This window comes from Acinetobacter sp. YH12108 (assembly GCF_013419055.1).
Taxonomy (GTDB): domain Bacteria; phylum Pseudomonadota; class Gammaproteobacteria; order Pseudomonadales; family Moraxellaceae; genus Acinetobacter.
In genome coordinates, this window is sequence record NZ_VPAW01000014.1 from 1 (window position 1) to 57,671 (window position 57,671).

The following is a 57,671-nucleotide window of genomic DNA, read 5'->3' on the forward strand; positions in this document are numbered from 1 at the left end:
GAGGCATGTTCCGCGTCCTTGCAATACTGTGTTTACATACAGTCTATCGCTTAGCGGAAAGTTCTTTTACCCTCAGCCGAAATGCCTGCCGTTGCTAGACATTGCCAGCCAGTGCCCGTCACTCCCATTCAGTACTTAATGAAAGCTACGGAACAACTAATAAATTTTATGGTTTGCATCTCACCCAAGAAGAAGCAGAAAAAACCATCCCGAAATTATTAGAACGTACTCAAAAGTATTTAAACCATAAAAAAGGTTAATACCCTTGCGTTGATCAGCTAATTGATCAACTGCTGGCTTTATAAACGCAAACGATGTTTTTTTAGTTGATTAAAATAATCCAAAACTTAATTTTGATAATTCAGCACCCATAATTCTACTAATGCATTTCCATCAAGCCTTAATTCAAACCATATTCAATTAACAATGAATTAACACCACTACGGCGTTATTTCTTAAATGTGGTATATGGCTTTACCCACCCCCTACTCGTCTATGGCTAATTGTTCCAGTGTCAGTCAAAAAATGAAATATAATTCATTCTCAAAAATGAGAATCTGTTCACAAATGGGAACGCGAAGCAGCCTTAATTTTAAAAATACCAGTTCATCTAGACTAAATTTGAGTAAGTCTGATTAATATTGAATAAAAAACCTAAGTTTTTCGCCGTATGTTTTAATCTTCAATGGTTTAACTTTAATGAAATTTTTTTTAAATAAACTAATTTAGTGGATTTTGACCGTTATAATGGTTTTATCTCGAGGCATATTGCCTTAAACTTGGAGCCGTGTGATATTAAAACTATCTAGTATCTTTTCTCATGAAGCTAGGATTGAATCCCTTGTTATTCAATTTGAAGCCGATTATCAAACTGCACTAAAGCAAGGTTTAGATATTTACTTTGGCGTTGGCTATGCAACTAATGAGGATAGTCAATCTATACAGGCGTATCTTGTGAAAGATAAGGAGATTTATAAAAAGCATTACTGGAGTTGGGAATACCCAAGAACACCACACAAAATTGAAAAAACTAAAGCTGAGCACCGCCATTGGTTAAACCTAGCTGATGTACGAAACGCTGCGCTCGAGGCGAATATTACAAATGAAGCAGATCTACAATCTGTTTTACAACGTTCATTCGCTACAATATAAAAAGGTAATCTAAATGATAAAAAAAAGTGTGGGTTTTGAACGTGCTTCTGATGTTCAAGCCATCGTTTACTCAGTAAATGATGGATCTGCAGTTTTTGTCGTACCAAATGGCTTTGTGGTGCTGGAGGTTCCATTGTCACAAACTCAAGCCGAGTACTTCAAGATGTATGAGAAGTCACCTAATGTATTTGTGTTGCACGGTAAGGCAAAATTCCATTACGTGTGTGATTGTGAAGTTGAACTGGTTGGCTTTAGTATAGAAAAATCTAAGCTAACAAATCAATTGGTCAATCCAAGCTTATTTAGCCACATTGATAAACCTGCAGTCAGTATAGATTGCGTCTATGATGATATGTCTGCACCAACTATAAGCCCTGGCTTTTATTGTTAATTAGCTGGTATAAAAGTAGCCCGAAATTCGGGCTTTTAATTTGTCTGAAGACAAGTTATTTCAACTCGCACGGCGCTTTAATTCTGATGTTATTTGCCCAAGAAAAAACATCCGAACCTTTTTGTGGGAAAGGCTGACTCTTAGAATACTGCAACCAACACACCGAATTATGGGTTGGATCTTGTGCCTTACGTTTTTCACGTAATTTAATCAGGCTTTCTCTTAACGCTGCAGTATCGTATTTTGGATCAAGTGACATAAAACCTACCGCAAACAGATCCGCATAAGATTCTCGCCATAGTTGCGTTTTACCGCTACTTTCAGCGGTTACAAAGGTAGATACATCATCCATCTTTACTTTGGACCGATCAGACGGCGCAATTGAATTTAATGCTTTAAGTGGCTGGCCAAGTTCACCAGGCACATCGGTCGCACGATCTAAACAGTGAGATAACTCGTGCGCTAATATCAGCATTTCCCAATCGTTGTAGCTTACATCGGTTTTTGCTTCTTTATACATGGTGTTCATGCTGGTTTTAGACATATTCACCAGGCAATATCCTGTACTAGATCTTAATGAAGCTGGAGAAGCTTGCGGTATATCTAAGGAAGTTAAAGCCCAACTTTCGTTAAAGTCACCTAACACAAGTGGCGCGTTGTAGTTTTCCTTGGCAAACTTTTGTAGTTGATTGAAGTTACTACCCGGTACCATCGCAGCAATATGGTCATGGTTGAACTGTTTCTTTTCTAGCGTTTTGAAACACCATATAAAACCATATGACAGTAGAAACATTAGGAATGGAACAACAGCAACAGAGAGCATAAGTAGCATAAAGTTTTCGTCTAGTCGCTTGGTTCGGTCTTTGGTCTTAATATAAGGTGTTGCCAAGCACCAGCTGAGCACTACTGTCATCAAGATTAAAATAACAAGAAAAGTCATGGTGTAGCCAACTGGTTGAATAAACGTAAAGGCAATCCACGCAAAACAAGTTAGGACGGTTAAGGTCCACAAAATGATGTTTAAAATGATTTTTGTTTTCACGCCGTTGGCATCCCTAATCTATAAAAATAAATGTGGCCCATTAAACGGGCCATATTGAGTCTGTTCTCTTCATCATCGCCAATGTGGTCGATATAAATATATTAATAAACCATCAAAGCTAAAAACTTTTCTTAAAAATTTAAGATGCCTGCACACCAGGATAATCGTTGTAGTTGCCATCAATAAATTGATTGGTAGATTTACTGACATCATCATACCAAATCGGCATGCATTTCGACTTGTCAGTTTGATCGATGGCCATGTATGGAAGTCCTAATTCGTTTTGAATCAATTCAGCATCCATAAATGGCTCAAGAACCTTCATAGGAATGGAAAACAAACACTCAACATACCCATTATCATGAATGACCTTCCGGCTGGCTTTAGAAGCACTGTCAAAGCGCAATGCATTCCACAAGTGAGAAGCTTCATTGATGGTATGTGGTTGTTTTAGGTAATTAGGATTTTCAGACGCATAGATCGACAGTGTATTCACATCAATCATCAGCTTAAGTACACCTGAACCGACCATATGTTCAATCGGTATATACAGCATGATAGCGCCGTATCCTAAGCTTCGTTTTTTAGCATCTGGATGTTCACCAATACCACCAATAACGCTATGAATAAGAATAGGTAGAGTTGTGTTCATTTTATAAACCTTTCAATAGTTTTATATCTCTTTATACATTTGATACCGCGTATAGCAGATATATAACACGGCGATGTTAATAGAGATTGCATACAGCCATTAATATTGATTAATGACTTCATCCATCACATAAATTGAGTAGTTGTACTGGTCTAAGCGATATTTGCTTTCTTCAGTATGTTCACTGGCCAATGCTTGTAGTTGAGTTTCGTTCATGGAAGAAGCATAGCGGTTACGGATTGATTTAAGCTGGCTCAATTCTAAACGTCCAGTACTCTTGGTCAGATTGCTGACAGTTGTGAATAGATCCTGGTCATATTCTTGCAATTCACCATACAGCCAAGCAAGGTGTTCTGCATTGATGTATGGGTTATTTTTTTCATAGTAGTTTTTCAGTTTGAATAAACTCAAACCACATATGAACACAGCAACTATAAGGCTAATGACAAGCCCCTCACCGAGTTTAAGTAGGTATAGGAATATAAAGATACTAATCACGCCAATGGCAATAGAGATATATCGCATGGTTTGATTTTGGAACATTTCTAACATGGGCATTACTCACTTTTTGTAATGTTGTTTTGATAAAGATGGTCTATTTGAGCGATGGCAAGTTTCATGCGTTCCGTGGTGCAAGTCAGGTCGTCATCAAAACGATGGTTGAATTCAACAATCCCCTGTTCTTCCATGTCTTGCATTTCACGCTTAGCATTACTTAAGCCTTTTTCTATACCAACCAGATTCAAGTTAAAGAAGTCTTCTAGTAGCTTTTCACTCTCAATGATTTGTTTGAGCTCAGTAACATAGACTTCAGTTTTCTTTTTGCTGATTTCCGCAGCCATCGCATAACGAAAGTTGCCGTTTACAACAACAGTTTTGAGGTCTGGTGAATATTCGTTGTATTCACTTGGAATTCGACTAACGGACTGGACGGCGTGACTCCAGCCATACTTCTGAAAATATTCAATTCCCGTCATGGTATATACCTACGATTGTTCTTTTTTAAGTTCAATAACAGCCAATAACGCTTTGTTTTGGCGTTCCAATTCATATTGTTTTTGGCGGTCTACATTTTGGCGATCGAAAAGTTCTCTAATCTGCTGTTTGTAGTGGTTGTCATAGTACGAATAGGCTTTACGTTCTGCTTTTCTACGTGCAATGCGAACTTTGGGATGCCAGTTGAATTCTTTGTCGTCTGCATAACCCCTCATGAACTCAACCAGTTTGCTATCACCACGCATTTTACAAACCTTAATGAAGCCCATTTCTAAAACTGTAATTGGCGCACGGCGCGGATCTCCAAACTCCCAACGCCGTTTAATCCCAAAGCCACACATCTCTATTTGAACCGTAATCATGGTTTAACCTTTATCAAATGTTTGAGCTTCTGGATCTTCGACATTAAATCTGGACCATCACTTTCATGGTAAGCAAGGTGTTCATTAACGAATGTGATAAAAGCATCCAATTCAGTTTGAATCGTTGCCAATTGATTGCGTAACCACTGGCATGTGGCTTCATCTTGTTTTATCGCCGTTTCAAGCAATCCTCTCGCATGTTCATAGGCATTTGCCTCACCTTGCGCCACCATATCTGCAGATGATTTCCAATCGCCCCATTTCTTATTCCAAAAGTCATCAAGCAGCTGCAGTAATTTTTCTACTTCCAATTGGTCATCGCTGATGGCTGGTGTTTGCATTTGATAGATAGACTTTTTAGTTTCTACTTCACTTTGCATCCAACCATCACGAAAAGCTTCCCATTTCGCCTGATGCACCCAAGAAGAATAATTGCCACTGGCCAACAGACTACCGACCACGCCGTATTTATTTTCAAAAGCGCTACGAGCTTCAATTTCTGAAGCAATGTTTTCATTCATGTTCATTGTTATTCACCGTCCGTAATTCAATTTCAGTTGAAGTGGCTAAACGGATGGTACGCTTGGCATATGCGATGCATCCGTAAAAAGTGGAACCGTGCGGATTGATTAGGTCCACGTACAAATGGCGAGTGGTGATGCGGTTGATCTAGAGCAATGCGTATCAATCATGCTGACTATCCCCATGAAGCAAAGGCACTTGTAATGAGATTTTTGTTTCCTTCATCTCATGAAGTTTTTGAATCGCACGTTCTGGATCTATCACCCATGCATCAAAGAGCAGTTGTGTGACAAAAGAAAACTTCTCACCAACTTTGCGGAACGGTGTGCCGTGGCTATTCAGGAATTGTTCAAACACAAGATATTGCTGTTCGATGGCCTGGTTAAGTTCAAACAGGTCAATACAGCCCTCTATCAAGTTGTACTCACCTAAAGCATTCGGCATAAACATCCATTTACGCTCATGGGTTAAGCCATCTACATGTAGGTAGGCATGTTTGTTGAGGCTAGTCCACTCAGGTTTCATCATGACGTAGGTGTTGTACTCGTCATCTTCAAGATAGTTGTAGTGGGTAGCATCAACGGGTTTCTTTGCTAAAACAGAAATGGCCTGTTCAAGTGTCAGACCGAGAATGAGTGCATGTGGTGTAGTTGATGATTGGTGATCCATATTCCCTACCCCTTAGATTGTCGGGCTAGTCGGTTTAGGACCACTCAAACAAATTTCGTTTTGAACGTGATTGTAGATCTCAGCCAAGTGAGGTCGTGTGCTAAAGAATTGATCTTCTGATGTATCAGAGAGGTTAGCACTCATGACTGTGAGTAGTGCTTCATTTTTGAATTGCGCTTGAACCGCCGACTTTAATGCACCATTCAATGAAGCATGCAGATTGTTGAATAGCGAAATAACACGGGCATTCTGATCATTCTTTTTGAAGAAGATAAAATTAACTTCACGTTCACGGAAAAACACCAGCTGATATTCAAGCCCTGATTCTGATAAATCATTCCCCATATCAATCAATGCATCATCTGGCACGGCGAACGCAGCGTATTTTGAATCAAAGTTTTGAAGTGCTTTACTTGAGATTAGATTCAAACTTACTTTGCCTTGAATCGGCACACATTGGCTCAGTTTCTTAGCCAAGTAATGTGCAGCAGCCATGTGATGTGATCCACCAGCATTTTGAACAAAAATCTTAGGACTCCAGCCATAGATAAAAAATTGATCAGTGGTTGTATCTGGAGAGTTCAATAAACGGATTTCTGGCCATAACAACATTCGATCTAAATTTTCCATACTCACATCACTAATGTAATCAGGGCATGCGTTTTTTACAAAATCATCAATGCTACGGTACTGGCTTAAATCCGACTTGGAATTTGAGAAGCCCCCAATTTCAGATAGGTCAAGTAAGCATGGTGTTTCAAGATGAATGATTTCTGCAAAAATCGGATTAAATACTTCAGCCAATTCTTCAGCAAAGGTAGAGATGTAGAACGGCTTATGATTTTGCGTATCTTGACCAAGGTAGCTGATGGAATCGTTATCTTTGGCATGTGGATTCAAAACAATGTTTTTGCCTGGTACAAAATTAGTAGGAGATATACCAGTCATACAAAGAGAATCTTTGATTTGATGAAAAGGGAAAACATCGGTCATGGCGATGCTGTCAGAATTGACTAAACGGGTATCAATAAAGGGTTTTAACTTGAGATTCTTATAAAGCTTATGTTTTGCTGAAAATACCGAAAGTAAAGTGTCTAACATTTTAAGCACTCCATTGATTAATGCTTTATTAAAACTAATAAAGATATATTAATACAGAAAGTGCTTATAAGTATTTTTTTGGAAAATTAATTTAAGAATTGCGGTTGAGTGGTATTAGTTGCAAGTGGTTGTACGGCGTTGTTATCGACAGACTTTGAGTACTGTTGCACTTCAACAATTCGCACACCTTTAACGTGTAAACGTGTTTTATAGTCAGTCATTCCAAGTGTTTGTAAGTCGTCTAGCTGTTCTTTAGTCATTGCCTATATCCTGTATATTGGATGTGATTTAAGGGCAATTTAATTGATGTATTAAGGATTGTAAAGGGTAAAACACAGTTCATTAAACTTTTTATGAAATGGTATATACCGATTAAGCCTAAAACAAAACAAGGTTTTAAAAAGTGGTTTAGTTATGTTTAAGAATACGCACGTTAAAACTAAGTTATTATATTAAAATGCATCTAAACTAGGGTTAAAACCAAACTGGATGCCAATATGTGTTCAAACATTGAATCTTACGCCGTGAACCTATCCAATGTACCTAAAGCTATCTCTTGCTTGAATATGTATGACTTTCAAACGTTAGCACTAGGACCAACCTATTTACCCCGATTTATCACTTGCAGATCGCCACATTCCATATACGGCGCTATTGGTTGCATTTGATGTGAATGCGTCTGAAAAGTTTCGCTTAATCGAAATGATGGTGCCTGAAGCCATTCCGCTGTCGCAGTTGTTGTTATTGGCCATATTCAATGAAACGCCGTATAAGAGCGAATATGAAATAGCCCAATACATGCCGAGTGATGAATTAAGGCGTATTAAGTACAAACAGCTCACCCAAAAAAACTAAAGGCTGGATAACCAGCCTTATGTCTTCTACATGGATGCGTTTAGTCATCCTTTTTTTTGATTGTAATGCCTGATCGTAATGAAGCTGAAGAACCTTTTGAACCAAGTATCACCAACAATTTTTCAAAAGTAACGCATTCGTGCGAGAACGGGTTTTTCATCAAAGCTTTTTCAAACTTAGCTGCATACTGTTGTTCTACGAATTCCATTTCATTTTTAGTGCTATGTGAGATGGCTTGATCAAGACTGGCTTTGTTTTCCGCAATGTATTGTGTCTGATCTTCAGGTTTTACATGGCGTGGTATCTGAACAAGCTGATATTCAGTAATTGGCGCAACGGTTAAGTCATATCCTGTTAGGATCTCTTTCAATTCATCATAGTAGCTGTCTAGGTTCATTGGTGTGATAACGGCGCGAGTCACAGTTTCAACATCACTTTCCTGTTGAGCCTGTTCAGGTTCGCTTATACGTTCACCATAGATATTAAATTCAGCATCAAGATCCGCATTGTTGTAAGCACCAGCTTGTACTTGAGGTGAAATGTCAGAATCTTTACCGAAGTACTGGAACTGTTTTCGCTTCTCAATAATCTGGTCTTTAATGTTTGCTTCTTTTTGTGCTGAAACAATACTTTCACGGTGTTTTTGTTCTTTGGAGATTTCACCTTTCGCCGTGGACGAAGACATTACTGTTCTTTGACCAGGTGCCATCCCTTCAGGTGTGATGGATTCAAGACGTCTTGCTTCAAGAATCTGATGTACAAAATCTTGAGTAAAGTCTTTTACCGTGTTGTTGTTTTCGTACAAGGTGTTATTGAGCTTTCTGCAGATCTCAAAATCACCAAGCGCCGTGACATTGGCAGATGAATTGTTGTCTGTCAGTAGCGTGTGTTTTTCCTCAATCTCATGAATGAAGTCTTCAATTTTTAAAGTAGGATCGTAGATTTCAGATTTTTGGATATTGAAGATTGGGCAAAGGTCATTTAAGCGTAAGTACTTGGGTTGATCACCAGCCACATAGAACGCCAACATTGATACGATTTTAACGTCTGAAGTTTTACCACCTTCCCCTTTAGTTGATATGAGCAAGGTAAATTCGCCGTTGTGCTGTCCGGCAATTTGTTCAATTGTCACACGTTTTTCTTTGGCGAACTGGACTTCTGTTTGTGGTACCGAACGGTTGAATACTAGACCTTGATACATATTGATTGAGTTAACTTTACCTTGCCACTCTTCACCAGCAAAACCATCAACCAATTTGTATGTTGTACTTTCAGCACCCGAAGTAGTACGTCCAATGGCTTTAACGGTCGTGTTACCCCATGTAGCAGCTGCTTCCTCTTTAGATCCACGTTCAATATCTTCAAATGTTTGAGCACCGAACGTAATAGAGAAGTTAAGCGAACGTGCCTGAGCTGGTAAAACCGAAGCACCGACAATAACGATGTAGCCCCATTCGTCCAAAAATAGCTTAAATGAAGTAGTGGCGTTGGTTGGTCGTGCGTCAATAATGGCACGGCGTAAACCTTCCATTTTGTTACCAAGGGAACCAGCCATCATTTGTTTAATTGAGCCAATGATTAATTTTCCGAGCATTTTGAGTGAGTCTGGTGAACGCTCAAGAGCTGGTAATGGCACAGTTAAGATACGGCGGTTAAGTACAACGTCAAAAATATCAATATCACCGCCATGCTCTACACCAAAGATGTGACCGTAGTTAAACGTCAAGTCGTTAATCGCTTTGGTTAACTGCATGGTGATATAACCGTGTTGCTCACGGGTTTTGGTTTCTTGTTTCTTTAACTTTTTAGGGTTGCTTGAATAACCAGGTAATGAAACGAGGTAGCCTTGAAGTTGTTCAGCCACACGTTCAAAGTCAATCCCGTATTTATCGTTATGACAAAATACCAATTCTTCAAGTGCTTCAAGTTCCATGTATTGCGTGAATACTTTTGGTGAAAGCTGAATGAAGCCATTGTCACGTAGATAGACCAAAACTCGTGTAAGTGCGGCGATAAAGGCCATCGCACGACCTTTCCACATGTCACCACCGCCACCGCCTGAGTCATCAAGCAAGTTGATCAAGAATTCAATCAACATCCCTGAGCTGGTGTTGCTCATTTGGTTCATTGAGTTGGTCATCTTGTCGGTTTGTGCACGTAGCATGTTACGACCTGAGGTAATGAAGTTGATCGTTAATAGATCCTCATTACGCCCAAAGCGGTTACATAAACGATAGTGGTCTTGTTGAGCCTTGGTATCACCTTTTGCGTCTACAAAGATATAACCTGAGTTTTGTACGTACTGGTTGGCACAGTTACCTAGCATGTATTCTGTTTTACCCGAACCCGTAGTACCTAACACAATTTGATGTGTACGGTCATCGGAGTTAGATGCATAAACAGGTAGACCAGTTTCACGGCAACGACCAAGGTAAGTCACACCCTCACCTTGTAGCTTATCGCGATTGGTACGTGCGTATTCCAAAAAGGCTTTTGGATTGTCCAGTACGTCATCTTTTACGCGTGATGTAATGTCAGTTGACGCATCCAGTGAGTTTGAATGCAACGGCGCACGGAATGGCCACTCAAAAAAGTAATCATTCGGATGTGTGTAGCGTTTTAATAGGTAATACGCGATCCCTATAAATATCTCACCGCCAAACGGAACAACAAACAAAATAACTGCAATAGCACCAAGAACGCCAACCAAATAATTAGCGCCGTCTGGCGCTGTAAGTTTTAAATGGATTTTCTCTAAGCCTGATCGTGTATCACGCTTAAGCGAACTTGGCCTGAACTTTGTTTGTGTGCCGTATTTTTGTGTAGAAGCCATGCTTTGCGACCTACTCTTTTATCTTCAGGATAATAGGCAAAGTCGTTGTTTAACGACCTTACCCATTTCCAAGCACTTCAATGTATATACCAATTAACGCAAATCTATATAGCTGATTGGAGTTAAGAAGAAACAGCTTCAGACTTACGTTGGTTCAGTAATTTTTTCTTCATGTTTTGCTCAAGTTCATAGCGTTGATATTCAACAACCATCTCTTGTGCCATGGTAGAAATCACTGAAGCAGTTGCTTTGTTTTCGTCAAAGTCCGTGCCTTTATTTTTGGCATTTTTCTCAATCATGGTACGCCGTGTCTTAATCTGGTTCTTCGCACCTTTTGGGTAAAATTGTGCAAGGACCTTCAACGCCTTACCACGTTCACCGATAAGGTCATACGTGTAGTTACGGAGCGCACGTTCATCGGGATGTGTACTGAGTGACCATAAAAGGATTGGACCAAGTGAAACGGTATATAAGCCCGAACATTCCATTTTTTCGAGTTTAATTTTACTGAAGTACGTTAAGCCTTGATCTGAGAAACCTACGTTACCTGAACCAAGAGCATCCATTTCTAGTTGAGTTAGACCGATACTGTCACGAATAGCTTCACGAGATTCGCGTGTACCAGGATCGACAATCACATACGCCGTAGCAAAGCCAACCAAGTCTTTAAAGTCTTCTACTTTGTGTGATGCCAAGTTAAGACGAGCACCCCATTTACGCAATGTACGTGCGTCTTCAGCCAATTCTTCTAATAGGATTGGATCGCCTTTCGCAACGTGCAATTCGTCATAAGACATAATTTTGCGGTCTTCAAGAAGCTCATTAATCAGTTGGGTTGCATATTCACGATAAGCTTGTGGGAATTTTGGAATATCGTCACGGCTCACGGCGAACTTACGCTTAATGAACATCCGTACAATCTGGAAGAATAGAGATGTAGTTTTAGGATCTGATGATGTCGCAACTTCGTTTAAGTCGATAGAAGCTACACGAGCGTTACCGATGTCAAAGTTAGTGTGATAGAAGAATGCTGGATAGGTATTTTGTGCAGCCATAATCTGATGCGCCAAAAAGTCCAGTGCTCGTTCATTATCAATATGAACATCACTCCAAACATCTAAAATTGATGAATCAGAAAGGGTTTCAATCATATCGCCAATAGTCGGCATTGCGTAACGGTGTGCCAACGTGCGTCCACGGATCTCATTCAAAGAATGGAAAAGGTCACGTAGAGCGTAATAAGAAATATCCTTACCTTGTTCAGAATGTGGCTCAATCAGTCCGTGTTTTTCCATGATGCGATCTAGTTCTGGATCTGCAAAGCGCATGTACTTACGTGCTTTATGATCAGCATTCGTATCATCAGCAAAATAGAATGTACGGCGTAGGACCGCACCAATAACGTCAGAAGTATTTTTGGCTGGTTGCCCTTTCAATTCAGGCGGTGTTACCAATGAACTTAAAAACGCTGTCATTTGACGCATTTCGTAGTTTAACGGGTAGCGTAAGCCCATACTGAATTCAAGCGGATTAATCGCTTCTTCTTTTGAGTTTTTAATACGCTTATAGATGGCATAGTGACGTAGCTCTTCAGGCAATGAATCTTGCACTGTTTCTACTAACCCACGGCTTGACTCACCCACATCGACAATATAGGTCAACGGGATACGCTCGTTACCAGGCATCATGATGTCCTCAAGCATGCCTTTGTTCATTGTGACCGATTTACCCGTACCCGGTTTACCAATGTTAATAGTCGTCCATACAGTCACTTCATTTGAGAACGAATCAAGAATAATCAGTTTACCGTCTAAGGTTTTGTTGAGCTGATGCCCTTTATGGAATGGTGAGTTAATACGTGTCAGCGGTAACATGTAGAACACATCAAACAGCGGTGCCGGTGAAATAGGTGCGTGATTACGTACCATCAAGCCCGGTATATGTGATGCCCAAGTCAAAATAGGATCGCCAGCCTGTTCCATGACTTTTGCACCGCCCCACGCTTCAAAACTCTTCCAAAGCTTTTGGCGCCGTCCTACAAGAATGTTTACACCATCTTCGGTATTTGGTGCCCATGTCATCATGGTCATTTGCAGACCAGCAACAGTGTCTACTTGATCTAGGTCATTTTTAGTGGCCATCAAAATGTTACCAGCATTACGAATGGCTTTGTTTTGTGCCGTCATAAAGTGAATAACGCTTGATAACGTGCGTTTCATCATGGTTCCAGCCATACCATCACCAGTAATACAGTAACTCACCGCATATGGGATAGAACGGATGTTACCGCTAGTGTCGTGCGTTTTGGCCTGGTGTAATAAGCGGAATAGCGTTTCAAACGTATTCGTCTTCGCTGGATATATATCTACCATCAATGGAGCATATACAACGCCGTCAGTGATAACACTTCCCACTGGATAGAATGAACCTTGACTTGTACCAGGTAAGATCGCATTCGTCATGAGTTGTTCTGAGATCGGTTGATACAAAACGTGTGACGCATCATGTTCTGATGGTATTTCTTTCCAACGCATCGGTAAGCGTGTATTCAGCATCGGCACAGACAAGGTGAAGTCATCTGAAGTTGAATGTGAGGCAATTTGTTTTTTAATCGCTAGACCAGCTTCAACAACATTCAATACTTCATAGATTGCTGGAAATTCTTCAGTTGAGAGTGAGTTTAAGAATTGTGAGACAAAAGACTCATGGTGTACGTATAAGCTGTCCGATGATTTAAGCATGTCTTGAGCATTGACCGTACTTGGCATTGTAATTTGCGACAGTAGCTTTTTACGGTTTTTTGAGTCTTGAGCCTTATCGATTGGCGATAGTAAGGTTGGCTCAGAGATTAAAGCGATATAACAGCTTTCGTTAAATACACCGCCTGAAATGGTTTCTGTCATTTCATCAATGATGATGTCTAGATTCATCGCACAACGCGCCGTGGTCGCCTTTTGCATGGCATTCAAGTCATGAATCGCGTATGGCGTCTCATGGTCTACTTTGAACGCTAGATGAATCGTATGTCCACGGTCTTTGAAGTAGTTACGCATGTTGCTCGTCATCAAACCAATTTGACGGCTGAATGCATCACCACTAATTAAACTCTTAATCCCCTTGTATTCGATGATCGTAATCATTGTACCAGTTTTTGTGACAAACGTATGTTCGTCCGATACTGTTTCTAAATCGCAATAATCCTCTACGTCAGCTTTCATGCTTTGTAGGAATAACATCAATATAATTTCAATCTTGGAGTAACCAGTCTTTTTATAACCAGACTTCTCAGCTTTCTTCTTACTCATTTAAACACCTTTATTCACCTTTCTACGTCTATCTTTGATTAGACATGCCTTTAAGCATTAAGCACTAAAAAACGGTAATTCTCTTAAAACGTTAATCGCACTGTCGAAATCCTTATTTTGAATTGCGACCTCAAGACTTTTTACAGAGGGTTTTAAGCTTGTATCTAAAACCAACCTTAATAAAAGCTCATAGTAGGTACTGTTAAAAGGGATATTATCATTTTTTGAATTAGTAAATACATCAGTTTTAACGGTTTCGTCCTCTTTTAATTCGACATACTTCTTAAAACTATTTAGGTCAAACACTAAACCCTTATTAAGCAGTTGCCAAAACGCCGTTTCTAAAACCTCTTGGCTTTCACCTAAAGTACCCACCTTGAAGTTTAAGGAACCTGTATTTTTAAGTTGGAAGTGAACCTTATCAAGCTCTATGTAGATCTCTTTGTTCTGGTATAAGCCCTGTTCGTGGAAAACTTTAGACACCGATAGCTTTAAGTTTTGGTATATACAAAAAGATTGCAGCGAACTCATTTTTAAGTTGCCCGTATCTATCTGGTTTGTCGCATCTTCTACGGACGTTGGTAGATGTATCATCGGAAAGTAGCGTGTCAGTTCTTCAGACAGTTTCTTTTGTTCCAAAACGCTTATAATTGATAATGGATTGTCAAATCCAAAGTTGGTGCTTAGTAATTTCTTATGCTTCACACTCACACTTTGCTTAACCTGTATTTCAACGTCTAAGCCACTCAGCGCCGTTATTTTGTTTAGGTGTACCAAAGTGTCATCCAACAGCAAACAATCGCTGTTAACGGGGATATTCATCAACAGTAGCGCTTTAATCAGTGGATCTTGAAAATGCCCCGTTGAGTCTTCACCAGTTGTTGTCTGATTCCCTATCGCTATATGTACAACATGGAGTAGCATTAGCGTGTTAGATGTATGACCAGTGTCGCGAGTCGTTGGTATATACAAATCGTTCAGGAAGTTGAAAGCCTCAGTACCTATAACGCATAAGCGAAATATCGATAGCTGATCGTGCGTTTCCTTTGGTAGTGCATCTATCCCAAGTTCCCAATATTTGTAGATGTATGGACCAATAAATGAGTATTCATCATCATTCAATATGTCCGTCTCAAATACGCTATCCAATACCGCTATATCATTCACTATGTCAGGCTTAAATGGCTGTAACACTATGCCCGATATAACGTCTTCTAAGCTCATATCTATGTATTCGGTATCTGTTAAGCATTCTGTCATTTATGTGAACTCACTTATCACCCAAACCCTTAAATACATCTAGTGTTTGGTAGTACTCATACTGCTCGTCAGTAAAGATATTCGGGGAAAATACTATGTAGTGGTTTGGCAGATTAAAGCTCTCGTATGCTTCGTCTGATACCTTTTCCAAAGCTTTTGCGAGTTGATACAAAGAAAAGTTTTTGTTCTCTTTGATGGCATTCAAATACCACTCTTTGTACTTGCGGAGCTGGTCTACGTAATCAACGTTCGCTACCAACATATCTTCTTGCTTGGCTTCTTCATATTCAGCCATTGTGTTGAACTTAATGTCCGTGAAGTACAGTTGGGTATCAATTGTTTGGGTTCGTGTCTTAATCGCATTAAACGCCTGTATATCCTCAAACATATTACGTGCGTATTCTGCTTCAGACATCTTTGTAGGATTAGGGCGTTGATGGCGCTTTAACGGCTCTACAAGCAAGCTTTGGCGATGTCGCCGTGCGAACTTAGCAAGCTCAGGATCTTGGTTGTCAGACTTATGCGATAACACCAGTAATGCACGTTGATATTGATTAAAGATCTCTTGAGGTATGTTCGTACTCAATACGCATATTTCAGCTTTCTTTTCCAGTGATAGTGCAAAGATGTGGTTTTGTGCATGGCATAGCGTACAGACCGCTACAATGTTCTCAGCCGTATGGTTGCTATGATCGCCGTCTAAGTGATGTGGCTCTAAAAAGTATTCGTCATAGAAATCACAAAAATAGCATTTAGCTGGTTGTGAAGACATTATTTGCTTTATTGTCTCATTGGTTTTAAAACCATCATGGATAGTTTTATCTTGACGTATCTCTTGCTTGTCGTTTACGCCGTTAATAGGTCTTAAAATACCAAACTTACGGTTTATATGTTTCACTTAAACCCCTTAATACTATTAAGTAAGGTCTAATTAAAACATGTATATACTATTTTTAAAATAAAAAAAGCGCAGCCTAAGCCACGCTTTTAAACTTATTTATTATTGTATTACGCTTTACCAGTAATAGTGTTCGCAGCAGAGAACATGATGAAGCCTACGATTGATAACGCACCACCCACACCAATACAGATCCAAGCAGTTTTCTTTTTCTTTTGTTGATCTTCTTCTGATGTATACATCATATACAAACCAGTACCAACTAAGCCTAAACCAAGCACCATGAACACTACGATTAAGAATTTATAAACGTTTTGACCTAATGTTTCACCACGGCCTAAGATTTCATTCGCATCAGAACCAGCAGCGTGTTTTCCGTAAGCTGTACCACCTGGGTTCCATGTGCCAGTGTTTGCATATGCAACTTGACCCATTAATGCAGAAACAAAAGCTAAAAACATTACTTTTGCGCGGAATGCAGTCGCTTTTACAGTGCGAACTGAGTGTTTTACTAATGATACCATTGTCATTTTCCTTTTATTTAATATACGGGAGCTAATCTCCGCACTGTAATTAAACATTCTTAAAACCCTATTGCTTTAAGTTGCTTAATTTTAAACTTCTCGTTAAATATCTTCAATATCTTATACAAGGTTTTTAAGAAACTCTCACCCTATTTTAAGAAGATTGTTTAAAATATTGTAAAAAAGGTTCCTCCTATTTGTGTTCCAAAGGTATTAACAAAGACATCGTGTACGTCCTGAACGTATACGCATAATACACCTGTTATAATTAAAACCCATGCTTTGCGGTATGTCGCATTGCCTTGAGCATCAATTTTCTCTACAAAACCATATAAGCCACGAGCTACCGCTATAATCCCTACCAGTTGCGTAAAACCTACAACCGCCGTAACGATATATGCACCTAAATCATTAGCACCAGCATTAGGCAAGTAACTTTGTACCGTTACAAGTTCTATGCCATTACCACCAAACAATGAAGAACCTAGTGCACCAATGATATATCCGTCATATCCAAGTGATGCAAAAGCACCACCGATAAGAATCTTCAACAATGCCCCACCAGTGGTAGGCTCTTTCATTCCATGACCAAAGAACTTTTGTTGAGGTGATGATGCTTGCACTAAGTCAAAAAGCGCCGTGCCAGTAATCACCAACCCCGTTACAACAAAGCAAATGCGTATAAAGCTTAGTAGTGGACCGTATATGTTTAATATCGCTTTAACTATATCTAATGCATCCACGCTATTTTCCTTATTTCACCCAAATGGCTTGTTCGTTTTCGTCAACAGCATAGACCGTGCGATTGTCTGGCATCTTCTGACCTACATAGACTGTATATGTATGGTTTTGAGAATCTGTCATCCAAGCGCGATCGCCTACAACCGCAAAAGCATCCAAGCGTTTTGCACCTTTTGGAATTGATAAGGTTTTAGATCCCGATGTACTTAAAGCCTTTTGCTTAGTCTGGTCTTTAGCTATTTTGATTAAACTAGTCTTTAATTCCTTAATTGCCTGTTCTTGCAATTCAACAAGGTTTTTAAGATCGTCATTTTCAGCTTTCAGTTGTTCATTTTTGATTATGGTTTCTGATTGAGCAACTGCAGTTTGTTCGCCGTTTTGTACTTGCCCATGCGCTTGCTCTTTTTCTTTCAAACGTTGTAATAAAATAAGTGCATTCGTACCCTGACTTTGATAGAAGTTAACTGCCTCTATTCCTAGATCAGAATCAATCGGATACGACATGGATTTGTACATAATCATGTATTGACCAGTGGTAGGATCTTTAAACACAATATTTTCATCAACAATGAACGCCGTATCATCAGCAATACTATTGTCCTTTAAAGGTTGTTGATTTTGGTTGTATGTTGCTTGTGTTTGTTGAATGCCTTGACCAACAGTATCAATGGATTCTGGTGTTTGTTCTGGAGCAACTGCCGTGCTGACGTCTTTTGGTTTACTCATTTGTATCCAAAAGAAAGTACCAATCATAATTAAGGCAATAACACCAATAACAATAAGAAGTTTTGGAGGAATACCACCCTTCGCACTACCTTCGCCTTTTTGGGGTTTGCCTTCAGCATCTTTTAGATTTTTCTTTGCCTGTTCAGCAGTCATTTGATTATCAGACATTTCGCTTACCCCTTATTTTTCGGTGTTGTTACGTCAGCATCAAAAAAGACTTCAAATACTTTTCCGCTGTTAACGATATACGTAGTTGGTCGAACTGTTGATGTACGTGCCATGTTCGCCATTTCCGTACCAACGTTACCAATGATGTTCCCGGCAATTTCTTTATCGTTTGGCTCTTCCTTCGTGCTTACAACATTGCCAGTATTTGTGATTTGGGTTGTACCAATGTTTTGATAGGCTTGTCCGTAACCCTCAAAGATTCCAGCAGTAACCATACCGCCAAGCTTTTGCAAAGTGTGTTTTTGGACTTTATCAGCCATGCCCGATTGTTTTGTTCCAAGAGTTAAAGCTCGTACTTGGATTGCATACTCTTCGCCCTTAAACAACATACGGGTAAAGTTAAATTCAATATCCGCAGTATTCAGACCAACAGTACCAATAAGTTTTGCGCCGTTAAATTTACCGCCAATAACAGTAGCAAATAGGTTTTTACCTTTATCAGTATTCACACCTGTATCTAAACGCGCTTTCATTGTTGTACCAGCTTTAATGATTGCTAGTCCTTTAGTAGATTCGCTAGTCGTATTCGCAACGTTCAAGCTTCCAAGGTTTTGTTGCCCTTCCGATGCTTTAGTGTTGTGTGAATATTTATATGTTGAATATCCGTTGACCTTGTTCTTTGTATTAGAAAACGCAGCAAGTTGATCAACAAAAGCAGTTTGACTTAATTCACGCGTTGCAGCATTACGTTCTGCATAAGCAGCTGCTTGTTGGCTATATACACTAGCAACATCATTAGCAGCAGATGAAGCATGTTCATATTGTTGCGCGTAGTTAGTTTGATAAATCGGTGCGTTTTGATTAGCACCGTTTTGTGTTTGTGGTTGTTGTGGTAGACCACCGCTAGTTGGTTGAGGTAATGCACCACCTTGATTTGCCATATTAGCTCTGGCCATCTGGTCAAGTTCAAGCGTAATATTTGGTGTACCACCTGTTGCAGAACCGTTTACAGGTTGCCCATTTGGACCTGTAATAAAATTCTGATCGTTCAGATCGCCGTTTGGATCTTGTGTTGCAACTGTTTTAAATTCGGGCAAATAGCTTTCACCATTTTTGCCAGCTCGAGCAGCTTCTTCAGCTTGTTTTTGACGTTCATATTCTACATATTCAGGAGGGATAACATTTGTACCCTGTCCTTGGATTTCTGGTGTAGCAATAGCAACCTGATTATCTAAAGCTAGTTGGTCACTTTTCCCCATTGGGTTAAACATAAAAAAGCCTAATCCACCAACTACTACCAAACCAATAATTGCAACAACGCGAAAGCGCGTATCTGCAAAAACACGTTTTTTGTTAGCAGTTTTAATACTTGTATTTTTCAGTTTTTTAGGTTGGTCTTCTTCTGAATGAACTTGGTTTGCAGAAATAATAGTTTCATCGGTAGTACCTACTTCAGTGCTACGACTAGAATTCTCTTCAATGTCATTCGGGTTATTTTGTTGGTTCGTTGAATCCATTTTTAATTCTCACTTAATGACTTAAAATGCGTCTTCGAGGTAAACAGTTTTAGGTGTACCGCCAGTCGTTGAAAATGTGATGTACTTCAGATCTTCAGAATCTTCATAACGGAAGATCTTCATACCGTTGTTAGCGCGGAAAGAACTCAAAAAGGCTGGTTGAATAACACCAAAGTTACTACGCACATATATATAGCCACCAAACTTCCAAGCACGGACATTAGGACTATCGGTTCGCATTTCAACAGCACCCTCAGGCGCTAAGCCATCCATAAATTGCAAACTCACACCATCTGGAATAATCGATGTTTGATTGCCTGTTGAATACATAGCTTTGGCTGTTGGGCTTCGACCAGGTATACGTGCGTCTACACGAACATCTAAATCACGTTGGCCAGTAGCTAACATCAAAATTACTGGAGCACCCAATCCCTTTAATGTGACCGTTACGTTTCCGAAAGCAGCTGGATCTAATGGTTCGATTGAAAGGATGTTAGTTTCAGGGATTTCGTCTGGCTCTTTTTCGTTTTGCTCACCTAAGCCATCTGAGAAACGTCCACGGTCCAAAGAAATCTTTTCAATGTTCCATGGATTTCCTGAAGAATCGCTAAAGACAATAGTAGATAGCATGCCAGCGCTTAAACGAATTACTGGCGGTTCCTCACCAGGGTTTAATGAAATACCCAAACTACGGGTTTTCGCTTGTGGCGTATTTACATAAGGACTAGAAAGGCTTCGTTTTTGTTGCAACAAAAGTCCTTTAACTATTTTTGTTTGCTCAGGTGTGAACTGCAAACCAACAAGATTGTGAACCTGTCTGTCAATTTCCGATGCTGTATCAACTACCTCAGGTGCAACCAAAGGAGATTGAGCATCCGCAAAAGTATTCGGAGGCATATCAGCAGCATTAACTATTGTAGTTAATGCAGTAGAAGCAAAAAGAGCCAAAGATAATTTTTTCAATTTCATAAGTATCATCCAATTAACGCGCTGGAGTTAACGTAATTGTCTTAACAGCAATACCGTTGTAGTTCAGATAAGAACGTGGATGCTCAACAATAGTAACTGTCGCAATGAAGCGGTGAGTCTCTTTAGGTTGTTTGTCACCTAAGAAGAATTGAGTAGTGATAGGAACACGAACAGTCCAACTAGGTTCTGCAGCATGTAAATCACGGTTTTCGATTTGTGGAACATCAGTAGCAGTAGTTCGCATCGTTAGGTTGTTTTGTACGATTGTGCCAACTGTTTGTGATTGAGCGATTTGCTTCATCAATGAATCTTTACCGCCCTCAGTGAAATACATTGAACCAGCATTGTTAATAACGTCACGCCAGTTCAAGAAATCAAAGTTGTAGACAGAAAGAATTGCACTCTTACCGAATTCAGAAATAACAACGTCAGTAACGCGAGGGTTTTTTGATGCTTCGATTGGACAGATAACCGAGTTATCTACTGTTTGAACAGCTTTGACTTTTGGGTATGCATTAAAGGCAGCAAAAATAATCATCGCAAGAACAGCACTCACGATAAAAGCGAAAAACACGAAAACAAGCCATCGTCTTAACTTTGCAATCTCCTTATCTTTTTCATCCACCTGTTTTCTGAGCCAAAGACTAGGATCACAAGAACCTATTTCAGCGTTTTCATTAGATTTGTCTTTAGACACAACAGCACTCCTATTTCGCTGGCTGATATATAACAGATGGAATTGGACGATCTGATTTAGAGCTAAGCACACACTTAACTGGTGTGCCGTCATCAAAAACCAAAGATTCAAAATCTGTTGTGGTGAGTTTAAAAGCTACAAAACTAAGCGTTGTTAAAACGGTTAAAATGCACAATGAGGCAAACGTACTAACCAACACTCTTAAAAGCCTTGCGTATTTTCTTTTACCTATTATTGATACTTCAGCGTAAGGAGAACCCCATGTTGAAGTAGTCAAATTAGTTTTAGAGTTATCCATTTAGTCAATCACTAAACCCGACTTTAATTCGTCCTTATAATAGTCGGTATTAAACTCATTTGCTATATTAAGATCAAAATAATAAAAGGTATCTAGGTTATTAGCTAAAAGTGTTTTAACAAATTCATGGCTACCATTAACGTTTTCAATAGAATCTAAAGTAGGCTTTATACTAAAACCACTATGGCCTCTCCACTTTCGCCCATAAAAGTTAGAAGCAGTATCTTTACCAGCATGTCCAAAAGCACCAGCTATCACAAACTTATCAATACCCTTTACCTTAGCATTTGCAATACATTGATGCCTTGTACTGTATAAAGTAGGTCGTTGATCTTCATTAGTTAAAACCTTGCCTCTAAGCTTAAAGTAATTGATATAACTTAAACGTAAACGCTCTTGCAGTATTTTAATAAAAGTCTGTTTTTCATCCCATCCAAAGGTATAGCCACTAGTTTTATTTAAACTAGATACCTTTCTCACATACCTATTTAGCAAGTTCCAATAAAGGTATATCTTTTCTTGATCTTCATGTTTAAGGTCATCAAGTATTAAATACCTTTTAAGTCCATTAGCCCGACCATGTGTAGCCTTGCCATTTTCCACAATCATGATCAGTTTTGGTCCTTTTACTGCACAACAGAATGAAACGGAAAACCACTCAACAGGACGCAATCCAACAACAAGATTGGCATCAACAAAAGCAACCATCATCCGATCAAACTCACTAACCCTGGTGTTACTCTCGTTCTTATGCTCGAATTCTCTTACCAAGTAGTTGTAAAACGTGCGTTCAAAGTACTTTGTTTTCAGCTCAGAAGTACGCTTAGGTTTGTCCTTATTAGCTGTATATTTTGTGTTAATGATTCTTAAATATAATTCTTCTAAAAAATATTCATCAAAACCAGCATCTATATCTTCATCATTAATAGAGCCATTATTTAGCTCATTAAGCTTTAGACCGATTCCATACACTAAATATGCACGATATGTTCTAAATGTAGATTCCGCGTAATAACCATTTTCAGATTTAGTTTTAAATTCAGAATATATGTTTTCATATAACATTTTTAAATCTAGCTCTGAACTATCTAAATGTTTATCAATTTTTTGCTTAAGCTCAATATCATATTTGGTCTTAGTAGAATACGGAAAATCTTCTATACGACTTGTGTATTCTTTTAATGTCTTTGGATAGCTATTAGGATTCTCAAAACTGCTCACCACTACCACCCTTTATCCACATGCAAAACATGAGCACATACTACAACGTTAAACACCTTTCTAAAAGTACTCGTTAAAACGTTTTTCACTTTAAGCAAAATGTTTTTCACTTTTAAGCCCAATAAATGCGAATGTCTTTTTTGACTCCTCTCTTGTTAGTACAGTGGAAAAATCAAAAAAATGAAGTTGAGAAATCATAAAAACACAGTGGTCCTTTTTTACAGTGAAGTGCTTGATATGCATAGTTTCAATAGTCTTTTGCCAGTTGCGATGCCTTAAATTTTTAGGGAAAAATACGACTCTAAGCCTATCATTATTGCAGTTTAATTGGTGTTTAAGGTGTCAAATCTTTATATTTAAGATGCACAGCACTAAACCATAAGATAGGTTTTTATAAGTAGCAGCTTTAATGTCTTTAAACTTTTAAATTAGGAATGGTATATACCAAGATGCATTTTTTCTTCAAACAGTTTTTATCAATTTATTTAATATTAAAGAAGCTGGCTTATAAATAAATTGCATTATCACCAATAATATTTTTAATATTAATTAAAAAAAGCATATTAACATCTTTATTAATATACTTCTATACTGTAAAATATAAATTACAGTATTAATAATATTTTAATTAAAAAAAGAATAAATGTACTTTGTTATTTTCTGTATAAATTATATTCTAAAAAAAGAACAAAAAAGAATAGAAAAGATAATAAAAAGAAAGAATAAGACTATAAAGGAATATAAAAGACGTCTAGCAAACTATAAGAGCTCATTTACTCTCTATAATTGATTGAAAAAAGTACGTTGTATTTCCATTTCAGATAGGTACTACTAAAAAAAAGCATTGTTTTGGACAGACAATGCACTTAAAAAGAGTATTTTTTACAGATTTGTCTTGTTTAGGCCAGGTACGACTGCCTGAAGAACGCCCTTAGATATACGTTAAAGCTTATAAATTAGGTTTAAGCGAGTGCCTAAAAGTCGGCTTTATACCTTTTAAGGGATTTTTTATAATTAATAAAGTGCATTTTAATAGTTTTTAGACTAAAATCATTTTGTCTTTATACCCACTTAATCCGGAGTAAAAATGAAGCACAATAAAAAGCTTTTAAGCGTTCTTGTAATTGGTTTAATGATGTCTGGGTGTGCTAGTCGTGATGTAACGCAATTAAACGTAGCAAGCCCTTTATCTATTATATCTGAAGCATCTCAAGAGGCTTTAATTGCACAACAGAACTTAAAGAACTCTTCTGCAATTCAAATGCAAACTGTTCAGAAGAAACAAGGTAGCATCAACCATGACCTTTTAAATATCGACTACATAGGCGATCCAATACCTTTAATTAAAAGTATTTCTAGCCAATACGGATACCGTTTTGTAGAAGCTGGTCCTACTCATGAGCTTCCAATTGTTAATTTTAATAAAAAGCGTCTTACTGGTGTAGAAGCTTTACGCGATGTTTCTGCATATTTAAATACTGCTTCGATAACTCTAGATCATCAAAATAAAAGTATTTTATTGACTTATAACTAATACCCTTTAAATCCTTTTATACATATCTGGAGTTTTTATGGACTACTCTAATAATGCTTCATTACAAGAGCTACTAAACCCATCTAACCAGTCTTCTTTAGAAGTTCATGTTAGTAATGTTGAACAGCAAGCTCGTTATGAAGCCATGCTTGAATTAGTTAAGCAAAAAGGTATTAAGTTAGGGATCAATACTTATTTAAGCAACGCTCGTGAGGTCATCAAAAGCCAAGAGCGTAACCTTGATACAATCTTTAACTTTAAACCTTACATGATCAAAGATGTTGTTGTTCCCCCGGTTATTATTGAATCAAAAGATGTAACTGAGACACCTAATGCCATGTCGTACAAGACGACTAAGCAGACTTATAAAATCTTGAAACAAGCTCGTTTCAGTACTCGTGCACCTGATTGGCGTCAGTACCTTGTTTTCCCTACACTTGATAGCAATGTTGATTACGTGACTTTCATTCCGAAAGAAATGTTACCAGCTAACGAACAAGAACGAAAAATATGGAAAGAGACTGCTGCTAAGTCTTATGAAATGGGTTTAGTTGAGGGCCGAAATATTGTTGAAGATGCAGTAGATCGTCTTAAACGAGATTATTTGGGGATGGTTACTTTCCATAAGTTTGTTTTAGAGGGCAAGTTATCAATGCCAGCAATTAGCAGTCAATCACTGGCTGTTTCTTCTACACAAGACACTATTGCTCTTGATATGAAATTGCTTCAAATCCAACAATTACCGCAGTTCAATTCAAATATTGAAACTTGGAAACCAATTCTCCAACCTGAACAAATTGCACCTAGCTATCAAATTCCAAAAATTAACCTTGTTAGCGAACCTTAAGTTCGCTAACTCAATTGGAAGTTTTAAATGCAAATGAAGGTTTCGACATTAAAAGCAAAATCTGCATTATTTGATGTTAACAAGATTAAAGGATCTGAAAATAAGATTCTGACAGCTACCAAAGACATTCGCAAAGACTACGATTCTAGCCGTGGTTTTGGTTTGGCTACATTAACAGCCATAACGACATACAAAGATCCGAAACAAGGGTTTAAAAGTCGCGATGAATTTGAAAGTCTTCTATATGAAGCATTAGCTCATGGTGCTTCAGATATTTTCATTAGTCCAGATCGCCCCATCACAATGATGAAAGACTTGGAGTTATATTCGTTAACACACCGTATTATCAATCGTGATGAAGCTCTACACATCCTAAGAACGATTGCTGATGAAAATGCCTACTTAGTCCTTATTAATAATAAGTTTATTAATAAGGCATATCGTATTCTGCAGAAAGACGCTTCAGGTAAGGAAACTCGTTATAACTTTCGTGTGAACGTATCTCGAACTTCGTATCGTGGATCTGGAGATTCTTTTCAGATAACGTTACGTACAATTTCTGGCATTCCCCCTCACTTTTCAAAAGTGGGTTTAGATGAAGATTTCATTAAAAGATCGCTACCTCACAATGGTTGCTACATCATTGGCGGAATCACTGGTTCTGGTAAAAGTACAACACTAGCTTCAAATATTCGCTATGTGTTGGAAAATAATACTCATATTCGTGGAAATATTTTGACTCACAACGAGCCTATCGAATACGAGTATGACGCAATTGAAAGCACACACAGTATTGTTAGTCAAAGCGAAATCCCCAATAACTTCGAGACTTTTGCGGATGCAAATAGAGAGGCGATGCGTAGACGTCCTGCTGCAGTTGAAATCGGTGAATTGCGAGATAAAGAAACAATTTCTGCAGCTCTAGAACTTTCTTTAACTGGCCACCCTGTTTTTGCAACGGTTCACGCAACCACCGTAGACAAAATTATTCCACGTATGTTGAAGCGCTTTAAGCATGAAGAACATCTTCAGGCTGCAGCTGACATTATTGGTTCAGTTTATACATTGATTGCTCAACGTCTTGTTAAAGATGTGAACGGCAAGGTATTTGCTGTAAGGGAACACTTAATTTTATCACCTCAACTGAAAGAAGAATTGCTTTTAATTGATGATATTCATGCTCAACAGAAGTTTATTCGAGAGTTAATGATTAATTCTGATGGTTCAGATCCAAACATCAGTAAGAGTTTCAGGAAACAAGCTGACGATCTACTCAAAGCTGGTCGTTTGCATGAAGACTACTATTACAAACTGATTTATTAAGAGGCGAATATGGATGATCAATATGCACACTGGTCGCAATTTAGATTAAATCTAATCCTATGGGGCGGTTTAAACGGATATTTGTTTATACCTTTTCTAGCTGTTGTTATTAAGTTTTCCTTGTTCAAACTTATGCTTTTCATCGGCTTGATAGTAGCAACATTGGTTATTGAAAAAGTATTTAAATACAAATACAGCTATATCCCCTCTGCTCTTAGACGCTTAGTTTTTGGGGGCAATAAATACACTAGACGCGGTAGAAGACGTTACTCGTTGTAAATCTTGAAAAATTGAAAGGTAAACTTATGAAAAATACTCAAAATGAAAAACCAGCGATTGAAGAACGTTATATTGTTCTAGGTATTGATGATGGACATGGCGGTACAAAGCTTTATGCTGGTCTAGATCAAGATGGAAATGAAATCAAACTGACTATTCCTAGTATTGCTTATTCAGGAAAAGTCCTCACTGGCGAAGAGGATTCTACTGACTATTATGTGGTTAAAGTAAATGAAAACTTTTATACAGTTGGTAAGAAGATCAATAGTAGTGTTCCTCTGGATACCAGAACAGACGAATACCCGACATCTGAATATAACAAGGCACTAATACACCAGGCAATTAAGGCCTATATTGACCATATCGGAACATATGATGGTAGAGCGTTTGCAATCGCTACTTCACTTCCTGTTAGTCGCTATTACACACCTGAAAAAACCAAAAACATGCCACTTATTGATATGAAAACTAATTTTCTACTCAATGGTGATGTTTGCTTCAACTTAAAAGATCATAAAGCTGGTAAACCGCTTAATATCATTAAAAGACATATTGTTAAATGTGAAGCTCAAACAGCTTATTTTAATGAGATTATTGATGTACACGGAAACGGTTCAGAAGATAGTGATCTTTTAATAAGTTCTGAATGTGCTGTAATCGATATTGGCGGTAAAACCACTGATATTGTAGTCACATTAGATGGAGGAAACATGCTTGATGGCCATCGTTCTACATCACGTAACCTTGGTATTCTTACCATCTATGAACGAATCACTAGCTTAATTCTTGAATCTGGCTATAAAACAGTTAACGCTAACTGGCTAGATTTCGCACTAAAATCTGGAACTTATGGTATAGGATCTCAAGCCAAAGATATTACAGGTTTAATTCAGCAAGCTAAAAACGAATTCATGATCGAATTAAATAACTTTATCTCTAAACAGATCGGTGGAGGCGATGATTTAGCATTAGTATTATTTTGTGGAGGCGGTGCAGCTTTTCTTGAAAAAGAGATTAAAGAAAAGTACGACTTACCGAACGTAAGAATCGCTGAATCACCAGAGTACGCCAATGCTAAAGGTTTATATAAGTTAGCTAAATACATGTATAAAATGTACGCAGAAATCAAATGACAGATTCAAACTACATACAACTATCCTATCAATTAATTCACTTAACAAGAGAAGATCTTGATGTGATTAGTAATGTTAATAGAAATCTACCAGGTCTAGACTTAAACGCTTTTAGTTTAAGTCTGCTGTATTTAGGATTTATCTTTTGTACTGACAAGCAGAAGATTTTTCTAAATGCGCCAGTGCAAAATGAAATAGACGAGACGTTTGCACAGCCTGTACGAATGAAAATAGATAAAAATGCAAATCAAAAACTATTTAATTCAATTAAAAAACATCCTCAAGGAAAGCTTCGTAGAAATTACATAACTGCTGTTTTACATGCTGGTATAGCGGTTCTAATTGAGCTTTCATACCTTTATAAGTTGTATGAAGTTAATGAGGATATGGCAAGCCTATATTCTGTCAATTCTTTCCTATTAAGGTTTGGCTTAAGTACTTGTGTTGAAACATACACCAAGTTTAATACTGCTTACTATGTGTACGATATTGAATATCTTGAAAAAAAGTATCTTGATCATATATCCATACAAATACCAGAAAGTAGTAAGGAGCAAATTGAACAATCACCTAAAAAGCCCGTAACTAATTCTATCAAGAGCAAGGAGGTTCCTGTTCAAAAAGCAGTTAAGATAAAGGAAGCTAAACATACTGAACATAAAAACATTCAGGACCACTCCCCTACCGTTGAAACATCTCAAAATACCGAAACGTCCGAAATTAACAATGCTAAACCAAGTCAAAACGTATCTGAATCAAAACCAGTAACCAATCCAAGTAGTTCGGATTGGCTTAACCAGACTTTTAATCCAGATCTATTATAAAAAAAACCGGCAATGCCGGTTTTTTTCATTCAAAGTTTTGAAACTTCAATCATTCAAGCTCTTAAAAAACTCTTCAATTTTTCTAGCTTTCTCTTCTGTAATATCTGCATCCAAGGCTACTCGCAACTTAAGTACACTCTTACCTTTGGTACCACATTCAGAACTCATAGAACCAAATTTAACGCCCTTATCTGTCTTAAAATCGAATTTAATCTTACTCGGTTGTTCTTCAGTAGTAGCTTCTTCAGTTTTTTCAGGCTTAGTCGCCTTATTTGCTTTTTCTTCTTCACTCAAAATAGCTATAAATCCTTTATGACGCTTGCCCGTGGATTTAAATTCTTCAACGTATTTATCCCATTCTGGTCTTAACAAGTCGAAAATTGCTTTTTCAGTTTTAGTTTCTAAAGCTTTATTTATTGCGGTATTCACTTCTTGAGCAATATATCCAGAAATTAGCTCAGGATCTTCGTTCAAAGAGTCCAAAATGAACTCAGGTAAGTCTAGAATATATTTGAGACGGAAATACTTCGACTTATCAATCGCAAATTTTTCAGTAACAAATTCATAACTTTCAAAAGGATAACCAAACTCTTCACATAATTGCTTGATTTTTAATATGCTTTCAAAATCTGAAAGATTTTGTCTAGCAGTATTATCCAATAAAGCTGTTATAGCAGCTTTATCATCATTCATAGATGTTTTAACTAAAGCAGTAATTCTCTTGAGCTTTAAAATCTCTTTAATTGCTCTAAAACGTCTCTCACCAGCAATTAACTCGTAACGATTACCCTTCTGTCGAACTGTAATCGGGTTAATTTGTCCATTAGTTTCTATATCAGCAGCCAAAATTGGCAACTTCTCATATACACGTTTATTCATGATACGTGGTTGATAAGGTGATGGATCAATTAAATCAATGTCGATTGATTCTAAATGAGATCCGCTAACAATATTTTTTGTTTCTCGCTTAGCTAGTGGGTTAAGACTCCCCTCTTCTATGGTTGGAGTCGCTGTATTTTCTTTTACATCAGTAACTTGAGCATCACTCCCTGTTGCATTAGCAACAGATGTTTTTTTCATGCTTTTTACTTTATCTTTAAAGTTCATATCAGCACCTTATAATTTTTTGTATTCAGAAACCATTAGATCTACAAGTTGATTAATTGCTTGTTTTGCTGGTGTTTCTTTTCCAGCATCCAGATCAAATACGGAACACTTAACATATGATGCTTGACTAAAAACCGTAGCATTTGGAATACAGATTAATTCCTTATTTACCAGTTTTTCTTGCAATTTTGGTTGAGCATATTCATTGCGAATATCTTCAGCCAAGGTAAGATCCACTGTATTACGCTTGTTATAAAAGTTTAGTACTGGCGATAGAATTTTTAAATCTGGATTGCTTGTCTCTAAGTCATCCATAGAGTTAAGTATATCTTCCAAACCCTGAATACTGTATTCACCCTGTAATGGAATTAATAAACTGTTTGATGCTAACAAAGCATTAAAAGTTAGAGTTTCCATTCGCGGTGGACAATCTAACAAAATAAAGTCGAAATCCCCTTTTATCTTTCTTAATACACTTCTAATAATTTCATTAGGAACTGGACTAGAACGCTGAATATTGATTTCAACATCACGAATGTTATTAGCACAAGCAATCAAAGACACATTTTCAAAGTTGGTTTTATCTGGACCTTGTATAACATCGTGAATGTTAATTGTTTTATAGTTTTCAAAAATATCTTTTAGAGTGCCATCTATATCGTTAATATCTGGAACATTTGAAATATGTTTTGTTGCATTACGTTGGCTATCTAAGTCGATTACTAAAACCGTATAACCTAATTTTCCAAGCTTAGCAGCACAATTCACCGTAGATGTTGTTTTGCCCACACCACCTTTAAAGTGGATGCTTGTACAAATATAAGTTTTTCCTGAGTTCTTTTCCATTTTTCAATCACCTTTCAAGTAAAGTCAAACAATACAATATTTGAAAAATATTTAAAATACTTTTTCACTTTATTTTTAATATATTTCAACTTTTTCAATCTATATGCCTAACATGTGTCCATATCTTATGTGTTTTTCATTATCAGACTGATAACAGCTTTAGATTCCTTGGCGTGGATTTTTTCATTATCAGACTGATAACAGCTTTAGATCCCTTGGCGTGGTTTTTTACATTATCAGACTGATAACAGCTTTAGATTTTTAATCGTGGATTTTTTCATTATCAGACTGACAACAGCTTTCGATTTTTAATCGTGGATTTTTTCATTATCAGACTGATAACAGCTTTAGATCCCTTGGCGTGGATTTTTTCATTATCAGACTGATAACAGCTTTAGATCCCTTGGCGTGGTTTTTTTCATTATCAGACTGATAACAGCTTTAGATTCCTTGGCGTGGTTTTTTTCATTATCAGACTGATAACAGCTTTAGATCCCTTGGCGTGGTTTTTTTCATTATCAGACTGATAACAGCTTTAGATTCCTTGGCATGGTTTTTTTCATTATCAGACTGATAACAGCTTTAGATCCCTTGGCGTGGTTTTTTCATTATCAGGCTGATAACGGTTTTTCGATTCTAAATCGTTGATTTATTCATTATCAGACTGATAAAAATGGAGTTGCCAAGAAGAGGGGAGGGCTTACTACTACTTACAGTTAAATAAATGAGTAGACGTTGTGAAATGCACAACTGAAAATGATCTATATTAGCTGAGTAGGGGAGTGCCCTATTCAATAAAAAGACTACCAACAATATTTATAGAGAAATTTATTATATAGGCGGTTAATCCACTTAAATGTCTAGTAGGGGAGGGCTTCTTATTCATTCTTTTTAGTATTTGACCAAGAATACTGGCTTAGTGTTGAGATTGACCTGATTTAAGCTTTAAAAGGTATTAAATGCCACTTTAGTCAAGAGCTTAAAACCAGACTTAAAATCCTTAAAAGGTTTAAGGGGAATTAGATTAAAACCAATATTAACTATATAATACCCAACAATACACATATTAATAGGCTATAAAATGGCAGATCCAAAAGATAAGCTTGTACATGAGAATCATATTTATATATTTACTGTTGTTATGGTTTTAGTGGCTTTTTTGGCTGTATGGTTTGCTTATAAACCTCAAATTGTAGGGTTTTTAGTATACACAAAAGGCATTTTAATTATTCCTCTATGGTGGATACATAGCATATTCAAAGCTATCGGGCTTAACTACGTGCCTTTACTAAGTGAGTTGGTGTATTCAACAGAACACCTATGTAAACCAACAAACAATTGGCTTCCATTATTTTGTCAAAATAAGTTTAGCGAAGTCACTATTTTTCAAATTTCAAAAGCCAGTCAAGCATGGAATTTATTAATATTTTTGCTGGCAACACCTTGGATAAAGAAAGCTTATGACCGCTTCAACAGCGAGCATCCAGCACGGGGCTTTATCAAAAGCATGAACCTAGAAGAGTTCATAGAGGAACAAATTCCAAACCAAAGACACTTACAGGTTTTTGGTCCATTAGACTTGTCAAAATATGATACGAACAATGGTCATTTTAAAGCGCTAGATTCAACTTATGAGTTTGCAAATAGGCATGAGTTAATTACAGGAACTAAAGAGCGCCTTGTGAACATTACAATCAACGGAGTAACGAAAGAATATAATGATAAAAGTGAAACAGTACCTATCATAGATGAAGAGAAGTTTTTAAATGTCTTACGTGAACAACTAGGGGATCTTTGGATAACCCTTGATAATTCAAAAGAAACATCACCCGATGAATTATCGTATTTATCCGATGTTGATACAATTTTGCTAGCTTTGTATTTACCAGTAGCATGTGCAACCGATGAATCTATGGATGATGAAGAGTTCCGTAAAATCAAAAAAGATTCAACAACATTAATTAATTACTATTGGGATATTTGCACAAAAAATATACCTAACAACCCATTGTTTGCAATTGAAAATCAGTATGTTGAGGGCGATCGTAAGCTTGTAGGGTTTAATTTTGATTTCCTTAGAAAAAGAATTCACAAATACATTAAACATCCCGTTGCTACTAAGATTTTTAAAAACCATGCATATGTAAGAACTATTTTGTGTGAGGTTGTATTAACAGCAAGACAACTAGGTGTAATGCCACCAACAGATATACGCTGGTTAAAACTATACAATCGAACTGCATACGCATTCATACAGAATATTGGTAGACCGTCTTTGTTTAGTGAGGGTTTAGGTCCAATCTCGCATTATCTAATTGAGGTGAAATTAGGGAAGCCATTAGAAGAGCCAGACTTTAACATTGGCCTTGTTGGTTTTGAATACGAATTATTGAGTTTTGCCATGACTGAAGCTAGACAAAAAGCTGCTGAAGATGTGAACAGTATTATTCGAGTAGTAGAGTTTACGGACAAGGAATTAAACAACGGATCTTATAACTCTAAAAACAATGATAAAGATGATTTTAAGTATAGTGACGATCATGTTTTTGATATGGTGAGCGTAGAAATACCACAGGATGAAATACAAAAAAACAAGCAAAAAGGGTTTTAGTCTTAAACTTATAAGTTATAATTGACCGGTATTAAAACACCGGTCTTTTTTATTTAACTATTTTTTTAAAACCATATTTTAACTATACTGCTAAAACATGGCTTAAAAGGTAATACTCTAAAATGCTTTTAAATAATTTCACTAAAATAGTAGCAAGTTGCGCTATTAGTATTATTACAATCTCTACTTACGCTGCACCATCTCAGGACCTTACTTCTAAGATGCAAAAAATGGGCAAAGTAAAAGAAGTTAAACCCTTTAGTGGAGGTTTAACTTCTTGGATTCTTGAGGCACCTAATGGGAAAAATGCGGTGTTTTTTACAACATCCGATGAAAAAGTCATCTTACATGGTACAGCTTGGGATTCTGCTACTAAAAAAAATATATCTGAGCCTCTTAAATTAACTGCAAAAAAAATGAATACACCAGCACGACAACCAACAGCTTCCGTTGGGAATTTGGCCAGTGCATACAATCATCCAGTCTTTAAAGCTGTAAAAACGCTTTCAGGGTTTAAAGAGGGGAAAGCGAATGATAACAACACTGTTTACATCATTTACGATCCACGCTGTAAATATTGTCACGAAACATTCAACCTTTCTCGCTCATACGTTAAAAGCGGTGCAACTATTAAATGGATTCCAGCTTTAGTTCTAAACCAAAGTGAAAACGGAAAACAATTAGCAGCTGGAATTCTTCGTAAACCATCTGAAGATACTATTAATAAAACCTTTAATGGAACAGATGAAGAAATTAACTCAATTAAAGTGATTCCTACACCACAGGAACTTGCTGAGTTGGATAAACACTTAGGCGCTCTTCAATCTATCTTCTTCTATCACGAAGATATTGTTGCAATGCCAAAAGAAGATCGTGAACAGCGAGAAGCAATTCGTAGCGCTGGACAAAAGCCACAGCCACTAACTGCTGGTGTACCAGTTGCTATCTTTGTAAATAAAAAGACTGGAAAAGTTGAAGCTCGTAGAGGAACTTCAGAAACAGCCACTCTTGACTATATTTTCAAATAAGAGGGAATTGAGATGAACAAAACTCAATTGAAAGCTTTCCAATCGATTGTCGGAAACTTTTCACCTTATTTCTCTAAGATAAACAATGAGTCTATGTTTTTAGATTCTGACCTTTCTGGAGATACGGATAGAAATCGCCAGGTGAGCATCTTCAATATAGATGCAAAGGCCACGGATCTACTATTAACGATCAAAGGATTTGATCAGGTCGAGAATAATTTGTTTAGAGGACAAGTTTTCTTAAAGTCTGACGAAAACACAGAAATTCTTATAAGTGAGCCATGCTATTACTTAAACAAAAGCAAGGTTCGTTTCAGTACATATGAACTTCAGAGCTACATAAAGGAAGTTTGGCATCAAGCTCTAAATGAATATAAGGCTGATGTTACAGACAGCCCTATACGTTCTAATGAAGAAAAATACAGCTTATCTTTAGCAGATAGATTCTCTAGTTTTAAAACGTCTTGGCCAGCTATGGGCATTGTAGCTGCAGTAGTTGTTTTTGCTGGAGGCGGTTACTTTTTAGGTTCAGGTACTAATGAGAAAAATGCATCTTCAGAAACAAGTTCGCAACAACTAAGCACATCTGATAACCCTGAACTTGACGGTAAAGCCTTGGCTCTTAAAAACATGGGGTTAGATCCTAACTCAATGGCTTTTGATAACTCATGCTTTCAAGAAAAATAAGGTGAAATATCTATGAGAGCTAGACGAATAGAAAACCTTGAAGCATTACAGCTAAAGGCCTCAGAAATAGCACAAATAACCGTTAAAGAGTTGGAAGCACGACACTATTTAGTTTGGTGGTTGAGCTCATATGACCGAAACATGAAACGTGGCTATAACAATGAAACCATTTGCTTAAGCACCTATCAGGTGAATGAGTTTTGTTTTTCATATGCAATCACAAGCGAAGTTGAAAAGTTTTATTTACTAATACAACCCGAAAATTGGTTTTTAAATGATTTAACTTTCGAGTCTGCTTCTATAGATGAAAAAGGCTTAGTTTTAAATTTAGCTGAAGTAAATGATCAGTTATTCAAGCTGTATATATCGCGAATGCAAATCAGATTTAATCTTGATGAAATTCATGCTGAACGTTTAACACACGCAAAGAAATATGCAAAAGAACTGGTCTTTATTCAATACAACCCACAGAAAAATCAGGTCATGAATGTAGGTGTTTCTATCAATTTAGAAAACAACACAATCACTCGAAAATCATCAAATCAAACGGCAAAAAATAAGCGCTTGAAAGGGGCATTCTAATGAAGAAATCAAACTATTTTAAGGTAATTGGTGCAATAGCAGTTTCAACAGTTGTTTCACTTGCTTATGCTGGCTTTACTGAAATTAATAGTTCTGGAGACATTGTATCTAAAGACAGTGCAAATGCTTTACGCACCAGTTTTTCAACACCAAATCAAAATATACCAGCGCCATTACGCACATATTCACTATGGGATAAGATCTCAGAGACAACCAAATATAATGGCACAGTACAACCAAAGCCAACACCTGTTGCAATTGAGAGTACATCTTCTCAAGCACAAAATATTCAAAGCAAGAGCAATATTAATGTGGCTAACATAGAGAGCCAACAGGAAATCAAAAGATTACAGGCAGCACTAAAAGAGAAAGAAACTGAGAATAACAAGCTCAAATATTCAAACCTTGAGATGCAAGTGCAAGTAGTTGAACTAAAAAGCGATATAAACGAACTGAAGCAACAAGTTAACTTTTTAGCAAGCCAGATGCAAATTGTTGAAAGCGATGTGCTTGTAATGAAAAACAAAAAACCAAGTTCTTTTTTAGCACGAAATTAAGCAATGGTTGTGAAGAAAATTATTCAAAAACCTACCAGTGAACAGCAACGAGCAATTGATAAAGCAACACGACTAAAAACCAGTTTTAAATTGATTGCTTTTGCTGGTACTGGTAAGACTACGACATTGATCCATTGTAGTAGTGCTTTGCAACAACTAGGTAAGCTTGGACTATATCTATCATTTAATAAAAAGATGGCAGATGAAGCTAATCAAAAATTCGCTGAATATGGGCTGAATTCAGTCACATGTTCTACATTCCATTCTCTAGCTTACAGAAATATACCTGGTTGGCTGAAAAATAAGATTAACAAACCTACGTTACTTCCTAAAGATATTGTTCAAAAGTTTAAGCTTGAAAACATTCGATTTCAGTACAACGGGAAAAACCGACAACTCACCGATCTAACATTAGCGCTGATTATCCTTAATACATTACGTTATTTTTGTATGACAGTGGATCAGACTGTTACCAATGATCATGCTTACATAGCTTTAAAAGAACAAACATCAATTAAGCGCAATGACGTTCTTGAAGATAAAATCACTTCAATTGCGAAAATGATCTGGAATGATGTAGTTGATCCAAACGGTGATTATGGTATTACACACGATTACTATCTCAAGTGGTGGGTACTGCAAAAACCACAACTTGATTTTGATTACGTGATGGTAGATGAAAGCCAAGATAGTGACCAATTAATACTAGACGTACTCAAACGTCAAAAAGCAAAAGTTATTTTTGTTGGAGATCCATACCAAAGCATATATGGCTTTAGGGGTGCGAAAGATATTTTACAGAACCTAGATCTTGAAGCATTGTACTTAGAACAGTCGTTTCGGTTTGGTAATGCAGTTGCAGATATAGCTAATCTACTTCTCAATAAACTTTTTGGTGAAACCAGACAGTTAAAAGGTTTACCAAGTAAAACGTCAAAAGTTACCACTTTCAGTACATCAAGTTATGCACCATCTTCATTGAACGCGATTATTTGTAGAACAAATGCTACGGCTTTTGAATACTTTTTTAAGTTTCATGGCTACCTTAATGGCGAAAAGAAAATACGTCTTGAGGTTGATGGAAAGCGCAGTAAAGATATTTTCAGTGGGATTTTTCAACTGAGAGCAAATAAACGGCCAACGTGTAAAGAGCTTCAAAACTTTTCTTCCTACCAAGAGCTTGTGGACCATATACAAGTGTTTGGAGAAGTGGAGGGGGCAACTACAGAATTAAAAACCTTTCTGAATCTAACAAACCAATACTCATGGCAAGTGATTGAGTGGGCGTTAGAAAATAGTATGGCTGATGATGAAACTGACCCAAAAAACACTTTGGTCATTAGCACATCACACAAGAGTAAAGGTTTAGAGTGGGATAATGTCCTAATCGCAAAAGGCTTTAACTATAAAATTCTCGATAAAAAGCTAATGATTTCTGCAGATGAAAAACGGCTGTTGTATGTGACCGTAACACGAGCCAAAAACATATTATTTACAGATGGCATTAATGATTTATTGGAACACTTAAATTCAAAAAATACGGAGATTTCAAATGCCTAATCAAGTTGAAGTTCTGCAAAATAGAGTGTTTCAGGCATGTCACAATGCTAGTTATATTCGCGGAGAGTTTCATCACGAACCGTATATCATGGAGCTTGTTAAGAAAAAGGGCTCACAGGTCGCAGATATAATCACACCACTTCTTGAAATGTTTCATCTAATTGAAAAGGAAACAAAGTCAATCTTTAGTTTCACGGAAGATTTTAATTTCAAGCAACGCCATTTTGAACCAGGTGTTTATCTCAAAACTAAAGAGATATTAAATGGTGTAGAAACGTTCGATGGCCTGGCTATCGTTGATATTCCTTCAGGATCTTTTAGAAGCATTGTCATAGATTCAGGCGGTGGAATTGCTTCAAGTAAACATACAATTGAGCAGTTTAAGGAATTAAAGGGGAGATATTTAATTCCATTTTATTTTGATGGAATATATGTGCACCCTCACTGTTATACATATTTTTTCATCGAAAATGATATTAAGAGGGTGATGCCCCTTGAGGCTTATGATTCAAGCAAAGTAGGAAATGAGCAAAACATGGGCTTGCATTGGGTAGAAGAAGCAATTGAATACGGTAATCTTCACTTTGGGTTTGAAGTTGAAACACCAGATACCGAAACAATTATAGAAAAAGTCTAAAACCAAACGACAAAAAAGGGCATCTTATAGATGCCCTTTTTATGTTTTGAAATTAATAAGAAAGGTCGATTGCCACTTGTGCTAAAGATGTAAAAGCAGAGGATTCACACATAAAAGATTGACGAATAAAAAACGATGGATTGTATGAGCTCACCATAGTTTGACTATCACAGTTTTGGCTAAATTTAATATGTTGTGTATTGATTGCTTGCCAAGCTGCAGCATTCTTTTGACTTTCCGCACGAACGTCTTTGATGAAACGTGTTAATGATTGGTTGTATGGTGTATTGCACTTAAGTTCTGGTGAACCGTACTCAGAATCACGCGCTTCATTATAATTAAACACGCATTTTTGATACTCAGCTTGTACCTTGTTATAAGCTTGAATAGCTTCAGCTTTGGTCTTATAACCAGCGTTGGCAGATGACGTAATAATGGTAGCAGCACATAACAAAGCTAAACTTAAAAACTTTTTCATAACCTGATCCTTTATTACTTCATTAATGCCGGAATAAACATTGCCCAACCTAATTTATTGGTCGCTTTACATTGCATGCTTAGTGTTTTGTACTTTGCAGTCTGGCCAGCGTATAACTGATCGCAGTTAGCAAGTAACTGAGTAAAGTTTCGATTGTGATCAGCTAGAACACGCGGAGCTTCTTCATTATTAATATATTTAGAAGCAAGGCTACCAAGCTGACTTGCGCGGTTATAAACATTTGTATAGCAATTTAGGTGTTTTGCATCAAATGGATCGTTAGAAACCGCAGCACATTTAACGTTTACTAAGCGCAGTTTTTCAAGTTCAGCACGAATAGAGTCTGAGCTAGTATTAGCACTAGCATTAAAAGATGCACATGCTAAAAGGCTAAAACCCAATAAAGACAAAAATCTGTTTTTCATAATATTTCCTTTAATTGCTCTATTAAGGGTATTCAGAATAGTAAGGGCATAAACGCATAACAATACCTTCAAATGTAACGGCTTCAGCTAAAGTCACAACACCATCTCGAGGGTTTCTATCGAGGTTTCTGTTCGCATTATATTCACGACTAGGGCTTTTATATGGTCCACCTAAAACTAGAGCATAAAACCCAGCTATTGTTTTATTATTATAGTCGCTTTTACGTTGTCGTGCTTTTACTGCAAGATATAAATCTAATAATTCGACTTGTTGTTGAGCACTCAGTGTAGTGATTTGCTTAGGGTTTGATTTAATTGAAGCTGGTATTCCTCTCGCTGTTAAATCTGAAGCATTAATATCTGTTATACCAATTTTAGTCCATTGACTTAAACCATATGCACCAGCGTTGTTGTCAATTTTAAGATTAAAACCGGCAGATTCAAAACCAAGAATAGCTGCAACGTCATTAGGGTTATAACCATGTTTTAAAGAAACACGTTTAATACCATCTTTAACCGCACCAAAAGCACCTGGTATACCCCAACCACATTTACGATCTGGAGTACCTTGTCCACCTTTTAAGATTTGTGCATCTGAATAAACTTGCCCGTTTCCACCTTCCTCAAAAAGCTGTTTCATTTCAACTACTGCTACTTCAGGAATAACAGTTGGTTGTTCAGCTTTCGTATAAAGTTCATCTACACGGCCAGAATAGCGTTGAGTTTCTGACGCTGTATAAGCTGCCAAAAGAGCCTCTAAGCGTTCATTTTGTTTATGGATCTCTTTAGTCAAATAGTTTTGTGCATTGATAATGTTTAGCTTTTCAATCAAAAGCCCCATCATCGACATAGTTGCTAATTCATTAAACCATTTAGAGTTGCCATAACGTCCAGTACCAATGTTTTCAATTAATTCTGCTGGCGTAGAATTAAGTGCACCAATATCAAAACCCACATCATCAGCCGTACCACCAAAAATAGTTCTAGGCGGTGCATATTGAGCAACATCATTTGCATAAATGGTACCGCTTGCAGCTGCTTCAGGTGAGATAGTACCGTCAGCAATCATTTGAGCGACTTGCACTTGTGCAGATCCATAAGCATCCATCGAAACATCGCCACTAAATGCAAGTGCTGGAAGCTTTTTGCCTTGTTTTACTGCAATGCCATCTACCGATGAAGAAACGGGGAGGGTGATTCCTGTTGATGATGAATATAAGGCATTCCATTGAGTCCTAATGGTGTTACCCAAGTACGGTGTGTATTTGTTTTCTAATGCTTGTCCTTGTGGCGAGACACTAATCACAACGTCTTGAGGTAAATATGGCGTAGGATCTGTTAACTTATATTCAGAACTACCCACATATGGCGCAGATCCTTTAACGCGTTGCTGAAGTGCAATGGATGGATTTTTAAAAACTTGATCTAAGTTTTTATTCAGCCAAACATCTAGCCCACGTTTTGCCTTTACACCATATTCAATGTGCAAATGCACGGCACATGAACCACAGCCTTTATTTGACATGTGTGCGATGTTTTGACCAGCTTGAATACGTTGACCAGGGTAAGCGTTATATTTTTTTTGATACGATGGATCAGTATGGCGATACATGATTCGATCGCCAGTATCCATCTGCATAATTAGTGGGTTAGTGGTTGATTGGTTGCTTGCACCAGATGAACGTGTGTCATAAGAGACAATAGAACCTGAACCAATTGCTTTAAGTGTAAGGTCATTAGGATTCGCACGACTAATATCAATACCGTTATGACTACCAGCAGCGCCCCCTCGCAAACGAAATTCACCAAAACGACCAGCACTACGGCGCCCATCATTCGGCATGATCGAATATTTATGGAAAATCATTTTTTGAGCGTTGTTAGGAACTTTTGCCGTATTAGCATTTGTAGCGGTTACGTTTTCAGAAATAGGATCGGCGTTAGCGGTATAAATAAAAGCCGAACAAGTCACTAAAATTGCGACTTTAATGCCACAGCTCAAGGGCTTTAATTGAAATGAGGGTTTAAATTTCATAAGTGAATCGCCAGGCTTAAAGGAAGTTCTTAAAATAAATTAACTTCTTATTAAATGTCCCTAATAGCTAAGTGGACGGATTAAGTATATACGATTAAATACTTATTTTATACTTTAAAAAAAGTTTTTAGGTTTTGTTTTAAGATAGTATATACATATAGCGTTAATCTTATTGATAGGTTTAAGAATAAGGTTACATGGTTTTAATATTTTAATTTAATAAAAGTAGTGAGGTATCTAAATATGTTAAATCACGCACACGTTTTAAGCGCTACTTTCGACCAAGCGATTGACCGTGCTTCAATGGGATTAGACTTTTTAATCCAAAACAAAGTACACATGAAGAATGAAAATGCCTTGTTAGCTCACATTGAAATGCTAGAAAACAGAATCAAAGGTATTACAAATCAGTACAACGAATTGGTTACTGAAGCGAACGCACACATTGATGACGTTACAAGCAAGCACAATGAGCTGGCGAACAAGTACAACAATGTTTGCGCCCAAATGAAAGCAAAAGACATCGAGCTTAATAACAAGCAAATTGAGTTAGAAGAAGAGCGTATCAACAACTTTGACTTACTTGTGCAAAACCGTTCATATAACAATTTGAACCGTGCTTACAGTCATGCAGTTGGTCAGCTAGAGAAAGATCAACAGCAACTTGTTAATATCGGCGTTCGTAGATTTATTTTTAACTCTACAAACAAAAACAACATTCAGAAAATCAACTTTTAATTATGAATATTTTGATAAAAAAAATGGTGCTTATAAAGCACCATTTTTTATTGTCTAGATTTTAAGGTTTACCTTTAAACTTAGACAGAGTTGAACTTAAACCTGAACGCACACGATTAGTCATAGTGCTACGGCCAGAAATATTAGATTTCTTGGTTGCACTAGAACTAGCACCAAAACGTGCATTAGGAGTCGAACCAGTACCATACGTATAGCCAGTACCACTTGCAACATTCACACTACCGAAAGTAGAACCAGTCTTAGATGCTGATGCTTTAGCTACACCACGATTAAACGTAGAAGCTGTTTTTCCGTAAGCATTTGCACCATATAGACCACCACCAGTAGTAGGCGTATTATTTGTACCACTTACACTTGTAGCACCCATACCGAATGTAGATTGACCTTGGCTTGGGGTAGGTGATGTTGGTTTAGCACCAAGACCAGTTCTACCACCCGTACCACCAGTGACACCACTTGGAGTAATACCACCTGTACCACCAGTTGCAGCGCCAAAAGAAGCGGATCTAGCTGGCATGTTTACAGGGCTATATGCAGTCGTACTACCAGTACCGCCTAATGTATTACCACCTGTACCACCATTGCCACCACCACCACCTTTCGGATTATTTGGACCACCCTTACCACCATCAGGACGTCTACCAGGCGGTAAAGGACGGCGAGATGCTGGAGATGGACCAGACAACGTACTTGCAGCGCCACCAAACTTTTGAATAGCTTCTTTTGAGTTTGTTTCACCCCACTGACCGCCATTCAATCCAGAACCAATCCATTGTTGTACTTGGTCAGCAACACTAAATACCAACCCGTAAATCAGGTAGATCGCTGAAGTCATCAAGAATAGATATAAGAAGAACTTCCAGATAAACGTAATCAGCTCAGTAAAGATAACTGTAAACGTATTAGATGAATAAGCGATGCTCATTGCACCTTGGTAGCTAAAGAACATATCAGTAAGCGTAACAAGAGCTGGCCCGATAATAATTTCAGCCATCCAGAAACCAACAATGATAAATATTGGTCGCATGAACAACGTTAATACCGTGACATAACCTTGTGTTTGGCTACCGACAAAAGTACGCTCAGGGATCATGTGCATTAGCGCCCATAAAGGCAAACCACACACAGCGTATAGGATATGGATGATCCAACCTACACAAGCTAGACCAAAGAAGATCATTGGCATATATGGAATAACAACCGCCATCCACACACCAAGAATCGTCAAATACGTTACTAGCTGACCAAGGATAGGAGCAAAGATATTTTCAACGGCATATTCTAAAGCGTTGGTGCCTTCTTCAGTTACGCCCTTAAGCCCTGGTACCCATTGAACAAGAGCAGAACCAGAACGAGCAGTAAGCACGACTAATTTCATGCCGACAACAGTACCTTGAGCCACAGCTTTATAGACTAAGATTGCTTCACCAGTATCTTGAATATTACGGATAACATTCGTATTGCGGTGCAATGTAGTAGGGCTGATATTTGAGCTTGACGAATTATTATTTAATAATTCCGCATCGCCTTTTTCACCGACCAATACACCCATTACCAATGATTTAGTAATGTTTGTTGCCCAAGCAGAACCATATGCCGAAAACTTTTGATCGATGTTGGATACTTTGTTTGAGTCACCACCATCGGTAGACATTGATATTAAGTTGGTAGAGTCGGCAATATCGCCGTTTGCCACCCAATTATTGTTGGATGTAATGCTACCAACAGCATTATCCATTGCAACATAAACGGTGTTATAAATTGCTTCACCTTTTGAGTTGCTCATGATTGCTGAATTCAGTGTAGGAGGGCTGAACGTCCACAAAGGTTCAGTAATATACTTCTCAACAATAGCGCGATATTGACCTACTTTAATACGAGCTTCAGGCGTCATCATCCAACCGCGCTGATTTAGCGTATTAACAACAGTTTGAACCGCAGTATAGCCATTTTCAGAAGTCAGAACATTATTCGTTACGGTATGACTCTTATTCACATAATTATCAACTAGCGCATTGAAAGCATCCATAGCAGCTTTACTAATCGGGAATGTTCCTTCCTGTTCAGTGGCATTAGGGCTTACTTGATATGCGATATACCACTTTTCTAAATCGATAAAGAATTGACGATATAGATTGTTCTTTTCTTGTTGTAACTTAGCTTGAACATTTGCCAAAGCAACGTTGATCTTGTTTTGATCTGATTGGCGAAGTTTATAAACAGGAATGTCCATTAACTCAGCATTAACCGCAGCTGGATTAACAACGTTCATTGAAGCACCGCCACAGATCGGCTCTTTTTTGCCCCCAACTTCTAAACGGCTGTCAGCGTAAGCGAAGTTATAAGTAACAGATGTCCAGTTACTTGCAGTTTTAGCGGTTTTATCAATGTAGTTTTGCTTTTTCTCTACTGCAGTCATGCTAACACCAGGATTAGCATTCGCCCCATAAGCACCATCACTAAAATAGCGCCCGAATGCTGGCGGTAGAGTATAAAACTCTTGGTTTAGAACGTTAATACAATGCAACTGGCGAAGCATAACAGGCGCATTTTTCCTAAATCCAAAGATGTCACGCTGATGATCGTGCGTATCTGACAAACTAGCCGAAGCCATTAAGGATTCGCCTAACGTTCTATTATTAATTGTATTGGATACATTATTTGACCATAGCACCATACCTAGCACGACTACTTGAATGAAACAGTAGCCGGACGCCGTAGGTAAAAGTAAAATAATCGAATATAATATTCGGGAAAACATCGTAGTGACTTTTGAATCTTTCCCGAAAGCTTCACCGTCCTGGGCGCTTTTCAAAAGTGCTGTTAAACCAATACCGATCGCAAAAACCAAAACCAACGACATTGCCACACTAGCTACACCGCCTAATAATATATTAGTGAGTAAACCTGATGATGGTACTGTCGAGGCTGGTCCAGACGCATTGATAAACGCATTGATGAAGTCGTGTCCAAAGATAGATGAGAGAAGAGTAACGGCTTGGTCGCCATCACAATTCGGATTTGTCGATTGACAAAATAAACTCATAGCTAACTCACCGTTTTTCTTAATGCTTCTTATACATCGCTTACTTAAGACGACTAAAAGCAAAGTGTTATAAATTACAAGTTAGACGTTTAACTAAAAGGCTTAATACCTTTTAACCAAAGAATCATTAAAACCATTTTATTACAAATAACAATGGTTTTTAAATTAGCAATAATGTACCACAAAACTGTTATTGGTATATACAGAAAGTTTAAACATGACTTGCTAATTGTTTTAAAGATTTAGTTTAAATACAAGAGACTATTATGGATAAAGCAAAGTTTACATCTCACTTAATTTTACTGTCGGAAATTAAGAAATCTGTATCTAAAGATATGGGGAAAGATATAACTGTTTTAGAGTTATCCTACATACTCAACCAAAGCATAAATCCTTTAATGGCAATAACTTATAAAGAAAAACTAGATAAAATAAATACTTTTGAATTAGATCCTATTGAAGTTCTCAAAAAACGGAAGAACCTAAAAATATTAAAAGTATTAAACCTCATGCTTACGTTAAATCTAGACAAAACCATTAAAAAAGACGATATAGAAAGTTACAACGAGTATAAAGACAAGTTTTTAGAGAACATCGCAACAATAGGTTTAGACAGATTAGAGCAAGAAGCGTTAAAGGTACAAATTGAAAATTTATTGAAGTATAATTGGGTATCTTAATACATCTCTTAATTTTAAGATTCTGACTTTAATAAAGGGTTTAAGCCAAATGGAAAACATACAGAACGAAGAAGATATACTTCAAGACGCGACCAGAGCCGTTTTTAATTGTGGCACTAGTTTTAGTGAAGCTAAAGTAGTTTCCCTTACTGACGAGTTTAACCCACAACCTACACTACAAACACAACGAACCAACCTAAAATATATCTACGACAATAAACTACCGAATGAAATTGGACGTCAATTAGCGCAAGAACCAGAATACCAAGAAGAAACACGTTCATTACTTGTTGGTCACTTTAAAGAAATGGCTCTAGAAGATTTAATTGAGCAGCAAGATTACCAAAACCGCTACAAACAAACAGATCCAGAATTGGACCAAGACAATGAATCTGAAAACAATATGGATAATGAATACACATCACGCCCACCAGAGCCTAGACCTTGGTAAGCCTAACCATTAAAAAGAAAATGCCCGAATGATGGGCATTTTTTATATCTACGTAATATCTAGCTTCAAAAGTTCAGATGGATCTATGCGCTGACGGAATGAACATGCGAGTTCTTTTACAATTTGATTTTGATATTGTTTGCGGTCGAATGTGTCAAAAGCTGAAACCTCAATTTCAGGATCAGTGATTGCATTTAGAAGATCCTTGGTTGCATTGAGTGATGCTGTAGGACAAACATAGATAAGGTTAAGCACTGAAGTACGAAGCAAAATATCTAATAAGTGATATTTGGGCGGTTCCAGTTCCTTATCTACATTAGAAAAGTAGTTCACAAGATAAATGTCATTTGATAAATGCAGATTGATATTGTCAATGAGATCTTTGGTAACACCGTCAAGAATGCCATTCACCTTCAACAAAAGTTCAGTGTTTTCTATGTCTTTAATTTTTTGCGTATCGACACGTTCATTAAATAAGTTGTTTAGATTTCTCAAAAACTTTGGTTGTGGCGCCGTAGTTTCAAAATACATCTGATTTTTAATACGGTTCTTCATGTAAGTTTGGATCATCTTAGCTTCAGAAGAAAGAAACTCAATCTTAAACGTGTCGTATGACACTAGATCAATAAATACTTGCTGGCCAGCACCCGACTTAATATCAAACCAGTTCATAAAAATACTGGCTTTGAGTGATTTCAATTGTTTAAGAATAGCCGTCTTCTCAAAATCATTCATATTGAAGTAGCTACTTGAAAAAGTATCGAGATAAAACTTCCATTTATCTTGCACTATATTCCACGCTTGATTAATAGAAATGATTGGAGCATCTATAATTTCATCTTTGATGAATTTTGACAGCTCATATAATTCATTTAAACGTGCTTGGTAGTTGAAGTCTTGAGTAATCACATTCTTTTCTGATGTTGTGGACTCAGAATCCTCAAGATCCGCACCAACCAATAAATAAGCATCGGTTACTTTTGGTGTTTCCTTATTTGACGGTGCTGGTACTGGAGCACTAGAAAGTTCAGTGGAAAAAGTTTCATCATCTTCCGCTGGCGTATACGGCGGTGTAGTCTCTTCATTAGGAGAACGTGCGTCTGTACGTTCAGCAAAAAAGTAAAACAATTCTTCTTGCGGTGCAACTTTAAACGGCGTCACATTATTATTGATGATTGCTTTTACAATATGGTTTGCCAGTTTAAGCGTGTAGGATAGGGCATGTATATAAAGCTCTAATGTTGCAAAGTTACTGGTATCAACTTCATTAGCACCAAACCAAGATAGGTTACGCAGTTCAAGCCAGCTCGTGAAAGAAGCGTGAGAGCTATTAAAACTTAGATCTACGGTCTTGGACAAATAGATAAAAACGCAAAACAAAAACCTATTTTTGTACTCATACTTAAATACATCAGAATCGGTCCAGATCTTATTCTCAATGAGAGCAAGAATGTAATTTAAAAGCTCATGGTGTTTAATCGAATCGATTAAGTTGTCTGGTAATACTTTTAGTTTATTAAGGTGTGGTTTTACAGGTGCATCATTGGATGGTTTAAGGAAGTGGTAGAACAAGTTAAATGTTTGCGTATCATCTATATCAATTACAGGTTCATAATCATCTTCATCTACGTTATTTAGATCCTGTTGAATATCGACTATTTGCCCGGTGTGACCTTCTGAACGGTCAATCTGGCAGATACTAAAAAGAACAGGCAAAACCCCGACAATATTACGGTTGTCAATTGTTTGATAGTGGGTATCAAAAAATATCGTATCAGCTAAAAACGTACCTTTATGATAGTTGAGAAAGAAGAATAGTACGTTATTTAAAGAACGGTGATTTTCACCAGAAGAGGTGTTAGAAGTAGCGTTAAAGTCATCGAAAAAAACTAAATTTGTATCCATCTAAAAATACTTTAAACCACACCCTTAAACTATTACTAATAAGCATATAAGTTTTAAGAGAGGGTTTAAAGTTAATTTTAAATATATTTAATGGAGTTTAAGACATGGGGCTTTGTAAGCGCTCTACATTTGATGAAAGGTCAGAAACATCTTGCTCTAAAGTCATTGCCTGGTCTATCGCACGTTTCATTAAATATTCTTGATTAATTTCTTTAGGCTCTTTACGAGTAGCATTCTTTTGTTCTTCTTCTAATTTGAAACGTTCAAAAGCGAAAATAGAACGAATAATACATAAGCTATCTTCAAGTAGGTCTGAATGCACTTTAGGAAAAATTAGATCAGGATCTAAATCAGATGCGACTTGGTTAAACAGCATAAATTGATCGCGATGTTCGATAAGAAATTCATCATATGTACCGAACTCAGATTCGATCATATCTGGACAATTTGCGAGAGTAGAGACTTTCGTATCTTGTGATAACAGAATTGAATCACCTGATGGCGCAACTAAAGCATGAATAGGTTGTTCTGCAATAGGAGCCAACAACACTACAGTAAATGGGCGTGTTTGGTTTTTCATGGTTAGTCCTAATTAATATAAAAAAAGCTTTGGCCAAAAAGTCTATTTTGAAATTTTGGTAGGTTAATGGAATCGAATAGAAGGTCCGTCTCTTTAGTACACTTCTGATTAATTAGATAAATGATATTTTGAAGAAGTGCAATTAATTTAAATGGACTGTTGTATTCATTGAATATGGGTGCAGCAATGCAAAGAGTCTTTTTTCTATCGGTTGATAATGCCCATGGGTTCACCAGGGTAAAGCTCACCTTGGCATTATTATGTTCAATTGGTCGTGCATAAATATCAAGAACATCGGATAAAGTAGATACCTTTAATTCTTTTGAAATGTCAGTAAGAATCTCACTGACTTGAAGCGCTGTTTTATCATGAATATCGCTTATAGTGATGCAAACACCACTATTACTATTCATTAAATTTGCATAAAGAACTTCAATAACCATGGACTCGTCTTTGGATAAATCCTTTAAATTGGCATTGACTAAATCTATGATCCGATCTGATTTTTGTTCAAGTTTAATTTGAAGCAAAAGCGGTTCATTCTTTTTTGAAACAGGGAGTACTTTATAATCGCTAAGATTGTAATTTAACCGCTTCATTTCAGTAATCAGTGTTTCTTTGGCATTATCAAAAAGCTTCTGATCTCTCTTGGTTAAACCAATAACAAAATTTGTAGACATGAGTATATTCATGATCCACAAAGCAGTAGATAAGGATAAAACACTATCCTTAACAACTTCTGAATCTGAATCAGAAAACCCAGATATTTGCTTGATTTTGTCGGTTATCGAAATCATGTGAACCCTTGTTTAATTCGGCATTTTCATCTGAAACTTTGTCAAAAAGATTAGTTTGATTAAGTACGTCTTGGATATTTTTTTGTGGATCATCACTGAGTAAACATTGGAATAGGGCGCTAATTAAAGTAGCAAGTGATGTTCCATAGTCATTGGTACACTTGATTAACTGGCCAGCATCTAAGCAAATTGGTGTTTCATCATCATAAAGCAAGTGTAATTCTGGTGATTCAGCATAAACCAACTTTACATGAGTATCCGTGATGATTAACTCAACTTCTAAGTACTCATTATTTTCAACAAAATATTTAAAGCGCAACATCAATGCATCATCGCCACGTTCTATATATACAATTTGTCGATCGGTCGTATTGGTATGGCTGACGAATCTATTCTCTTTTGTGATCTGATCAATGTAGTTCAAAAAGATGGTTTTGAGTGACGCACTTAAAATACCTTTGGCAGCGAGTTCACTTTTCAAGTAAGGCAGAAAGTTTTCAAGATTTTCATGCAATGGTTTTTGCATTCGATCATCTCCAATGGGATTAATAAAAGGGCATACACATCAAATGTACAGCGACTCAGTTATGACTATTTCGTTACAACAGTTACTTAAAAGACTGCAGACTGTTTGACTTATAAAACTGATACTTTCGCCACACTTTTAATTCAGAAATATCTAACTTGTTTCTAAATCAATATGGCTTTATTTGATTATAAAGCCACATTGAAAGTTTAAATATTTAAAAATTATTTTTAGTATATACCTAAATCTAAGATTTAAAATGGATCTAACTTTTAACTGGCAAACTTTGTTGCTTTGGTTAAAAGGGTTAAGTCTTCATGGAATTGATTTTTTAAAAACCCATAGTTAAAAACGTAACTAATAAAGGTGAAAAACTCTAATTGGTTCGGTATTTTGTCTTCAAGAATACTGACCTCTAATTGCAATGTTCCTGTTGCACGTTTCTTAGAATGAAACTTAAGACCATCAAATGTTTGACCGTAATAAGTTGATATTTCCAAGAAAACTAAACGGAAAAAATAAGGGAAGATTTGAGAAACAACACGCTCAGGATCATCAATTTGAGTTAAACGTCTACCGTTGTGATATTTAAACTTAATACCATCAGCCATACTTTTTTCTACCAACAGGCGAATATAGGCATGACTACGAGTAATCATGCTTTTAAGTGGCGTTTTTGCTTCATGAATATTTTCGTATTGCATTTAGTTATCTCACATCTCAAGTCTTAATTGGTCAGCTTCATTTTCTTTTTCAATCGAAACTTCAGCAATAATTTTTTGGGTATTTTCGTTTTGCAGATCTTGATCAAATATTTCATTCACACAAGTTTCGACTAATTGTTCAGTCAAGTTTCTGCAGATCTCAAACTCTAAACCTTTAGGTTGTACGGTAGGGTAGCCGTCAATTAAAAATGAGTTTTTCATTTCATTTTCATTTGAAACTTTAGAGTACAAATAAGTCTCAAAATAACGAGCAAACATTTCGGTACTGGTCGCGTAATACGGCGTTGCACGATTTTCAGCACTGTCGATATTTAAACAGTCCTTTTTATAACGCGATAGATTGTCACTAAAACGAATATCACCTACGTTAACTTCAACGTCTTGCGACTTATCAAAGAAGTTTTGCATTTGAGTATGAGGATTTTTAACTCCCTCAGGCATGTACTTCTCTACCAGGTTATAGAACTTGTATTTAGATGACTCTATCAAGTATTCAGATAGGTTTTGCGATAGTGTTTTTAAATCCACATTCGCTGCGTTCGCAACACCTGTAATTTTTTCTTCCAAACCGGTTGTAGGTAAATGATGTTCTGGCTGGCGCATATCATTAAGTTTTTGCTGATAGCGCTCAAACGACTTAAAGCTTATAGCATTAATGTCAGTGTTAATTTTAGAGACAATGACATCCACCTTGTCTTGAACTGTACTGAAGAAAGATAGGTTTGTATCAGCTTTATATTCACGCTCATACTTCTTCAAGTACTCTTCAATTTTCTCAAACTGACGGCGAATGAGATCTTCATAGTGCTTTTGGTGCCAGTCAAAGAAGCTGTTTAAGGTTTTGCGCGTAGAATTAGGATAATTCTCTTTATTCTTAATCACTTCATCATGCATTGAATCAGCAACAGTGTGGTACGCCTTGATTGCAGTCTCAGCATTCTCATGAAGTACTTGACCGTAATTTTTCATTGGCTGAACTGGCTCATTCATCATCGCACGATGTACCTTTTCAAAAGCACGACCGGACTCAGTAACAGGGGAGTATCCAGCATCCAACATATTTGATAAGAAGTGTCGTGCACCTGGTATCTCAAAATTAGGGATGTCTTCATAATAGTCCTGAAGTACAGAACGATTCATTTGAGCGTGATTTTTATATACTTCCGCTTTTTCCAACATTCCCAAGTGTGCATCTAGCGCATGGCCATACTCATGAGCCAAACTTCCAGATCCGCTATCACGAGTTAAGTTAACCACGTTCTTAGACAGTTCAAAATGCGCTGCAGATCCTTTAATTCCGCGTGAAGCCAAAGCAACACCCAAGTTCAATAAACCATTGTTTGATTTAAAGCCCATGAGTTGTTTTAAGTCAGCCAATGAGTCATACACGGCATTAACCAACTGTTGAGCCACAGGACTAACTTTATTGCCTACTTCAACACCACGGATAGAAAAGTCATCTTTAAGCTTGAATGAATCCACATCGGCACCTTGGCGATGATCAGGACCAGTACGAGAGTAATTTAACAATCCGTAAATACTTGATTGGACTTTTTCAGTCACAAAGCCATTTTCAAGTTTTTTCACTTCACTGGTAAATGACGGCAAACGTGGTGCTTTAGGTGTATTCACAGCTTCAGTCGTTGCTTCTATAACTGGTGCAACAGGATCTTTAACATAAATAGGTGCAGATTCAGCTTTAACTAAACCACTTTCAATCGCACTTTTCAGAACGTATGGTTCAAGCACAGTTGAATATAAGCCAGTACGTTGCATGTTGCTGATCGCATCGCTCACATCTTTAGTGACTTTCGACTTACCGTAAAAATCAAAGATCTTACCTGTTGATAGAATCTCACTGAGTTCTTTATCAATCGTTTTTTCGATGATTTTCTCAAGCTGAACACTGATACCGCCTGTATGTTCTGGCATAATGTAGTACTCATTCAAATTGCTAAGCAATTCGAAGTAGTTTTTGTAGTTGTTCTTGGTACCTTTACTATAAAGCCCGATATAGTCTTTACGTTGGCGATCAGTCATACCAAGACTTTCAGCAGATAAGCTTTTATTGTTTCTTACCGCATGAATCAACTCTTCTTGAGTATCTACCATCAAATTTCTGATGTTAGAAACAACAGCCACATACGCACGTAATTCTGTCGCTCGTTGGCTATCAAGCATCAACGCATTTTTAGAGAATAACGGTTTAGTTGGGCAGTAGTCATACATTGCCTTTACGAATATTTTGTCATCAATACCGAGTGGCGTATTGGTGTACCAAGCTTGGAATTCTTTATTTGCAACGATTTTTGCTTTTCGATAGTCCGTAGCTGTTTGATCGGCTGATGTCGCTGAAATATATTCCAATGAAATGTATTCACCGTAGCGATCTTTATGTGCACCGCCAAACTTGGCACCTACATCACCTAAGTACATAGCAGGGGAGTCACTTGGCTCTACCTTTACATCAACAGGCACATATTTGTCTTTTGGTACCAATTGATCGATAAACGTGAAGTCAGTAAACACACGGTTTTGAAGTTGTAAGACATCTTCAACTGAGCGCATACTTTTAACAGGAAAAACGCACAGAGACTTGTAATCACCGTGAATATCGGACTTATCACCAAAAAGTTTAACCGATGCATATTCATTGTCGGTCGATGGCTTGATGGCCAAAAACAATTTGTGATTTTCAGTTTTGATATACGGCTTTATGTGTGCGGTTTGATCGTATAGAGCACCAAGCGTATTCGTAATCAAAGTTTGGAAATGCAAACTTGCTAACTGTTTATTCTCAAAGTCAGTTTTGTGTTTAATCTGAATTTCAGGCAAGTTAGATAGTGCTAATTGCTCTAAAGTGGTACCGAAATTAACCTTAGATTCGATAGCATTTAAGATTTCGTGACTAAACTGGTCTACATCATCAAAACCAGTAATCAATTGATACTGATAGTCATGAGACGGTATACGAAGAAGCACGGCAGTTAATTGAGGCTCATAGTCCGTATCAACCATAAACAATTGCGGTGTTTCATCTTGTTGAGATGATTTGTTTAGCAACTTGTATTGGTGAACTTTAGGGTTGGAACCTACAAAATGCTCAGCATAAGCCTGTTTAATCGTATCTTGTAATGCTTTGACATGCTCAAGCATGACGGCATTGACTTCATTTAAAGCGGTTAAGGTTTTATATTTTTCTGCAAACGCCTCATTCACGGCGATCTGCTCTAACATAAATCTAGGCTGAATATCCTCAAGTTCTGGATTACCTACACGGTTTAATACAACACTAAATTTGAGCTTATTAATGAACGGATCAGGTTCACCATTGATACCATTGCTAAAAAGTTCTTTAAGATCACTTTTCTGAAGTTTAGAGTTCACCAAATCAAACGGATGAACTTCTTCAAATGCCTGAACATCAAAAACTTTGGTTAAGTTTTTAGGCATGATTGCTGTCTGGCCATCTACATGAGCGATAACATAGGTGTACGCTGGAGAGATGTTGCTCAGAAGCTCAGTGACTTCATTCGGTTTTTTATCGTAGCTAAGATCCTCAAACTTTTCGTATGTTGCAGAATTAAGATTGCTGATGAAATCTAATTTAGAGTTGAAATTAGATGGATGATCAGAAATGTACTGGAACATCTTGTTTGGTAAAGACGTAAACACTTTATTGATTAAAGTTTGCTGACTATCTTTAGCTTTGAAGAAGTTGAGATCTGACTCGTAATATTTTTCAAAAGTGAACTTAGCTGGAGGCATAAACGTCATGCTGTTGCGTGAAGTCGATAACTTAAACAAAGCATTCGCAGACGTTTTAACCGCATCTCTATCATTAAAGCCAGTAGCCTTATGTATATTGGCATCTAGGGAAACTGAATGCCCAATAAACGGCGCATTTTTGTCTTTATGATTGTAGAGGCGTATATACTGAAGATCATTCTTTTGAAACACAGTTATAAACAAATCATGATCAGGGATCTTGATTGCGCCGTGGTGATCTTCATAGTGCTTTACAGCATTTTCTAGCTGAGTGTTAAAGTATTCAGATTCACTATTGAACTGTACGTTCTCTTCTTCAGCTGTTAGAGAAAAATATTTAACGTTATTCTGAAAAGCTACATTAGGTTTGAGAAGATCCTTAATCACCTCAAATTCTTTTTGTACTTCAACATCAAATTTGCCAAAAACTGTACGCTGATTAATATCAATCAGGTTCAGATAGTTGAATAGCTGAATGTTGTTGTAGTTGTGGTTCGGTAGGGCAGTTTTGTTTAACTGGAGCTTACCATCTTCTAACTGCATGCTTTGGACTTGCTTCAAGTCATCTGCAGTCAGCTCTACACCAAAGACTTTCTTAGTTTCTTGTTTGAGCTCTTTATCTTCACCAGCAATCACTAAGGCAGCTAGTTTTTGTGCCTTGTCATAATCGCCATCTTCTAGATATAGGGTTTTTTCAACAAAATACTTGGCAATGTTCGCATACGCTTGATTTGTTGCTTTGTAGCCATCGGTAGACAATGAAAAATGTTTGTTTTCATCAAATTCATTTGATTTAACGGTTTTAACTTTTAAATCGTCAATGTCACCCGTTGGTTTAATCTGAACATAGATTTCATCTGCAGCGAGATCCATGTTCGAGACAAATAAGGTCGAATTTTTAGAATAAAACTGACGTTCGATACTCGACAACAGATCCTTTGCATCTTTACGGTCTTCTTCCATGTCAGACTGCATATCTTCAGCAATCGACTTGATGTTTTCGCCACGGTCATCCTTTGTGATAAATGACCAGTCTTGTTGCGGATATTTGGCTGTTAATGCCTTTTGGAAGCTTTGAACTTCAACAAAGCGATTGAACTGACGGTCCAGACTAAACCCATCTGTATGTGATGAAGTTTTAGCAAGAATATCCTCAGGAACAGAATCAGATTTAGTCTTACGATTGAAGTTTTCACTTGCATTTGGCACCAATAAATTACGGAATAAAATCTCATTTACACCGTTCTTTAAGAATGACGCACTTTTAGTTTGTGATAGAGATTGTTTTAAAAATGCTTCATCAAAGTTTGATTCATCAAGAAGCCGAGTAAACTCTTCAAAATACGCTGAAGCTAATTTATCGTTATTAGCAAGATCAGCCGTGCACAGATCGCTTAACTCTAAACGCTGTACATCTTGCTCTAGCTCTAAAGGCGCAGAAAAATCACCAGCAACAAAATCATTGATATTTTGCTCAACATAATTGTTCGTGCGTGACATCAACATATCAACTGCAGTTTCATTATTCACAAATTCCTGAAGCTCAGGCGTGTTAATTGAAACCAATTGATTGTCGAATTGCTTAGATAGTAATTTGAACAGATCCGCTTTATGTTGATTGCTTTCTACTTCAGATTCAAAACCTACAAATTTGCCGTTTTCATCTTTAGCGTAGTAGAAGCTGTTTTTATTAAACAAAAAGGTATTTGTTGCAGACGTAATGCCAGATACCAAAGTTTCACTTTGCCATAAGACTTTTTTAACTTCATTGTACTGTTTTGAGATCTCAACATTGTGTGTGTCGATTTCGTCAGAGATCGCTTGAATATCATCTACGCTGAAGTTTTTTGTTTGTGTAGCTGAGCGCACGACATCTTGAATTTCAGCATATTTCTGATTTAGATAATCACTATATTGCTTCTCAATTTGTTGAGCTTGTTCAGTAGCCTTAGGAATGACATAGACATCCAAGATCTGTCTAATTTCAAGCATAGACGGCGCGAAATCACGCACCTTGTCATTGCCTCTTGCATCCAATAATTCTTCAGGAAACTTTAAGAGCTCTTTAAGTACGGCAACATCATCAATTTCTGGAGTAGGGAGGTCATTTGCAATGTTGAGTAGATCAGACTCAGTAATAGATGCCTTCTCAGTTGCCTCAAAATTAACATCAAGGTCATTCAAGATCTCGTTAACATTTGATTCATTGAGTTGTTCTTCTAGTTTACGCTGTTTGATTTCAGCAGATTGGTGATCATAGAGCGCATTAAACTTAGGAACGATGTTTACAGAGAATTCAGAGAACTCTTGGCTCAGATCGGCAAAGAAAACTTTACCTGTTGGCATCTGGCGTACCATTTGTTGTAAGACATCATGGCGAAGCATGGCAGCGTCATACACCATCTTATCTACAAGGCGTGTTTCAATACCTTGTTTAGACGCCATCCATGTGCCGTGTTCATCTTTATAAAAAGCTGGAATACCTTGTTTAGCTGATTCTAATAGCTTTGGATACGGCAATTGCTGTTGATTAAACACACGGTCTATCACAACAAGATCAGAAGCTAATTTTTGTACATAAGCATCAACATCTTTAAAGCTCATGTTAAACATTCTGTTGCCACGGCCATGCTCAATCAGCTGATTAAAAGTGGACTCGTATTCATGAGCAAAATGCACCAGGTTAATATTGTCATTTAACCCCAATGCTTCATACGGATCATGAGCAAAGATTTCAGGAATATGGCGCAAGTCATCAATAATCAGTAACGAACCATCTTTTTCGTAATTGACGGGTACTGCAAATGGAGACAACTTAATTTTGGCTAGATTATCTAGACTTTCGCCACTGGCCATCGCCGATTCTTCATCTAGATAGACTTTAGAGAAGATATTTTCATAGCCATAATCTTGAAGACGATTAAAAGGAATTTTTGAAGACTGAAATTGAGCCAAGTAGGATTTGTTCGATTCCTGAAGACTGGTTTTCAGCGTATCAAGGATATTAGATCCATTGTTTAGCTTACTGACATACACTTCAGG

General features: G+C 37.2%; 51 protein-coding genes (1 of these 51 running past the window's edge). 18 read left to right on the forward strand and 33 right to left on the reverse strand.

Going from position 1 to position 57,671, the window contains the following annotated elements:
* The first annotated feature begins 789 nt into the window (after positions 1–789).
* Positions 790–1,152: a hypothetical protein gene (locus tag FTU46_RS10200; RefSeq protein ID WP_227520106.1), complete on the forward strand. Its 363-nt coding sequence runs from the start codon at positions 790–792 to the stop codon at positions 1,150–1,152.
* Between the two features lie 13 nt (positions 1,153–1,165).
* On the forward strand, positions 1,166–1,543 hold the full coding sequence (locus tag FTU46_RS10205) for a hypothetical protein (RefSeq protein WP_057694184.1): 378 nt from the start codon (positions 1,166–1,168) through the stop codon (positions 1,541–1,543).
* A 55-nt stretch (positions 1,544–1,598) separates the two neighbouring features.
* Here the strand turns inward: FTU46_RS10205 and FTU46_RS10210 are convergent, their stop codons facing one another.
* From FTU46_RS10210 to FTU46_RS10305, 21 genes are all read right to left on the reverse strand, one after another.
* Positions 1,599–2,483 (reverse strand): hypothetical protein, encoded by an 885-nt coding sequence (locus tag FTU46_RS10210; protein WP_228716462.1) that lies wholly within the window; start codon positions 2,481–2,483, stop codon positions 1,599–1,601.
* Between the two features lie 241 nt (positions 2,484–2,724).
* A complete protein-coding gene (locus tag FTU46_RS10215) occupies positions 2,725–3,237 on the reverse strand; it encodes a hypothetical protein (protein WP_043041524.1) in 513 nt (170 codons plus the stop codon).
* Between the two features lie 99 nt (positions 3,238–3,336).
* Positions 3,337–3,789: a hypothetical protein gene (locus FTU46_RS10220; protein ID WP_033917408.1), complete on the reverse strand. Its 453-nt coding sequence runs from the start codon at positions 3,787–3,789 to the stop codon at positions 3,337–3,339.
* Positions 3,790–3,794: 5 nt separating this feature from the next.
* Positions 3,795–4,214, reverse strand: coding sequence for a hypothetical protein (locus FTU46_RS10225; protein ID WP_000145713.1), 420 nt, complete (start codon positions 4,212–4,214; stop codon positions 3,795–3,797).
* Between the two features lie 9 nt (positions 4,215–4,223).
* Positions 4,224–4,595, reverse strand: a complete 372-nt coding sequence (locus FTU46_RS10230) for a hypothetical protein (RefSeq protein WP_005005929.1) — start codon at positions 4,593–4,595, stop codon at positions 4,224–4,226.
* Positions 4,592–5,122: a hypothetical protein gene (locus tag FTU46_RS10235; RefSeq protein ID WP_033917402.1), complete on the reverse strand. Its 531-nt coding sequence runs from the start codon at positions 5,120–5,122 to the stop codon at positions 4,592–4,594. The genes FTU46_RS10230 and FTU46_RS10235 overlap by 4 nt, the downstream gene beginning before the upstream one ends.
* A gap of 157 nt (positions 5,123–5,279) precedes the next feature.
* Entirely contained in the window at positions 5,280–5,786 is a 507-nt protein-coding gene (locus tag FTU46_RS10240) for a hypothetical protein (protein WP_033917403.1), read from the reverse strand.
* A 12-nt stretch (positions 5,787–5,798) separates the two neighbouring features.
* A complete protein-coding gene (locus FTU46_RS10245; protein WP_065995116.1) occupies positions 5,799–6,887 on the reverse strand; it encodes a DUF6685 family protein in 1,089 nt (362 codons plus the stop codon).
* An 86-nt stretch (positions 6,888–6,973) separates the two neighbouring features.
* On the reverse strand, positions 6,974–7,108 hold the full coding sequence (locus FTU46_RS16730) for a hypothetical protein (RefSeq protein WP_257221201.1): 135 nt from the start codon (positions 7,106–7,108) through the stop codon (positions 6,974–6,976).
* Positions 7,109–7,782: 674 nt separating this feature from the next.
* A complete protein-coding gene (locus FTU46_RS10250; RefSeq protein WP_042892356.1) occupies positions 7,783–10,575 on the reverse strand; it encodes a type IV secretion protein DotL in 2,793 nt (930 codons plus the stop codon).
* Positions 10,576–10,697: 122 nt separating this feature from the next.
* A complete protein-coding gene (locus FTU46_RS10255) occupies positions 10,698–13,880 on the reverse strand; it encodes a hypothetical protein (protein WP_120364225.1) in 3,183 nt (1,060 codons plus the stop codon).
* A gap of 57 nt (positions 13,881–13,937) precedes the next feature.
* Positions 13,938–15,140 (reverse strand): hypothetical protein, encoded by a 1,203-nt coding sequence (locus FTU46_RS10260; protein ID WP_024160951.1) that lies wholly within the window; start codon positions 15,138–15,140, stop codon positions 13,938–13,940.
* A gap of 10 nt (positions 15,141–15,150) precedes the next feature.
* Positions 15,151–16,038 carry an HNH endonuclease gene (locus tag FTU46_RS10265; protein ID WP_024160797.1) on the reverse strand — a complete coding sequence of 296 codons (888 nt, stop codon included), beginning with the start codon at positions 16,036–16,038 and terminating at the stop codon, positions 15,151–15,153.
* Positions 16,039–16,148: 110 nt separating this feature from the next.
* Positions 16,149–16,562 carry a hypothetical protein gene (locus FTU46_RS10270; protein WP_024160796.1) on the reverse strand — a complete coding sequence of 138 codons (414 nt, stop codon included), beginning with the start codon at positions 16,560–16,562 and terminating at the stop codon, positions 16,149–16,151.
* 167 nt (positions 16,563–16,729) lie between these two features.
* Positions 16,730–17,305 (reverse strand): hypothetical protein, encoded by a 576-nt coding sequence (locus FTU46_RS10275; protein ID WP_024160795.1) that lies wholly within the window; start codon positions 17,303–17,305, stop codon positions 16,730–16,732.
* A gap of 10 nt (positions 17,306–17,315) precedes the next feature.
* A complete protein-coding gene (locus FTU46_RS10280) occupies positions 17,316–18,197 on the reverse strand; it encodes a hypothetical protein (protein WP_024160794.1) in 882 nt (293 codons plus the stop codon).
* 5 nt (positions 18,198–18,202) lie between these two features.
* On the reverse strand, positions 18,203–19,714 hold the full coding sequence (locus tag FTU46_RS10285) for a DotG/IcmE/VirB10 family protein (protein ID WP_024160793.1): 1,512 nt from the start codon (positions 19,712–19,714) through the stop codon (positions 18,203–18,205).
* A 21-nt stretch (positions 19,715–19,735) separates the two neighbouring features.
* On the reverse strand, positions 19,736–20,683 hold the full coding sequence (locus tag FTU46_RS10290) for a DotH/IcmK family type IV secretion protein (RefSeq protein WP_180087401.1): 948 nt from the start codon (positions 20,681–20,683) through the stop codon (positions 19,736–19,738).
* 13 nt (positions 20,684–20,696) lie between these two features.
* On the reverse strand, positions 20,697–21,257 hold the full coding sequence (locus FTU46_RS10295) for a DotI/IcmL family type IV secretion protein (RefSeq protein ID WP_228134816.1): 561 nt from the start codon (positions 21,255–21,257) through the stop codon (positions 20,697–20,699).
* A 133-nt stretch (positions 21,258–21,390) separates the two neighbouring features.
* On the reverse strand, positions 21,391–21,678 hold the full coding sequence (locus FTU46_RS10300; protein WP_024160792.1) for a hypothetical protein: 288 nt from the start codon (positions 21,676–21,678) through the stop codon (positions 21,391–21,393).
* Complete coding sequence (locus FTU46_RS10305) at positions 21,679–22,899, reverse strand: hypothetical protein (RefSeq protein WP_228199015.1); 1,221 nt, start codon at positions 22,897–22,899, stop codon at positions 21,679–21,681. It lies immediately after the preceding gene.
* Positions 22,900–23,986: 1,087 nt separating this feature from the next.
* Between FTU46_RS10305 and FTU46_RS10310 the strand changes: the two genes are divergently transcribed.
* From FTU46_RS10310 to FTU46_RS10335, 6 genes are read left to right on the forward strand one after another with little or no spacing between them, the layout of a single operon-like run.
* Complete coding sequence (locus FTU46_RS10310; protein ID WP_024160790.1) at positions 23,987–24,433, forward strand: DotD/TraH family lipoprotein; 447 nt, start codon at positions 23,987–23,989, stop codon at positions 24,431–24,433.
* Positions 24,434–24,470: 37 nt separating this feature from the next.
* Positions 24,471–25,280: a type IV secretory system conjugative DNA transfer family protein gene (locus FTU46_RS10315; RefSeq protein WP_024160789.1), complete on the forward strand. Its 810-nt coding sequence runs from the start codon at positions 24,471–24,473 to the stop codon at positions 25,278–25,280.
* A 27-nt stretch (positions 25,281–25,307) separates the two neighbouring features.
* Entirely contained in the window at positions 25,308–26,603 is a 1,296-nt protein-coding gene (locus FTU46_RS10320; RefSeq protein ID WP_024160788.1) for an ATPase, T2SS/T4P/T4SS family, read from the forward strand.
* Positions 26,604–26,612: 9 nt separating this feature from the next.
* Entirely contained in the window at positions 26,613–26,882 is a 270-nt protein-coding gene (locus tag FTU46_RS10325) for a hypothetical protein (RefSeq protein ID WP_005005884.1), read from the forward strand.
* 26 nt (positions 26,883–26,908) lie between these two features.
* Positions 26,909–28,015 (forward strand): ParM/StbA family protein, encoded by a 1,107-nt coding sequence (locus FTU46_RS10330; RefSeq protein WP_024160787.1) that lies wholly within the window; start codon positions 26,909–26,911, stop codon positions 28,013–28,015.
* Positions 28,012–28,839 carry a hypothetical protein gene (locus FTU46_RS10335; protein ID WP_024160786.1) on the forward strand — a complete coding sequence of 276 codons (828 nt, stop codon included), beginning with the start codon at positions 28,012–28,014 and terminating at the stop codon, positions 28,837–28,839. Before FTU46_RS10330 ends, FTU46_RS10335 begins: the two co-directional genes overlap by 4 nt.
* Before the next feature lie 45 nt (positions 28,840–28,884).
* Here the strand turns inward: FTU46_RS10335 and FTU46_RS10340 are convergent, their stop codons facing one another.
* Together FTU46_RS10340 and FTU46_RS10345 are read right to left on the reverse strand one after the other, a co-directional pair.
* Entirely contained in the window at positions 28,885–29,946 is a 1,062-nt protein-coding gene (locus FTU46_RS10340) for a ParB/RepB/Spo0J family partition protein (RefSeq protein ID WP_024160785.1), read from the reverse strand.
* Positions 29,947–29,955: 9 nt separating this feature from the next.
* On the reverse strand, positions 29,956–30,792 hold the full coding sequence (locus tag FTU46_RS10345; protein ID WP_005028640.1) for a ParA family protein: 837 nt from the start codon (positions 30,790–30,792) through the stop codon (positions 29,956–29,958).
* Between the two features lie 1,081 nt (positions 30,793–31,873).
* Here FTU46_RS10345 and FTU46_RS16735 point away from each other — a divergent pair.
* The 7 genes from FTU46_RS16735 (at position 31,874) to FTU46_RS10385 (ending at position 38,454) form a co-directional block, all read left to right on the forward strand.
* Positions 31,874–33,403: a Type IV secretion system protein IcmP/DotM gene (locus tag FTU46_RS16735; protein WP_024160802.1), complete on the forward strand. Its 1,530-nt coding sequence runs from the start codon at positions 31,874–31,876 to the stop codon at positions 33,401–33,403.
* Positions 33,404–33,525: 122 nt separating this feature from the next.
* Positions 33,526–34,431 carry a hypothetical protein gene (locus FTU46_RS10360; RefSeq protein WP_005028646.1) on the forward strand — a complete coding sequence of 302 codons (906 nt, stop codon included), beginning with the start codon at positions 33,526–33,528 and terminating at the stop codon, positions 34,429–34,431.
* 12 nt (positions 34,432–34,443) lie between these two features.
* Complete coding sequence (locus tag FTU46_RS10365) at positions 34,444–35,118, forward strand: hypothetical protein (protein ID WP_005028648.1); 675 nt, start codon at positions 34,444–34,446, stop codon at positions 35,116–35,118.
* Between the two features lie 12 nt (positions 35,119–35,130).
* Positions 35,131–35,700 (forward strand): hypothetical protein, encoded by a 570-nt coding sequence (locus FTU46_RS10370; protein WP_005028650.1) that lies wholly within the window; start codon positions 35,131–35,133, stop codon positions 35,698–35,700.
* The gene (locus tag FTU46_RS10375; protein WP_005028652.1) at positions 35,700–36,257 is read left to right on the forward strand and encodes a hypothetical protein; all 558 of its coding nucleotides are present in this window, start codon (positions 35,700–35,702) and stop codon (positions 36,255–36,257) included. The genes FTU46_RS10370 and FTU46_RS10375 overlap by 1 nt, the downstream gene beginning before the upstream one ends.
* Before the next feature lie 3 nt (positions 36,258–36,260).
* Entirely contained in the window at positions 36,261–37,817 is a 1,557-nt protein-coding gene (locus FTU46_RS10380) for a UvrD-helicase domain-containing protein (RefSeq protein WP_180104942.1), read from the forward strand.
* On the forward strand, positions 37,810–38,454 hold the full coding sequence (locus tag FTU46_RS10385; protein ID WP_005028658.1) for a hypothetical protein: 645 nt from the start codon (positions 37,810–37,812) through the stop codon (positions 38,452–38,454). The genes FTU46_RS10380 and FTU46_RS10385 overlap by 8 nt, the downstream gene beginning before the upstream one ends.
* Positions 38,455–38,506: 52 nt before the next feature.
* Here FTU46_RS10385 and FTU46_RS10390 read toward each other — a convergent pair whose 3' ends face one another.
* Genes FTU46_RS10390 through FTU46_RS10400 form a run of 3 tightly spaced genes read right to left on the reverse strand, consistent with a single transcriptional unit; the run spans position 38,507 to position 41,392 of the window.
* The gene (locus FTU46_RS10390) at positions 38,507–38,932 is read right to left on the reverse strand and encodes a hypothetical protein (protein WP_005028662.1); all 426 of its coding nucleotides are present in this window, start codon (positions 38,930–38,932) and stop codon (positions 38,507–38,509) included.
* 14 nt (positions 38,933–38,946) lie between these two features.
* Positions 38,947–39,357 (reverse strand): hypothetical protein, encoded by a 411-nt coding sequence (locus FTU46_RS10395; RefSeq protein ID WP_005005820.1) that lies wholly within the window; start codon positions 39,355–39,357, stop codon positions 38,947–38,949.
* A 22-nt stretch (positions 39,358–39,379) separates the two neighbouring features.
* The gene (locus FTU46_RS10400; protein ID WP_005028664.1) at positions 39,380–41,392 is read right to left on the reverse strand and encodes a peptidoglycan DD-metalloendopeptidase family protein; all 2,013 of its coding nucleotides are present in this window, start codon (positions 41,390–41,392) and stop codon (positions 39,380–39,382) included.
* A 243-nt stretch (positions 41,393–41,635) separates the two neighbouring features.
* Here FTU46_RS10400 and FTU46_RS10405 point away from each other — a divergent pair, with 243 nt between their 5' ends.
* Positions 41,636–42,130, forward strand: a complete 495-nt coding sequence (locus tag FTU46_RS10405) for a hypothetical protein (protein WP_005028665.1) — start codon at positions 41,636–41,638, stop codon at positions 42,128–42,130.
* Between the two features lie 61 nt (positions 42,131–42,191).
* Here FTU46_RS10405 and FTU46_RS10410 read toward each other — a convergent pair whose 3' ends face one another.
* Positions 42,192–45,197 carry a DotA/TraY family protein gene (locus tag FTU46_RS10410; RefSeq protein WP_005028667.1) on the reverse strand — a complete coding sequence of 1,002 codons (3,006 nt, stop codon included), beginning with the start codon at positions 45,195–45,197 and terminating at the stop codon, positions 42,192–42,194.
* Positions 45,198–45,463: 266 nt separating this feature from the next.
* On the opposite strand from FTU46_RS10410, the gene FTU46_RS10415 reads away from it, so the two are divergent.
* Positions 45,464–45,877 (forward strand): hypothetical protein, encoded by a 414-nt coding sequence (locus FTU46_RS10415; RefSeq protein WP_005028668.1) that lies wholly within the window; start codon positions 45,464–45,466, stop codon positions 45,875–45,877.
* A gap of 49 nt (positions 45,878–45,926) precedes the next feature.
* Positions 45,927–46,328 (forward strand): hypothetical protein, encoded by a 402-nt coding sequence (locus tag FTU46_RS10420; RefSeq protein WP_005028669.1) that lies wholly within the window; start codon positions 45,927–45,929, stop codon positions 46,326–46,328.
* Positions 46,329–46,376: 48 nt separating this feature from the next.
* On the opposite strand, the gene FTU46_RS10425 is transcribed toward FTU46_RS10420, so the two are convergent.
* The 6 genes from FTU46_RS10425 to FTU46_RS10450 form a co-directional block, all read right to left on the reverse strand.
* Positions 46,377–48,233, reverse strand: coding sequence for a hypothetical protein (locus FTU46_RS10425; RefSeq protein WP_005028670.1), 1,857 nt, complete (start codon positions 48,231–48,233; stop codon positions 46,377–46,379).
* A 97-nt stretch (positions 48,234–48,330) separates the two neighbouring features.
* On the reverse strand, positions 48,331–48,813 hold the full coding sequence (locus FTU46_RS10430; RefSeq protein WP_005028671.1) for a hypothetical protein: 483 nt from the start codon (positions 48,811–48,813) through the stop codon (positions 48,331–48,333).
* A gap of 8 nt (positions 48,814–48,821) precedes the next feature.
* Positions 48,822–49,610, reverse strand: a complete 789-nt coding sequence (locus tag FTU46_RS10435) for a hypothetical protein (RefSeq protein WP_005028672.1) — start codon at positions 49,608–49,610, stop codon at positions 48,822–48,824.
* Positions 49,564–50,136, reverse strand: a complete 573-nt coding sequence (locus FTU46_RS10440) for a hypothetical protein (protein WP_005028673.1) — start codon at positions 50,134–50,136, stop codon at positions 49,564–49,566. Before FTU46_RS10440 ends, FTU46_RS10435 begins: the two co-directional genes overlap by 47 nt.
* A gap of 272 nt (positions 50,137–50,408) precedes the next feature.
* Positions 50,409–50,840 (reverse strand): hypothetical protein, encoded by a 432-nt coding sequence (locus FTU46_RS10445; RefSeq protein ID WP_005005806.1) that lies wholly within the window; start codon positions 50,838–50,840, stop codon positions 50,409–50,411.
* A 9-nt stretch (positions 50,841–50,849) separates the two neighbouring features.
* Positions 50,850–57,671, reverse strand: the 3' portion of a protein-coding gene (locus FTU46_RS10450; protein WP_227504984.1) for an LPD1 domain-containing protein. Its footprint extends 405 nt past the window's final position; only the last 6,822 of its 7,227 coding nucleotides appear in the window; its start codon lies off the right edge, out of view; the stop codon is at positions 50,850–50,852.

Excerpts from the sequence above, each read along its gene's own strand:
- FTU46_RS10405 (WP_005028665.1), top strand. The coding sequence starts at position 41,636 with ATGTTAAATCACGCACACGTTTTAAGCGCTACTTTCGACCAAGCGATT.
- FTU46_RS10370 (WP_005028650.1), top strand. The coding sequence starts at position 35,131 with ATGAGAGCTAGACGAATAGAAAACCTTGAAGCATTACAGCTAAAGGCC.
- FTU46_RS10380 (WP_180104942.1), top strand. The coding sequence starts at position 36,261 with ATGGTTGTGAAGAAAATTATTCAAAAACCTACCAGTGAACAGCAACGA.
- FTU46_RS10280 (WP_024160794.1), bottom strand. The coding sequence starts at position 18,197 with ATGTCTGATAATCAAATGACTGCTGAACAGGCAAAGAAAAATCTAAAA.
- FTU46_RS10255 (WP_120364225.1), bottom strand. The coding sequence starts at position 13,880 with ATGAGTAAGAAGAAAGCTGAGAAGTCTGGTTATAAAAAGACTGGTTAC.
- FTU46_RS10315 (WP_024160789.1), top strand. The coding sequence starts at position 24,471 with ATGGACTACTCTAATAATGCTTCATTACAAGAGCTACTAAACCCATCT.
- FTU46_RS10445 (WP_005005806.1), bottom strand. The coding sequence starts at position 50,840 with ATGCAATACGAAAATATTCATGAAGCAAAAACGCCACTTAAAAGCATG.
- FTU46_RS10420 (WP_005028669.1), top strand. The coding sequence starts at position 45,927 with ATGGAAAACATACAGAACGAAGAAGATATACTTCAAGACGCGACCAGA.
- FTU46_RS10425 (WP_005028670.1), bottom strand. The coding sequence starts at position 48,233 with ATGGATACAAATTTAGTTTTTTTCGATGACTTTAACGCTACTTCTAAC.
- FTU46_RS10410 (WP_005028667.1), bottom strand. The coding sequence starts at position 45,197 with ATGAGTTTATTTTGTCAATCGACAAATCCGAATTGTGATGGCGACCAA.
- FTU46_RS10290 (WP_180087401.1), bottom strand. The coding sequence starts at position 20,683 with ATGAAATTGAAAAAATTATCTTTGGCTCTTTTTGCTTCTACTGCATTA.
- FTU46_RS16730 (WP_257221201.1), bottom strand. The coding sequence starts at position 7,108 with ATGACTGACTATAAAACACGTTTACACGTTAAAGGTGTGCGAATTGTT.
- FTU46_RS10335 (WP_024160786.1), top strand. The coding sequence starts at position 28,012 with ATGACAGATTCAAACTACATACAACTATCCTATCAATTAATTCACTTA.
- FTU46_RS10440 (WP_005028673.1), bottom strand. The coding sequence starts at position 50,136 with ATGCAAAAACCATTGCATGAAAATCTTGAAAACTTTCTGCCTTACTTG.
- FTU46_RS10215 (WP_043041524.1), bottom strand. The coding sequence starts at position 3,237 with ATGAACACAACTCTACCTATTCTTATTCATAGCGTTATTGGTGGTATT.
- FTU46_RS10345 (WP_005028640.1), bottom strand. The coding sequence starts at position 30,792 with ATGGAAAAGAACTCAGGAAAAACTTATATTTGTACAAGCATCCACTTT.
- FTU46_RS10385 (WP_005028658.1), top strand. The coding sequence starts at position 37,810 with ATGCCTAATCAAGTTGAAGTTCTGCAAAATAGAGTGTTTCAGGCATGT.
- FTU46_RS10340 (WP_024160785.1), bottom strand. The coding sequence starts at position 29,946 with ATGAACTTTAAAGATAAAGTAAAAAGCATGAAAAAAACATCTGTTGCT.
- FTU46_RS10285 (WP_024160793.1), bottom strand. The coding sequence starts at position 19,714 with ATGGATTCAACGAACCAACAAAATAACCCGAATGACATTGAAGAGAAT.
- FTU46_RS10270 (WP_024160796.1), bottom strand. The coding sequence starts at position 16,562 with ATGGTATCATTAGTAAAACACTCAGTTCGCACTGTAAAAGCGACTGCA.
- FTU46_RS10225 (WP_000145713.1), bottom strand. The coding sequence starts at position 4,214 with ATGACGGGAATTGAATATTTTCAGAAGTATGGCTGGAGTCACGCCGTC.
- FTU46_RS10320 (WP_024160788.1), top strand. The coding sequence starts at position 25,308 with ATGCAAATGAAGGTTTCGACATTAAAAGCAAAATCTGCATTATTTGAT.
- FTU46_RS10240 (WP_033917403.1), bottom strand. The coding sequence starts at position 5,786 with ATGGATCACCAATCATCAACTACACCACATGCACTCATTCTCGGTCTG.
- FTU46_RS10310 (WP_024160790.1), top strand. The coding sequence starts at position 23,987 with ATGAAGCACAATAAAAAGCTTTTAAGCGTTCTTGTAATTGGTTTAATG.
- FTU46_RS10330 (WP_024160787.1), top strand. The coding sequence starts at position 26,909 with ATGAAAAATACTCAAAATGAAAAACCAGCGATTGAAGAACGTTATATT.
- FTU46_RS10210 (WP_228716462.1), bottom strand. The coding sequence starts at position 2,483 with ATGACTTTTCTTGTTATTTTAATCTTGATGACAGTAGTGCTCAGCTGG.
- FTU46_RS10250 (WP_042892356.1), bottom strand. The coding sequence starts at position 10,575 with ATGGCTTCTACACAAAAATACGGCACACAAACAAAGTTCAGGCCAAGT.
- FTU46_RS10435 (WP_005028672.1), bottom strand. The coding sequence starts at position 49,610 with ATGATTTCGATAACCGACAAAATCAAGCAAATATCTGGGTTTTCTGAT.
- FTU46_RS10245 (WP_065995116.1), bottom strand. The coding sequence starts at position 6,887 with ATGTTAGACACTTTACTTTCGGTATTTTCAGCAAAACATAAGCTTTAT.
- FTU46_RS16735 (WP_024160802.1), top strand. The coding sequence starts at position 31,874 with ATGGCAGATCCAAAAGATAAGCTTGTACATGAGAATCATATTTATATA.
- FTU46_RS10415 (WP_005028668.1), top strand. The coding sequence starts at position 45,464 with ATGGATAAAGCAAAGTTTACATCTCACTTAATTTTACTGTCGGAAATT.
- FTU46_RS10235 (WP_033917402.1), bottom strand. The coding sequence starts at position 5,122 with ATGAACATGAATGAAAACATTGCTTCAGAAATTGAAGCTCGTAGCGCT.
- FTU46_RS10360 (WP_005028646.1), top strand. The coding sequence starts at position 33,526 with ATGCTTTTAAATAATTTCACTAAAATAGTAGCAAGTTGCGCTATTAGT.
- FTU46_RS10230 (WP_005005929.1), bottom strand. The coding sequence starts at position 4,595 with ATGATTACGGTTCAAATAGAGATGTGTGGCTTTGGGATTAAACGGCGT.
- FTU46_RS10325 (WP_005005884.1), top strand. The coding sequence starts at position 26,613 with ATGGATGATCAATATGCACACTGGTCGCAATTTAGATTAAATCTAATC.
- FTU46_RS10430 (WP_005028671.1), bottom strand. The coding sequence starts at position 48,813 with ATGAAAAACCAAACACGCCCATTTACTGTAGTGTTGTTGGCTCCTATT.
- FTU46_RS10365 (WP_005028648.1), top strand. The coding sequence starts at position 34,444 with ATGAACAAAACTCAATTGAAAGCTTTCCAATCGATTGTCGGAAACTTT.
- FTU46_RS10395 (WP_005005820.1), bottom strand. The coding sequence starts at position 39,357 with ATGAAAAACAGATTTTTGTCTTTATTGGGTTTTAGCCTTTTAGCATGT.
- FTU46_RS10220 (WP_033917408.1), bottom strand. The coding sequence starts at position 3,789 with ATGTTAGAAATGTTCCAAAATCAAACCATGCGATATATCTCTATTGCC.
- FTU46_RS10205 (WP_057694184.1), top strand. The coding sequence starts at position 1,166 with ATGATAAAAAAAAGTGTGGGTTTTGAACGTGCTTCTGATGTTCAAGCC.
- FTU46_RS10260 (WP_024160951.1), bottom strand. The coding sequence starts at position 15,140 with ATGACAGAATGCTTAACAGATACCGAATACATAGATATGAGCTTAGAA.
- FTU46_RS10390 (WP_005028662.1), bottom strand. The coding sequence starts at position 38,932 with ATGAAAAAGTTTTTAAGTTTAGCTTTGTTATGTGCTGCTACCATTATT.
- FTU46_RS10400 (WP_005028664.1), bottom strand. The coding sequence starts at position 41,392 with ATGAAATTTAAACCCTCATTTCAATTAAAGCCCTTGAGCTGTGGCATT.
- FTU46_RS10375 (WP_005028652.1), top strand. The coding sequence starts at position 35,700 with ATGAAGAAATCAAACTATTTTAAGGTAATTGGTGCAATAGCAGTTTCA.
- FTU46_RS10300 (WP_024160792.1), bottom strand. The coding sequence starts at position 21,678 with ATGGATAACTCTAAAACTAATTTGACTACTTCAACATGGGGTTCTCCT.